The organism is Paenibacillus sp. N3/727 (assembly GCF_022637315.1).
GTDB classification, from domain to species: domain Bacteria; phylum Bacillota; class Bacilli; order Paenibacillales; family Paenibacillaceae; genus Paenibacillus_AQ; species Paenibacillus_AQ uliginis.
Map to the genome: position 1 here is coordinate 2836558 of NZ_CP093336.1, position 57671 is coordinate 2894228.

A 57671-nucleotide genomic window follows, 5' to 3' on the forward strand; every position below is an offset into this window, starting at 1 on the left:
AAGTTAAATGAGTCAAATATTAATGTCGGGATTCCGTTTGAGAATCATGAAGCTTTGTCCCCTCAGGATAAATTCGAAATCATACTTTATTTGTACAAACAGCAGTACCGGGATGAAGCATTATCTAAATTGATTGAAACCTATGATTTATCGAAACCGAGGATTATACCGGGTTATGGTGAGGATGTTGTTTATGCGGTGACGGCTGAAGATATAGCAGACATATATGCAAATGAAATACGCTCGTTAACTCTACCCGAGAAGCTGGACATTGTTGTACAGCGAATTTATCAACAGTACAAAGGTTTTTCCGTCATTGATGAGATTCGAGATCAACGCATCGATGGCGTTAGTGGAGGAGTTAGCGGAATGCTGGGTGATTCTTCAGGGATGCCGTTAGGTGCGGAGCAACTACCGCTTGGCTGGGGGAATGGTGATACTCCGGTCTCCGAATGTGAAAGTGTGTGGTTATTTTTTCGAGGTATTTCCATTCATATGGGATTTCTGTCCTTTGGAAATGTACGGGAATTAAAGCGGGTATGCCAGAACATTTATAAATACAATCATCCCGGTCAGTTGTCAGAGGCTAGCGGTTATAAAGTGAATGAGATGAAGGACGGATCACGTGTTGTCGTTGTACGTCCTCCGTTTTCTGAATCATGGGCTTTTTTTGTTCGGAAGTTTGATGTGAACAGTACTAGCCTAGAGCAGCTCATCACAGGCAGAGGTGCAGAAATTCCTATTGGTTTGCTGCAATTTCTAATGAAGGGAAGTCGGATTACAGCTGTCACTGGAGCACAGGGATCGGGCAAAACCACTCTACTCATGGCAATGGTAAGACACATCTATGCCTCTTATACGCTGCGTGTACAAGAGATGGCTTTCGAGCTTCACCTAAGAAAAATATACAGCAGGCGCAATATATTGAGTTTTCGAGAAACGGAACATATCAGTGGTCAGGACGGTCTGGATCTTCAGAAGAAAACTGATGGAACCGTGAACATCCTAGGGGAAGTTGCAAGTGATGAAGTAGCCTCATGGATGATCCAGATGTCACAGGTTGCGAGCTTGTTTACTGTCTTTACACATCACGCAAAGACGTTTAAAGATCTTGTTCAGTCACTTAGGAACTCTCTATTGAAGAGTGGAGTGTTTCGTCAGGAGGATATTGCAGAGCAGCAGGTGGTAAGTGTAATCAACTTCGACGTTCACCTGAAACGGGATGCATTCGGCAATCGTTATATTGAGCGTATTACGGAGTGCATTCCTTGTGACAAAGAGCCATTTCCGGATTGGCATATTCCAGAGACACACACAGGTACAGAGGAATTGGCCCGAAGGTATGTGGCTATAAGCTCCGAGCATTTCCGCCGGCAGAACAACACTACATTTTATATTTCAAAAAATGTGGTTGAATACCGCGATGGACGGTATGTGGTTGCAGCATCTTTATCTGAGCGTAGCGTGAGAGAGATGGAGGAGCAGATGCAGCCTCAGGATATCGAAGCTTTCAGGTGTTATATCCAGACCAACTGGGGAGGGACGCCGTGACCACAAAAGACGTACTTATTTATATTTTTTCAGTATCTCTACTGCTGTTTGCTGTTTTATATGGAGCAATCATATTCATACAAAAAAGAAACAGGCAAGAGGAAGGCTTTAGCATCGGGTATGAGTCCGATACGTCCAGTCAGTTACGATATAAACACCGTCAATGGTTTCAAGCCGCATATATCTATGCTTTAAGACTGCCTCTGTTGTCTTCGTACGTAAAGCGGATGCGGAAAAAAATATCGATCATACACCCATACGATGAAATTTCTCTTCGTTATGAAACGATGAAAATAACGTTAGCAGTCGCGATATCAGCCGGACTGACTGCTGTTCTCCTGATTTGGATGAATCCTGGACTCGGATTTATATTGGTTGCTCTGCTTGCGGCGATCGTAATTCATGATTTGATGATTGACGTGTTTATGAATAGGTTGGAGCGGAGACTTTTGGTTCAATCGGTCGAGCTGTTCTCCAATGTAAGGCATCATTACCAGCAGCACGGCATGGTGGAGGAATCGATCTATGAAGGGGCGGAAACAGCAGGTCATGAAATTTCAATTCATGCTACACGTATTTACAATGCACTAATATCTCAGGACCCTGAGGAACAATTGGATCGTTATTATGAGACTGCACCTAACCGGTATTTGAAAGCTTTTGCAGGCATAGCACATCTGGTCATGGAATTCGGCGACCACGCCAAAAAGAATAGCTCCATCTTTCTTCAAGGATTAAGTGGTTTAACGAAAGAGATTCAGCTCGAAATACTTCGTAGAGACAAGCTTGATTACTTATTAAAGGGTTTAAATATCATTGCGCTTGCTCCTGTATTTTTTACCAAGCCGATAGAGAATTGGGCTCGAGCAAGCTTCCCGGCCATGGATGAGTTTTATATGAGCAAGTTAGGCATGATCACGAAACTATCAATATATGTGGTCATTATTGTAGCCTACACTCTCCTACAGAAGCTTCAACAAAACAGTGAGTCTGATTATCGTGCAGGATTTGACAGGGCTTCATGGGAAGAACAGCTTTATAGGTTTAAGCTCCTGCGAATATTGGTGAATGTGCTGATGCCGATTCCAGGTACCCCTAAGCATGAATGGCGTATTAGATTGCTAAAGGAAAGCAATACACGTTTGCGGTTGGAGTGGTTTTACATTCGGCGGATTGTCTCGGGGGTCGTTGCGTTCTCTGTTGTGCTAACGGCATGCATGTATCTTCATCACAGCAGTAAGCGTCAGCTGCTTTATGCACCAGTGTCACAGATTTCATTGTTCGGAAAGATGAACCCAGAGCAGGAGAAAGAAGCTTACCAGAGGGCTGAAACAGATCGGGCGGTAATGGATTATTTGAACCGATCGAATGAAGTTTCTTTTGATCAGGTAAAGGAAGCCGTGATAACAGTTGATGGCAAAGGCATAACACAAGATCAAATTTCTATAACTGCCGAGCGGGTGCTCAGTAAACTAGAGCGGTTTAATTTCGAATATTTAAAATGGTGGGAAGTACTATCCTCTATTATGGCTGCGGTTATTGCATTCTATTTTCCGCTCTGGACTCTTATCTTTCACCGAAAGGTTCGAAGTTTGGAAATGAAACATGAAGTATACCAATTTCAGACGGTCATTTCCATCATAAGGGGAATGGAGCGCATATCGGTTGAAGGTGTTCTGGAGTGGCTGAGCCGGTTTGCTGTCATGTTTAAAGTTCCTATTCAGAAAAGTTTACTACATTACGAGCACGGTGCGGAACTTGCGCTTCAAGAGTTGAAGAATGATATATGGTTTCCGGATTTTCAGCGTCTCGTAGATAAGTTGCTTCTTGCCGTTGATAAAGTACCGATCAGAGATGTTTTTGACGATTTAGAAGGTGAAATGGCGTTTGTGTTTGAACAGCGGAAACAGGAGTATGAACGGATGATCGACACGAAGGCAGCGTGGGGACGAATGATCGGATTTGCACCGATGTACGGTCTTATTTTTATGTATCTTGTCATTCCGCTTATTGGTATGAGTTTTACACAGATGAATGCTTACTATGAACAAATTCAGAGATTGTAAAATAATGCGTCTCTTTCATGAGGGACAAGGAGGATATAAATTATGAATAATGCTTCATCGGCTCTTAAAGTGGCAGCTGGCATTTTCCTGACGATCGCATTGATTACCATTGTAGTAATTTTGTTTATATCTGCCCAGGAGGCAACCAAAACCGCACAAAATAATTTTTCGGACATTCAAACTGAGCTGTCCCAGGCAGCTTTTACTGTATATGACGGAACAACGATCAGCGGATCGCAAGTAACGAATGCACTTCGCAAGTACAAAGATAAGGACCAATTCGGCATTATGATTAAAACAGGTAAAAACCCTGGAGGACAATGGTACGGTAATGTGTTGAATACGGAAGGTTCCGTAGAGCATCCAGAGTCCCGTCAAGGTGCCTTAGCACAAACTTTAAATGAAAAAAGCTCTGAGTATGTTAATCCTAGCGGTAAGTTTAAGGCAACGATTGTCAAGGACAACTCAAATGTGATTCGGGGAATTATTTTTGTGCAGTAAAGTGTTGAGATTCAGGAGCTGATCAATTGAGAGAACAAACAGTTACGATGATCGAAATGGCTGTAGCTACAGCTTTGTTTATGGGTGCCTGCTGGTTCTCCTTTCATATGCAATCTGAGATCGACGCGGGGTTAGAAGCAGCCAATCTAATGAATCAAGAACAAAGTTCGGCCATAACTACTGTGAAAATGCGCAGCAGTACGGATGACTTAACATTTTTGGGCAGCGAGGTGTTATTTATGCTGCAGGAGGTACAGCAAGGAAAGTATAGAATGTCTGTTGACGGCGTCATGTTTCTTCCGGGCTTGGAACTCGATTCCGTTAATCTATCAGTTATCGAGGCGGGTGCCAGATACCAGGCTAACTATTCGTACAGTACGTCTGGAACAATAAACAGCATTCAGTATATTAAGGTGAGGTAAAGGATGTCAAACTCGGTGTCCAAATGGTTTGCAGCTTTTTTGGCAGTCCTGCTGTTGTATATGGTACCGGTAGGAGAAAGTGCCAGAAGGCAAGATGATCTGTCCAGAATTGTTGTACATCAATCCGTGACTAAGTTCGTGGATAGTGTCCGGATGAAAGGATATGTATCACCCAAAATGTATCAGGATCTTACTCGTGAGTTGGATGCAACCGGCAATCTGTATGAGATTGCGATGGAGCATCAGCATAAGAAGTATGACCCAGAGTATCGTGATCCGTCCGATCCCGAAACGTTTCAAAACAGTTTTGCTGTCGTTTATGATGCCTATTACGAAGTGGAAATTTTAGGGCATTTATTCCCTGATACTGACTTGCCCCTAGATGATCGCAGTCGAATTTACAAGTTAACCGTCGGAGACTTTTTTCAAGTGAAGGTAAGCAATCAGAATCGTACGCCTTCCATTGTGTTGTTTGATGCTCTTACAGGATCGAATTCAGGGAATAAGTCGGTAATTGCCTTTCCGTATGGAGGGATGGTTTTGAATGAAGATTACTGATTTGGCCATTCTGTTTACGGCTGTGTTCTTTCCTTTCTTTCTGCTGCTTAGCATGCACACAGGCAATGTAGTAGATACCGCTTTTGTTGAAATGAAATATTCGGCCGGGCTGCGGACGGCAATTCAGGATGGCGGGGAGATGCTGAACGTGAACGAGAGTCAGTCACAGGAAGCGGGATATGAATCATTCAAGCGATTTCGTGCGGACAAGGAGAGGGCTCTGGAGACTTTTTCAAGAACAATGTATCTAAACTTTGGTATAGAGGAGGATCTCCCAGCCCAAGCAGCACTATGGTGGTATATCCCGGCTTTAGCCGTAGTGGATTATGACGGGTACTATATCTATGCTATGCAATCCTTTACGGGACCGGATGGAGTGGAATCTTTCCGTCATACTTGGAGTCCCAAAACTCCATATGCTTATTACGATGGTGAAGGGAACAGCATTCATTTCACATTGGACAATGAGGTGCAAGCGTACAATGGTTCCAGCAGAATATGGTATTCAGGATTGCAGTCTGAACTTGTGGGTAATACAGGAATAGCACTTCTGGACAAGCAAGTGACCTTTGAAGAAATAAGGCGAATATCGATTGTACACGCAATTCAAGATGATCTAGCCTATTACATAGAGCGTCACAATAACTTGTCTGTAAGAAACGGTATTTCTTATACCTTTTCATTGCCTGTTATCGCTCAAGAAGAATGGGTCAACACGATTAATGATATCGGATTGATGGCTTTTGTCCAAGGTATACCTATTGGTGACCGATATTATAATAATTACGCTTTTGGTGGGGGCAGACTTGTAAAGACTCCGCTGTACTTCGGAAGTGTGGATTCAAGTACCGGTCTTAAATACTATTACAGAAATACGTGTTCATTTCCTTATGATGTGCAGGAAGCTTTTAGCAACCGGAAAGAGGCTGCTGCTGCGGGCTACAGGGAGAAAAACTGTGCTAACTCAGGTGTGATGTAACCCCCGAAAAGATATGATTTCGGCTTGGACGCTTATTGTGATACAATAAACTCTTGATTGTGAGAAAACCCCTATTTAACATGTAATGAGTTTATTGTATAGACAGGAGTTACCGTAACTATGAGTTTATTGACAGTAGAGAATGTTTCCCACAATTTTGGAGACCGTACCTTGTTCAAGGATGTTTCATTCCGGCTGCTTGCCGGTGAGCATGTGGGTCTTGTCGGTGCTAACGGTGTTGGTAAATCGACCTTAATGAATATTTTGACTGGCCAACTGCTGAAAGACAGCGGTAAGGTAGAGTGGACTCCAAAAGTGCGTTATGGATATTTGGATCAGCACACCAAGTTGACGCCTGGTAAAACGGTTCGGGATATTTTGAAAGATGCTTTTCTGCCCCTGCTGGAACTGGAACAAGAAATGATGACGATTACGGACAAAATGGGCGATGCTTCTCCTGAAGAGCTCGAAGTGTTACTTGAGCAGATGGGAGAAATCCAGGAACAACTGGAAATCGGCGATTTCTATTTGATCGATGTTAAGGTCGAAGAAATGGCTAACGGTTTAGGATTGTCTGTAATCGGTCTTGACCGGGATGTAGCCACGCTCAGTGGAGGACAACGGACGAAGGTTCTGCTGGCCAAGCTACTTCTCGAAAAGCCGACCGTTCTGTTACTGGATGAGCCGACAAACTACTTGGACGTTGAACATATTGATTGGCTAGCGCAATATTTGAAGCAGTATCCATATGCATTCATGCTCATATCGCATGATACGGAATTTATGAATCAGGTGGTAGACATTATTTATCATCTAGAATTTGCGAAATTAACACGTTATACAGCGAACTATGAGAAATTTCTTGAGATGGCTGATATTAATAAGAATCAGCATATCGATGCATATGAGAAGCAGCAGGAGTACATTAAGAAACAAGAGGACTTTATTCAGCGTAACAAGGCGCGCTATTCGACATCCGGTCGGGCGAAGAGCCGTGAGAAACAGCTGGATCGATTGGAACGTATTGACCGTCCCGAAGAAGCTGCAAAGCCCGTATTCAATTTTAAGGAAGCCCGTGCAAGCGGTAAAACAGTATTTGAAGGCATTGATTTTGAAATCGGGTACGACCGTCCGCTGCTGCCTAAGATGTCTATTACAATCGAACGCGGAGAGAAAATTGCGATCGTCGGCTGCAACGGTGTCGGTAAATCTACTCTTCTCAAGACCATTCTGGGGAAAATACAACCATACAGCGGCAAAACATATCAAGGTGATTTTTTGTTCCCGTCATATTTCGAACAGGAAGTGCGAGCTGGCAATTTGACGCCAATTGATGATGTATGGAACGAATACTCGCATCTGAACCAACACGAAGTTCGCGCTCATCTGGCACGCTGTGGCCTAAAGAATGAACATATTACCCGCCCGCTGAAAGCGTTGAGCGGCGGTGAGCAAGCGAAAGTGCGCTTGTGTAAGCTGTTAATGCATGAGAGCAACTGGATTCTGTTTGACGAACCGACAAATCACTTGGATGTTGTCGCTAAGGAAGAACTGAAGAGAGCGCTCAGAGAATTCAAAGGCACCGTACTGCTCGTATCGCATGAACCTGACTTCTATGAAGACTGGGTAACGAAGATCTGGAATGTGGAAGATTGGTCACATCAATCCTGATCATGCTTGAAAGCCACTCCGCCCGGAGTGGCTTTTTTCAAAGTATAGGTCAATATAAGTTTAGATTATATTTGACCTATATTTCTCACAGAAACGATGGCCGTCTTTATAGGACGGCAAAGCCGTCGTTTCTACTTGAACACTAAGGTTATTTTGAGAGGGGAGGGGCTTGAACGTGCAAGAACATAACCGGGAAAGCCGTTATTCCAGGCAAGAACGTTTTGCTCCCTTTGGAGTTGAGGGTCAGGCGAAACTTGGAAGCAGTCACGTACTTATTGTTGGAGCGGGCGCGCTCGGTAGTGCAGTTGCAGAAACTTTGGTGCGGGCTGGTGTCGGCTGGATTACGATCGTAGATCGTGATTATGTGGAGTGGAGCAATTTACAGAGGCAGCAGCTGTTTACAGAGCAGGACGCGGAGCGTCATCTCCCCAAAGCGGAAGCCGCAAAGTTGCGTTTGAAGTCCATTAATTCAGAGGTGAAAATCGAAGCTCATGTCATGGATGTCCGTGCCGAAGAGTTGGAAGAGCTTGCTCGTGATTGTGATCTGATCATGGATGCAACCGATAATTTTGATACCCGGCTTATCATCAATGATATTTCTCAGAAGCAAAATACGCCCTGGATATACGGAGGGTGCGTAGGAAGTGCCGGCATGACGTATACCTTTCTTCCGGGACACACACCATGTCTTCATTGTCTGCTTGGAACGGTGCCGCTAGGCGGAGATACGTGTGATACAACAGGTATTCTCCCACAGGCTGTGCAGATGGTCGCAGCCCATCAGAGTATGGAGGCGATGAAGTTTCTCGCGGGTCATCGTGACACACTCCGTTTGAATCTTCTCTCTTTTGATCTATGGCGGAATGAATCCTTTGAAATGAAGGTGGATCAAGCACGGAAGAGTGACTGTCCTTCTTGTGGTTCACATCCGGTATATCCTTTTTTATCGTCTGTCAATAGTACGAAAACTGAAGTGCTGTGTGGACGAGATACCGTCCAGATCAGGCCAGCACGTAGAATGGAGCTTGATCTCAAGCTGTTGGCTGATCGCTTAACAGGACTGGCTGAAGGAAAGACAGCGCTCAATCCGTATATGGTTATCTTTCAAATGAGCCGTTGCCGGATCGTGTTTTTTGCTGACGGAAGAGCTCTAATACATGGTACCTCTGATCTGATGGAGGCGAAAAGCTTGTACCACCGTTACTTGGGCTGAGACCTCATATTTTGAATCAATTTCATCCATTCCCCCTGTCCGGGAATGGATGTTTTATTTTTGAGGCAACCTAAAGGCCAGACGTGTCGTGTTCAAGCTTATGTAAAGTAAAGGATTATTAACCTTAGCATTGAAAGAGGGGGAAACCCTTTGAACGGACAGATCTTGATAGCGATGAATGATGGTGAGGAAACGATCAGGATAACAAACAAAATTCAATCGGCTGGATATACAGTCCATTTGGCAGATCATCTTTCACAGGCTATAACCCTTATGGAGCAAGGGGAGTTTGATATGCTCATGATGGACAGCCGTTTATCAGGAATGCGTGAATTTGATTTTGTACGCAGAATGCAAAATGGAAAGCACCGGATACCGATTATTGTGCTGGGACATAACGGATCTAATGAAGCGGCAGCTGCCTTAGAAGCCGGGGCCAATGATTACATTTCTAGCCAGGTGGACGAGCGGGAATTGTTAGCCAGAGTCAGCAATCTTCTAATTTTATTTAATCACGGAAATCAACACCGGAATGAGAAAATTGAGATTGGAGATCTGCTGATAGACCCTCAAAGCAGGCAGGTAATCCGGGAAGAGTCTGCAATCGACTTGACCCAGCGTGAATATGAGCTTCTTTTATATTTGACCCGAAGAGTGAATGAGGTCTGCTCAAGGGAAGAAATTTTAAGTCATGTATGGGATTATGATTTTAATACGGGTACAAATGTGGTGGATGTGTATATCCTTCATTTACGTGAAAAACTTGATAAAGGACGAAAATGGAAGCTGATCCGAACGATTAGGGGAGCAGGATATATGCTTAAGGCGCCAGAGAGCGAATCATGTGGTTGACGGTCGTTATGCACGGTCACACTGTGCGCTTGCGAGTTACGCATGATACGAATAATGAAGTAAAAGACCGCCCTCCGTAAAATAGGAAGGCGGTCTCTTACTTCAAATATATGAATGTTATATTAATGATAACGAAGAAACGACTACAATACGCGACGAGCTTTCAGGTATGTCTTCTTCCAAGTGCCTGAATCAAGATTGGAAATCGTTACACCTGGTTTGCCGTACGTGTGAAGAATTTTACCGTTACCAGCGTATACAGCTACGTGAGTTACATTTTTACCATTAGCACGGCTGCCGCTGGAGAAGAATACCATATCCCCTGCTTTCAGGTTCGCTTTGGAAACTGCTACACCTTCCTTCGCTTGTGCTGCAGATGTACGAGGCAGATTCACGCCGTATTGTTTAAAGATGTGTTTCATGAAAGAGGAGCAATCAAATACTTTAGTAGTGCTTGTAGAAGCTCCAAATTTATATGGTGTTCCCATGTAGTTTTTACCGAAGTTCACGACTTGTTGGCCCTTTGTTGTGGCGTAAGAGCTGGAAGCTGCTGCTTCTACTTGAGATGCAGGAGAAACTGCCAAGAGCGCTCCCATTCCCATTGCTGCGCTTATGCTGACGATTGCGGCCTTCTTAATCCAAGTCTGTTTATTCATGTTGTATATTACCTCCAGATAATTGTTATTTGTCTTTCGATGAACCGAGTATAACAGATTTGAAACCTACCGAAATTTTGGATAAAATCGTGAAAGCTATGGGAGACAAGGAATGAAAGCGAATTATTAAAAAACGATTAAAAGTTACAAAAGATTAATAACTTGAGATGATTTTAACAATAAAAAAGCCACAAACCCTTGATATTAAAAGGTTTGTGGCTTGTCATAATTGTATTTTTAATAATGACAAAAAAGTAACATTCACTCGTCTTTGCTCTGCATAATCAAGAGCAATCCACCTTCTATCTTAACTGTACCCCGGCTTGCAGATAGACGGTTACTAATACCCAGAGACTGTCCGATTTTCAAAGTTGCATTATGGAGAGGATACTGGAAGCCTTCAAGGTCAATTCCGGTTACTTCCGGTGTGAGAGGCAGAAGAGACACATAAGTAAATCCTCGGTCTTCGACATCGCAAGTTGACCCGGTCAACGTAATGTAGTTGTGGTCGTCCAGCATGGAACAATGAACTTGATGCTGAACCCCGCGAAGTAGCATATGTATGTTGGCAAGAGTGTGATCCATGCGCGTCCCCGTACCGCCCAGCAGCAAGATTTCTGTCGGTGCAAGTTCTAGAGCAACATCAAAGGCCAGCTCGGTGTCCGTTAAATTCTTATCTATTGGATCACATTGGACGATTCTTTCACTCATGGAAGTGACGGTATGAAGCTGATCCGTTGAAATGGAATCGAAGTCACCTACTGAAACATTCGGCTTAATGCCGTTCTCTATAAGAAAAAGAGCCCCTCGATCAGCTCCGATAATGTAATCATTATTCTGAATTACTTCTAATAAATGCGTTGAAAGATTGCCGCCGGTAAAGATCAAAATGCGCCTCGCTTCCATATTATTTCCCCCTTTTGTCCGAAGTTGTCATTTTATATCAGTATAGATCAGTTTTTGTGCTTGCACAATTTCAGCCCTCGCGGATAAAATGAGAGAAGCAAAATGATGAAAAGCGGGGTGCCGGTTACAACTCTTTGGAGCCAAAGTGATCTGATTCTGCTCGCGATCCAAATGAATCATCCACTTAGTGCCGTTATCGTGGCTGCTGCATTAACAGGAATAGGCGGAGGGATCATCCGTGATCTGCTTGCGGGACGCAAACCGCTCGTTCTTCGCGACGAAATATATGCTGTGTGGGCGATGGCTGCAGGCGCTACGATTGGTTTGGGTATTACAAAATCGATTTGGCAGCTATTTACATTGTTCGTGCTAGTCGTTCTGTTCAGAATGCTTTCTGTACATTATAAGTGGCGTCTTCCCAGACGCTCCTTAGAAACACCATCTAATATCAAGCCAAAAAAAAGTATTGTAAAGGTTCAGAAATTATGAAGGATAATGAAACATACCGCAAGGAAAGGATGGAATGCAAATGATCTCTGTTTTGTTTGTTTGTCTAGGCAATATATGCCGTTCTCCAATGGCTGAAGCCGTTATGAGGCACAAGATTGCACAACAAGGATTGAATGAAAAAATAACTGTGGATTCAGCAGGAACTGGTGATTGGCATATCGGGAAAGCTCCACATGAAGGAACCCGTAAGCTACTCGACAGCTGGCGTATCAGCTACGAAGGAATGCTCGCGAGACAAGTGGGGAGTCGTGACTTTGTCGACTTCGACTATATGGTAGCGATGGATGATTCGAATGTCGCCAATCTTCGTAAACTCCCTGGCGGAGAAGATTCGGAAATACTTAAATTTATGGATCTTCTACCGGATGAAAAGTTGCGGGAGGTACCGGATCCATACTTCACGGGAAATTTTGAAGAGGTGTACCGATTAATTGATGCAGGTTGTGACGTCCTGCTGGACAGAATCATGAAAGAAAAGTTATAATCAACTCGGACAAGCGGTTATTCGTTACCGCTTTTCTTTCGAAGAATGATGTAAGCGCGTGCAGGATGCCGGGTGAATAAAAAAGATGAACAAAGCACATTCCATGAAAAATGCGCGATTGTTCATCTTTTTTTGCAACAAGTGAATGATGTTAAGACTGTAAGAAATACATAAGGGCGGCAGGAAGCTCTTTTTGCCAGAACCCCCATAAATGGCGTCCATCTTTTTCTTCATAATGGATCGTGGCGCCTCGCTCTTCAAGGAGCTTCTTAGTCGAACGGTTCAGTTCCACAAAGTTATATACGCCAGTGTCAGTTGCATAGTTATCCTCCTGCAGTCCGACAATCATGAAGATGTTCATCCAGGACAAGTCCGTTTCCAGAGCGATAATATGTTGGGATTGCTCGTAGAAGGCACCGGACAAGCTAATGATTCTTGTAAACAGTTCAGGATAACGGAGTGCCAGATGGACTGAAACACTGCCGCCTAATGAATCTCCGGCCAGAATACGTTCGGATGAATCTCGTCGTACAGGATATTTTTTCTCGATAAAGGGTATAATTTCTTCGGCAAAGCAGGCCAGGTAAGCCTCAAAACGGTTGCCAAAAGAAGCATATTCTTCTGTGCGGACCTTTGTGTTCACTTCAACGCCAACGATGATAAAAGGTTCAATACCTTCTTCTAATATAAGTTGGTTGGCCCAGGTGGCAATTCGTCCGAAGTTGAAAAACTCTTCACCGTCCTGACAATAAACGACGGGGTAACTGAGAATTTCGTTATAACCGGGAGGGAGATAGATGCGTAGTGTGCGATTCTCCTTTAAGTGTTGGCTAAGTATTTCTTCTTTAACAATAGTTCGCTTCAACAAACGTTCATTTGTCATCATTCGTCACCTTTCGATGGTTAGTTTTTGAAAAGCCGCTAACAATAAGTTAAGATTAAGCTGTTACCCAAAAAGATACTGCTGTTCTGTTAGGTTTGTCACGCTGTTATATAACTATTCGAACTCTGTTATACATACAAAAACAAAGAATTATTAAATTTTATGAGGTATTCTTTGACGAAAGTAGTAAAACAGGTGTATAATAATTCTATAACAGCGGAACTTGATATTCAAATATTTATTGAGGTGAAGAAAATGACCAAGGTTCCTTACGAAGTATATACCGAGGAAGTCGAAACTCTATCCGTACTATCCCCGGACGGCGAAATCGTTAACAAAGATCTTTTGCCGAAGCTAACAGATGATCAATTGAAAGAAATTATGTATCGCATGGTATTTACCCGTACCTGGGACGACCGTGCCGTTAACCTAGGCCGTCAAGGGCGTCTCGGTTTTTATGCGCCGGTATCCGGTCAAGAAGCGACTATGGTCGGTAGTGAATTTGCACTAGAGAAAGAAGATTTTGTTTGCCCGGGCTACCGTGACATGCCACAAATCGTTTGGCACGGTCTTCCGCTTTACCAGGCATTCTTGTATTCCCGTGGTCATCAACACGGCGGTGAGATTCCTGAGGGCGTTAATGTATTGATGCCTCAAATCATCATCGGTGCACAAATTTTGCACGCGATGGGTATTGCAATGGCTTATAAGCTCAAAAAGCAAAAACAAGTTGTTATTACTTACACAGGTGACGGTGGATCGTCCGAAGGTGACTTCTACGAAGGTTTGAACTACGCTGGCGTATACAAACTGCCTGTCATTTTCTTTGTACAAAACAATGGCTATGCAATCACAACTCCATTCTCGAAACAAACAGCTGCTCTTTCCATCGCTCACAAAGCAATTGCAGCAGGTATCAAGGGCGTGAAAATCGACGGAATGGACGTGTTGGCTGTTATTAAAGCAGTTCAGGATGCTGCTGAGCGCGGACGCAATGGAGAAGGTGCGACACTGATTGAAGCTGTAACTTACCGTTTCCGTCCACACTCCTTGTCTGACGATGCTACGAAGTACCGTTCCAAAGAGGAAGAAGGTCAATGGAGCGAGAAAGATCCGATTGCTCGCTTTGCGAAATATCTTGAGAAAAAAGGTCTTTGGACAGAAGAAGATACAGCTCGCGTAAGAGACGAGGCGAAAGCTAAAGTCAACGAGCAAATCAAGAAAGCTGAGCAAACTGCAAAAATGACCGTTCCAGGTCTGATTGACAGTATGTTCGAGCAAACTCCTAAACATCTTGAAGAGCAAAAAGCCGATTTCCAATAAAAATCGGTTCCTTTTGCCGCGGTAAACAGTTCTGTTCATAGTTAACAGTAAGGACAGAATTTACTGAGGGGCTTGTATAGATGAGGGTTGCTTTAGATAACGATTCAGTATAACTGCCAAGCATATGTGATCTGTAATGTCTAAGGAGGAAATGAAGCAATGGCACAAATGAATATGAAAGAAGCGATTCGCGACGCGATGCGCGTTGAATTGAACCGTGACCCAAACGTCGTCATCTTCGGTGAAGACGTAGGTAATGTTGGCGGTGTCTTCCGGGTAACCGAAGGCCTGCAAAAAGAATTCGGGGAAGAGCGCGTATTCGATACACCGCTGGCCGAATCCGCTATCGGCGGTATGGCTGTGGGTCTTGGTATTCAAGGCTTCCGCCCAATCGCTGAAATTCAATTTATTGGATTTATTTTTGAAGCTATCGACCAAATGGTAGTTCAGGCTGCACGTATGCGTTTCCGTTCTGGCGGACGCTATAATTCTCCAATCGTATTCCGTACCCCTTTTGGTGGTGGTGTAAAAGCAGCTGAGCTGCATACGGACTCATTGGAAGGTTTGTTGGCTCAAAGTCCGGGTATTAAAGTCGTAGTTCCATCTAATCCATACGATGCAAAAGGATTGCTTATTTCGGCAATTCGCGATAATGATCCGGTCTTCTTTATGGAGCATCTGAACTTGTACCATGCATTCCGTGCTGAAGTACCGGAAGGCGAATACACTATTGAGCTTGGTAAAGCAAACGTTGTTCGTGAAGGTACTGACGTTACTATCATCGCTTACGGTTTGATGGTTCATACGGCAACCAAAGCAGCAGATGAACTTGAGAAAAACGGTATTAAAGCTGAGGTTATCGACCTTCGTACAATAGCGCCAATTGATATTGACACGCTTGTTGAATCTGTTAAGAAAACTAACCGTGCTATCGTGGTTCAGGAAGCTCAAAAATCTGCTGGCGTAGCTGCTGAGGTTATCGCACAGATTAACGAGAAGGCTATTTTGCATCTGGAAGCACCTGTACTTCGTGTTGCAGCACCTGATACGGTTTATGCTTTCGCGCAGATCGAGGACGCTTGGCTGCCGACTCCTGCTCGCATCGTAGAAGCAGTTAATAAAGTGATGAAATTCTAATTGCAGTAAATTTCTAGGGAGGTTTTACAGTTGGCAAAATTTGAATATCGTTTTCCAGAGCTGGGCGAAGGTTTGCATGAAGGTGAAATCATCAAAATGCATATCAAGCCAGGCGACAAAGTAACAGACGACGACATCATCATGGAAGTACAAAACGACAAGGCTGTCGTAGAAGTTCCTTGTCCCGTTAATGGTACGGTTCAAGAAGTTTTTGCCAAAGACGGCCAAGTATGCCGTGTAGGTGAAGTCGTTGCTATTATTGATGCTGAAGGCGACATCCCTGAACAGGAAGGCCATGCTGAAGAACAATCCGCTCAAGAAGCTGATGCAGCAAAAGGCAGCGCGGACACTCAATCTTCTCCAGCAGCAAATGCACCTGCAGATGCTAAGCAAGGAGAAGCTGCGCCAGTAGCACCTAACAAAGACGTTCTCGCTACACCAAGCGTGCGTAAATTTGCTCGTGAGCAAGGCGTAGACATCTCACAGGTACAAGGCAGCGGAAATAACGGCAAGATTACTCGTGAAGATGTAGAAGCCTTCAAAAATGGTGGCGGTCAGGCAGCAGCAGCTCCTGCTCAAGAAGCAGCTTCCGAAGCTAAAGCAGCTCCAGCAGCAGCTTCTGCAGCGGTGGATACTCGTGCTGAAGAAGAGCGCGTACCATTCAAAGGTATCCGTAAAGCGATCTCCAATGCGATGGTTAAATCGGCTTACACCGCTCCTCACGTTACGATCATGGATGAAGTGGACGTTACTGAGCTGGTTGCATTCCGTACTCGCATGAAGCCAATCGCTGAGAAAAAAGGTACGAAAGTAACTTACCTTCCATTCATCGTTAAAGCACTCGTTGCGGCTAGCCGTCAATTCCCTGCTTTGAACGCGATGATTGATGAAGAGAACAACGAAATTGTTTACAAAAAGTACTACAACATCGGTATTGCTACAGATACAGACAGTGGTCTGATCGTTCCGGTTATTAAGGATGCCGATCGTAAGAGCATTTGGATGATTGCTGACAGCATTCGTGACCTTGCTGTACGCGGACGTGATGGTAAGCTGAGTGCCAACGAAATGAGAGGCAGTACGATCTCCATCTCGAATATCGGTTCTGCTGGCGGTATGTTCTTTACTCCAATCATCAACTTCCCTGAAGTTGCAATTCTGGGTACAGGCCGTATTTCCGAGAAGGCGGTCGTTAAGAATGGTGAGATCGTAGCAGCACCAGTAATGGCACTGTCCTTGAGCTTTGACCACCGTATTATTGATGGAGCAACAGCTCAAAACTTTATGAATTACATTAAACAGCTGCTCGCTAACCCTGAGCTGCTCGTTATGGAGGTGTAACATATGGTAGTAGGAGATGCTTCTCTTGATATCGATACATTAGTCATTGGTGCAGGTCCTGGTGGATATGTGGCGGCGATTCGTGCCGCCCAGCTGGGTCAACAAGTTCTGATTGTAGATAAATCCGAAGTCGGCGGCGTTTGCTTGAACCGCGGATGTATTCCTTCCAAGGCTCTGATCTCTGCTGCGCATTCTTTTGAGTCTGCTAAACATGCGAGCGCATTTGGTGTTAACGTAGGCGACGTAACTGTTGATTTTGCGAAAACCCAAGAGTTCAAAAACGGCGTAGTTAAAAAATTGACTGGCGGCGTAGGCGCTTTGCTGAAAGGCAACAAAGTTGAAATTTTCAACGGCGAATGCATGTTCATTAACGAGAATGAAGCTCGTGTATTCAACGAGCATGAATCCCCTCGTTACCGTTTCAAGAACTGTATCATTGCGACGGGTTCCCGTCCGATTGAACTGAAAGCTTTCCCATTTGGCGGACGTATTCTGTCCTCAACGGAAGCTTTGGAACTTCAAGAACTGCCTAAGAGCCTCGTAGTTATTGGCGGCGGTTATATCGGCGCTGAGCTTGGTCAAATGTTCTCGAAATTCGGAACTCAAGTAACCATCATTGAAGGTATGGATTCCATTCTGAATGGCTTCGATCCTGATATGACGAAACTAGTTGCGAAAAACATGCAGAAGTCCGGTGTTGAAATCGTGACGAACGCGAAAGCGGAAAGCGCGGAGCAAACCGATAAAGACGTAACTGTGAAATATTCCGTTAACGGTGAAAGCAAAGAAATCACTGCTGACTACCTGCTTGTAACGGTTGGCCGTCGTCCTAACACCGATGGCGAGCTTGGTCTTGACCTGATCAACGTTGAAATGACCGATCGCGGTCTGGTTAAAGTTGACCATCAGGGACGTACGAACCATCCGCATATCTTTGCGATTGGTGACATCGTTCCAGGTCCTGCTCTGGCTCACAAAGCATCTTACGAAGCTAAGGTTGCTGCAGAAGCGATTTCTGGTCTTCCTTCCGTAGTTGATTATAAAGTAGTTCCTGCAGTAGCCTTTACGGATCCGGAGTGCTCCAGTGTAGGTATGACTGAAGCTCAAGCGAAAGAACAAGGCTACAAGGCTAAATCCGCCAAGTTCCCATTCGCAGGCAACGGCCGTGCATTGTCACTGAACAGCCCTGATGGTTTCGTGAAAATCGTGGCTGATGAAGAAACAGGTCTTGTACTGGGTGCTCACATTGCGGGTATCGAAGCTTCTAACCTGATTGCCGAAATCGGTCTTGCGATCGAAATGGGTGCAACACTGGAAGATATCGCTTTGACTATCCATGCTCACCCAACACTTGGTGAAATCGTGGCTGAAGGTGCCGAGCTCGTTCTTGGTCATCCGATCCATGTCATGGCACCTCGTAAATAATTTGATTATTAAAAACTGACCTGCATGGTCATCACAAGAGGCTGTTCCCCTTGGTCTGATAAGATCGAGAGGAGCAGCTTCTTTTTTTGGTGGTGAGCGATTATGTTATGTCACTTTTTTTCAATGCTTGCCGTATTAGGGTATGGTAAACTTATAGCTGATTAATAGAAATAATGAAGGTGGGTAATACCGTGAAAAATTACTTGGAACTGCTACAGGATATTCTAGAACATGGAGTTGAAAAAGAAGATAGAACCGGTACTGGAACAACGTCCGTCTTCGGACGTCAGCTGCGGTTTGACCTATCCAAGGGATTTCCTCTCGTGACAACCAAACGAATACACTTGAAATCAGTTGTGCATGAACTGCTCTGGTTTCTGAGTGGAGAAACAAACATACGCTACTTAAAAGAAAACGGAGTACGGATCTGGGATGAGTGGGCAGATGAAAATGGAGATTTAGGTCCAGTTTACGGCTCGCAGTGGCGTTCCTGGGAGACTCCAGACGGCCGGTATATCGATCAAATAGCCAACGTAATCGATTCGATTAAGAACAATCCAGATTCACGTCGTCACATCGTTAGTGCATGGAATGTAGCCGAAATTGATAATATGAAGCTTCCGCCATGCCACTTTGTGTTTCAATTTTATGTTGCGGGCGATAAGCTGTCATGTATGCTTACCATGCGCTCTGTAGACTCTTTCCTCGGTCTGCCGTTCAATATTGCCAGCTATGCTCTTCTAACGCATATGGTAGCACAGCAGTGCGGTCTTACGCCTGGTGAATTCATCTGGTCCGGCGGAGATGTTCATATTTACTCTAACCATATGGAACAAGTAAAAATACAATTGGAGCGTGAACCTTATTCTCTTCCAACGCTTGTGATCAAGAGAAAGCCGGACAGCATTTTTGATTACACTTTTGATGACTTCGAGTTTAAAGATTATGAGCACCATCCAACGATAAAAGCCACGGTTGCAGTCTAAGCAAGACTGAAATCGTTTGAGATCACAATACGTATGGAAGGGGCTGAATGAATGAGTATTTCCATGATATGGGCTATGGGAAAAGATCAGGTTATTGGGCATCAGGGAACAATGCCTTGGCGTCTGCCTCGGGATATGGCGTTTTTCAGGGAAATGACGTTAAACAAAACGATATTGATGGGGCGCAAGACGTGGGAATCTTTTGGAGGCAAACCATTACCCAAGCGGCAAAATGTAGTTCTTACACGTGATCAGGAATTTACATTAAAACCTGAAGAAGGAATCGTTATACATGACATTGATGAAGGAATAAAATTTGCCCAAGAGGGTGAATTAATGGTCATTGGAGGATCACAAATTTATGAGCAGATGCTCCCATCGGCTGATAAGCTATATGTAACTTTTATCGATGAAGACTTTGAAGGCGACACTTTTTTTCCGGAAGTGAATTGGGAGGAATGGACAGTCGCCCGAGAAATACCTGGGATTACGGACGAAAAGAATCCATATTCCTACCGGTTTGTTATATATGAGCGTAAGAGATAAACTTCACTTTATCGGCATCCGTTGGAAGTTATTGCTGGGCTTTTCTTAGTAGGATAATACAAATGATTGTGCATATAATCCATTTAACAAGGGAAATGACAAATGCTACGATGTTTTTACATTGTAGATGACATAATGCGCGGAATCGCTGTAGACAAGCGGTGATAAAAGTTTTTCTTAACCTGAATAGAAAAAATAAATCAGGTAAATGACCATTTGCGGCTCCTTGTTTCGTTAGAATGTGGATGATTTATGATATGATGAAAAGTACAATCTTACTTGTTACTCAGCATGAAGAGAACGGATGGGGGAAAGTAGTATGTCAACACCAACAGGATTTATGGAATATAAGCGTCAGCTTCCGGCTGATCGGGACCCGGCTGAGCGTGTTAAAGACTGGGAAGAATTTCATAAGCATATGGCAGAGGAAGAGCTTCAGACCCAGGGAGCACGCTGCATGGACTGTGGAACTCCATATTGTCATACTGGTATAGATATGATCGGCGGCACTTCGGGCTGTCCAGTACACAATCTTATTCCGGAATGGAACAACCTTGTATATCGGGGATTATGGAGAGACGCGTTGGAACGTCTGCATAAAACGAATAACTTTCCTGAGTTTACTGGGCGAGTGTGTCCTGCACCATGTGAAGGATCGTGTACAGTGGGCCTGATCGGCCAACCTGTCACGATCAAGAGTATTGAGCAAGCAATTATTGACAAAGGCTTTGAAGAAGGTTGGGTTGTTCCTGAGCCTCCTGTGAAACGAACGGGTCGCCGGGTCGCTGTTGTTGGTTCCGGTCCTGCCGGACTTGCTACAGCTGCGCAGCTGAACAAAGCGGGTCATCACGTTACGGTGTACGAGCGTGCTAACCGGATTGGCGGTTTGCTTACTTACGGAATTCCTTCCATGAAACTTGACAAGGCTGTGGTTCAACGCCGTGTTGATTTACTGGCGGCCGAGGGTATTGAGTTTATTGTAAATACCGAGATAGGTAAAGATATTTCTGCTAAGCAGCTTGTTGATGATTATGATGCGGTCGTATTGTGTGGAGGATCCACAAAACCTCGTGAGTTTAATATCGAAGGTAGCGAACTGAAAGGCGTACATTACGCTATGGACTATCTGAACGGAACGATCAAGAGTTACCTCGATTCCGGTCTTGAAGATGGAAAATATCTTTCCGCCCACAATAAAGACGTTATTGTCATTGGTGGCGGGGACACGGGCTCGGACTGTGTAGCCACCGCATTGCGGCATGGATGCACCAGCATTACCCAATTCGGTACGCACAAAAAGGCACCGCTTGAACGAGATTTGATTGCAAATCCATGGCCGCAGTTCCCGAATGTGTATACGCTAGACTATGCGCATGAAGAAGCGAAGGCACTATTCGGACAGGATCCTCGGGAGTTTTCTATCATGACTACGAAGTTTGTTGGTGATGAAGAAGGAAACCTGAAAGAGCTGCACACGATACAGATTGAGCGGATTGTAGACGAAACAGGCCGTAAAGTGTACCAGCCTATTCCAGGTACAGAACAAGTATTTCCGGCACAGCTCGCTTTGATCGCTATCGGATTTGATGGACCTGAGCAGACTCTTTTAGAGCAGCTTGGTCTTGAGAGTGACCGCCGAAGTAATGTGAAAGCATCTTACGGTAAATATTTTACTAATGTAGATAAAGTGTTTGCAGCCGGTGATATGCGCCGTGGTCAAAGCCTTGTGGTGTGGGCGATTAACGAAGGCAGGGAAGCAGCAAGAGAAGTAGATAAGTATCTGATGGGCTCTACCGTTCTAGTTTAAACTAGACTCATCCTATGTTATAATTGAATATCATTGTTTATGGGGACTTCGCCTAAGCGGAGTCCTTTTTGGAGTCCATCCGGAAAACAAGTAACTTATATGGTTATTTCGTTCTTGGACGAATCGGGGAGGAGAGGTTACGTGAAGACGCTGGTCATTGCCGAAAAACCGGACATGGGGCGAAATATCGCTGCAGTGATCGAACCTCGGGCCAAAAATAACCGGTCCTACTTAGAAGGAGAGCAGTACATCATTACTTGGGCGATAGGTCATCTGGTCGGCCTTGCGGAGCCGGATGCTTACGATCCGAAATACAAGCGCTGGAACATTCGGGATCTGCCCATCATACCGGAACAATTCCGAATTGTACCGAATCCGAAGACCAAGGATCAGCTCAAAGTTATTGGAGATCTTGCCAAGCGCTGTGATCATATAGTGAATGCCTGCGATGCGGGGAGAGAAGGACAGTACATTTTTGCGTTAATCCAGCAGCAACTGGGGCTTCATCAGCCGGTTAAACGGCTCTGGATATCAGATTTGACAGCCGAGAGCATTAAGCAGGGGTTCGCCCAATTGAAGGATGGTTCTGAATTTGAATCATTAACGCTCGCGGCAAGGGCTCGCAGTGAAGCAGACTGGCTCATCGGAATGAATGCATCAAGGGCATTTACGACACGTCATCAGACGCTGTTGTCGGTTGGCCGTGTCCAGACCCCTGTGCTTGCTCTGATCTATGACCGCCAGAAAGAAATAGAGGCGTTTGAGTCGCAAACCTTTTATGATGTTAAAGCTACATTCCGCCAAGATTCACTTGAATACGTTGGGACCTGGCAGGGTGACCGATTGACATCGCAAGAACGATCGGAGAGAATCGCAGCCAAAGTGAAAGGGAAGAACGGTACCATTTCGAAGTATGAGGTTAAGGAGACGAAGGAGCATCCATTTAAACTTTACGACCTGACATTGCTTCAGCGTGAAGCCAATGCGAAGTATGGATATTCCGCAAAAAAGACATTGGATCTCGCACAAGGATTATATGAACGACATAAAGTCATTTCTTATCCGCGTACGAATTCCAACTATGTAAACGAGCAGAACATCGAAGGGATGCATAAGGCACTAAACATGCTCAAATCCACACCATACGGTCCTATGGTGCAAGGAGCGGACCCGAATCGTGTTCATAAAAACAATAAATCTGTATGTAATCCCGAGCGTGTTGAAGATCACCACGCCATTTTGCCGACATTGAAACGGCCTGGAACTCTCAGCAAGGAAGAACAGCATATTTATGATCTGATCATTATCCGTTTCCTCTCCCATTTCTATCCGCCAGCTTTGTACAAGCAGCACACCGTGCTTACAGAGGTGGAAGGTGAGACGTTCAAGACCAATATTAAAGAGCTTCTGTCACTGGGATGGAAAGTGTTGATTCAGCAGGACAAAGACAAGGACAAGGAGCGCAAGTCCTCCAAATCGAAAAAAGGCAAGGATGATGAGGAGGAGGAATCCCAGGAGTGGAATGACCGTTCATTCGACGTTCTAGCGGACAAGCCCGTCGTGTGTTTGAAGAGTGAAGTGAAGGAAAAGGCAACTCAGCCGCCAAAGAGTTACACGGAAGGTACTTTGCTAAAAGCTATGGAGAGTGCCGGCAAGAGTATGGAGGATGAAGAGCTACGTGACGCGATGAAAGACAGCGGCCTCGGTACTCCGGCTACTCGAGCAGCAACGATCGAAAGATTGAAAAAGGTCGGCTATATCACGATGCAGGGCAAAAAGATTACTGTGACGCAAAAAGGAAGAACGGCAGTAGAGTTGATCCGTCATGCAGGCGTTGAGCTGCTGGCTTCTCCCGAAATGACGGGACAATGGGAGCGGCGGCTGCATCAAATATCGAAGGGTGAAGCTTCTGCTGACGTATTTATGAAAAACGTGCAGAAATTTACCGTTTCTATTATTGATAAGGTATCTACCCAGCGTCCTGCACCTCCATCAATGTTCGGTGACAGTGAAGATGGCAAAGGGAAAGGTAACCAAAGCTCCAAGCGTAGTCGTTCGACTTCAGAGACGGGTAAGTCAGCCTCTGCAACAGCAAGAAGTACGGGAGAACCTGAATCAAACGGAGACCCTGGTGCGAGTCAGGCAGCGTCCTCTGGTGTGCGTGTTCCTCTCGGTGATTGTCCTACTGCAGGCTGTGGTGGACAAATTATCGAAGGGCGTAAAGGATATGGATGCTCTCATTTCAAAAGTGGTTGCAAATTCGTGATTTGGAAAGAATTTGCGGGTAAAAGCATCTCACACGCGATGCTGAAATCTCTTCTCACGAGCGGAAAGACCCAGCTACTGACGTTTAAAGACAAGAGCGGGGGGGCTTTTAAAGCTCGAATTGCACTAAATGAATCTGGCAGCGGTCAATTAACCGTTCAGCGTGAGAGCACAGGCGCAGCAACTTGATCGATGTATTATCGAGGGAACCAAAAAGGGGCTGTCTCAAAAGTGGTAACCTCACTTGAGGAATAGCTCGCTTTAATCAAAAAAGGGTACGAAAAATAAAGAAGTGGCGGTGCAGGAAAAACCTCATTTACCGTCATTTCTTTATTTCGATCTATTGTTGCTTTCTTCATTAAATTATGGGCGAGCGAAAGCCACTAGGGCTTAACCGCAATCTTCAGTTTTTCACTTGTGATTTCAGCTGTTTGGCCTAATTCGCTAAGATCCTGACTGCAATACTCCCAATCTTCTCGTTTCTCTGCCTCTTCAATAGTTGTAAATAGCGTGTATTTTTGAATTGAACGAGCACGAAGTAGCGGAGAGGACGAAGCGATTCCGGAGAAGCGTTAGCGTCCGCCTTTGTCCCCGAAATGCTTATGCTAAGAAATAATTCAAGAAATTCGGGGGCAAGAGCGGTTGGAGGAACGACTCGTACACGTAGCGCCTTAAAACAGACAGAGGGGGTGTCCCAGGTCAATGGACCTTTTGGGACACCCACTTATCTTTTCCTAGGAACTAGAAGTAGCATTATCGGCAATAATCTCCGGAACTTCAGTCAAGGCCGATACGGTATAAAGAACATTATGCGGCTCATGCTTCAATTCCACCAGATTGTAGTGCCATTCGCGTTGCTGCTTGATATAGATGCTATTTATCCCAGCTGTTAGAGCTGGAACAACGTCTGTTCTTAAGGAGTTACCTATCATCCAGGTTAAAGAGCGATTGAATTGTCCGGTAGATAGGATCTCTTCCAGCGCTTTCACATTTTTGTGCTGACGGATGTAGATTCTGTCCTCGAAGAAGTCAGCAAGCTTCATCTGTTCAATTTTACGTTTCTGAATTCGGGTCTCGCCACCTGTGTATAAGTACAGTCGATGCCCCTCATTCTGCAACGAATCCAGCGTTTCTACCATGCCGGGATAGGCCTCAACCTCCTGATCGTAGACACTCAGGCCGAGCTTGAACAGCTCTTCTTCTTCACGTAGTACAGGCGTTTTATGATGAAGCTTACAGAAGAACTGGTAAGTGTCGATCAAAGATTGTGGAAAGTTGGCGCTCGCAAATCCAAGCTTGTCTACTCCGGCAACATCGATTTCCATCTGTTTGGTTCTAATTTGTTCGGTTGTCACGTCATACTCCTGAAACCAGGTTGTCATCAGCTCGAAAAATTCGCCAAGAATCAAATCAAAGTATTTGTTGCAGTGAATCAACGTGTCATCCATATCAAATATGATATGCTGTCCATCTTTGCTCATTTTTCGCACTCCTTTATCCACTTGCTTCTCTGTATAGTGTCTATATATAACCTTTGTTATCAAGTAAGGTTTACTTCGTCAAGATAATCTGAGGTACGACTCAAAAAACATTTGAAGCTCTGCTGCCCCGTCAGGACGAAGGCTGAAACGTTCAGTCTGATCACCAGCATTCACATGCGAGCGGAGCAGGCCCGCTGCCCTTAATATTAGCAGATGATGCATAAGTGTATCGTAGGGCTGATTCAAATTAGTTGCGATGTCGTTTACCGTTTTGGGTTCATTCGCCACATAACGAAGTAATCTTAGGCGTTCCGGGTCAGCTAGCGCCTCTGTCATTCTTAGCAAGACAACCGGTGGATCATCCTCATTTTCTTCGGGAATGTCAACAGGGTACTGAATCAGAAGAATATTGTCGTAAAAACAGTACGTATTAATCGGCCGGAAATGAACACCGGGAAAGAGCAGGATGGAATCCACAGGTATATCGTCCAGGATGACACCGCCAGTGGCATATTCAATAAGCCCTTCAGGTTCCATCTTGAGAAGGAGTACTGATTTTTCCTGAGCATCTTCACAAATCAAAGGTTCTAACTCGGGTTCTATGTCCGCAAAATAATATTCGTACCACAAGCGGAGCAGCGGCGGATAGTCTGTCTTAACACGTACAAGATGCTCCATGGTGAGTGACGGCATGTAAGGTAGCAACCGGGGATATAAATCATCCGGCGCAGTATTCCCGATCCAGTCGATAAATGAAGTAATATCCGTATCCTGTTCACGCAAAATGGCTAAAGCATAGAGAACATCATAATCTAAAAAAGGCCAGTTGTATGCCTTGCCGAGTTCCGTACGGAACTCTTGAGGGAGACGGGTATCCATATCCGTAATTAAATGTGTGCCGATATCCAGATTGTCGGTCCATTTTCTCGTTACATAGATCATAAAGCTGCCTAGCAACTCGAAAACCACGGAAACGTCTATGCTTACTTTGTACTTCATGAAACCAGTACCCTCCCGAAATAATGACATTGTTTTTATTATGGCTTGTATGGATCAGGGTTGTCCACTATAATGTTCACTTGGCAATTTATTTGTTGTTCATATTTAAGAGGGGGATTATACAATCGTGTCAGACACAGTTCAGGCCCGTCAAGGGAGAATTCATTATTTTATATTAATTTCGGTTATTGTAGCCGCAGGACTCAGCCAAGGTTTGCTGCTGCCTGTGCTCGCGATATTTTTGGAGCGAATGGGGGTTTCTTCGTCTGTAAACGGACTGAACGCAGCCGCTCTATATGCTGGCTCCTTCGCCATGACGCTTGTAGCGGAAAGAATGCTAGGTTGGGTGGGATTCAAGAAGCTCATCATCGCTGGTCTGGTACTGGTTATGCTCTCTTTGCTAGCGTTCCCGTTGTTTCCAAGTGTGGCTCTATGGTTTGTACTCCGGATCATGGTTGGTGTCGGGGATAGCGCACTCCATTATGCAGCACAATTATGGGTACTTATGATGTCCACGCCGCAGAACCGTGGTCGCAGCATATCATTTTACGGCATGTCCTATGGGCTCGGATTCAGTATAGGGCCGCTGGGAATAATACTGTTGAAATACGGGGAAGCTGTTCCCTTTATCATACTCGCCATCTTGTTTTTGTTTGTACTGCTTGTGGTGATCTTCAAGCTGCCTAATGTGAAACCGGAGCGGCAGTCGGCCAGCGAGACCTATATGCCTGGTCGGTATAGAAGAAGCTATCAATTAGCATGGTATGCGCTCATACCCGCATTTTTATACGGATATATGGAAGCCGGGATTAACAGCAATTTCCCGGTGTACGGTCTCCGTAGCGGATTCACAATTGAACAAATATCGTCATTGCTGCCGTTTATCGGAATTGGAGGACTTATTCTGCAGCTTCCACTTGGTATTTGGAGTGACCGGTTCGGCCGCAAAAGGGTGTTGACGGTGGCCGGAATTCTGGGGGGGATCTGTTTTATACTTATTCCCTTTGCAGGGACAAGCTACTGGCCAGTGCTAATCTTACTCACATTGGCTGGAGGTCTTGTCGGTTCTTTCTTCTCACTTGGACTCGCCTATGCGGCTGATATCCTTCCGAGAGCTTTGCTGCCTGCTGCAAACGTTGTTGCATCCTTTCATTTTAATATAGGAAGCATTGTAGGACCGAATATCGGTGGCTCATTGATTGAAACAGGTTGGAATGCAGGTATGTTTATTCTCCTTGGCGGAGTATATATTATATTTGCTTGCACGAGTCTGTTCTTCAAACAGAAGACAACACCTAAATAAGAACGCTTGTTCTCATGGCAATTACTTTCGCTTTCTTCTAAACTAGAGTATAGGAAAAGACACTCGACGGGAGAGAGACGAACATGATAAAAGTGGATCGCCTGATGAAGAGAGTAAACACTGAGAAGAACCCGGTGTTGAACGACATAAGCTTTCAAATGGAAAAAGGGGAAATGATCGGACTTATCGGTGGGAGCGGGAGCGGGAAAAGTCTGCTAATGAGCTGTTTGGCCCTCCGTGAAAAATGGGACGGCGGACGTTTTTTGATTGATGGGGAGGACATGCTTAAATCCGGCGGTAAGAAGAAGGTACGCCGTGAATGGGCTTATCTAGAGCAGAATCCGACACTAAATATGAACCGGAAGGCGCTCAAAAACGTCCTCATCGGCCAATCGAGTCAAACTCCATTGTGGCGTATGGCCACTGGAATGGTGCGTTCCGACGATTATATGGGTGCGATGGATACAATTGAACACCTCGGATTACTGGATAAAGCGCACCGCAAAGCCAGTGAGCTAAGCGGCGGCGAACGGCAACGTATTGCAATCGCCAGAGCGCTAGTTCATGGTGCCAAAGTTATATTAGCGGACGAGCCGGTGATGGGCTTGGACCCCAAGTCAGCTGAGCATGTACTGCAAACCCTGAAAAGTCTCTGTGAGGAAGAACGATTGACCGTCATCACAGTCATTCCGCTTGAACTCGCGGAACGATATTGTTCCCGCATCATGGGGCTGGCAGGAGGACAAATTGTGGTAGATGTTACTGGACGGCGATTGACGCACGGGGAAAAGAGTAGAATATAACAGAGTTATACTAGCCTTAACTAGCCTTAAGGCGATTGAAATAGAAAGAGTTGATACTGTTGAAATCAAGATTAATGAAGGCAGCCGTATCCGGGCTGCTAATACTGCTCCTCGCTGGCTGCAGTTTTATTAGTGATCCTGTATCACTCATGACCACGCCGGATCTTCCGGCAGATAAAGCAACATTAATGGGGGCAATCAATTCGCAAAAACCGGAGAATAGCAATATTATCCGGCCGAGAAGTGATTCTGGTCCTAGTTCCATTCGTGTTGAAGACTTAAATAATGACGGGATTATGGAAGCCGTTGTCTTTTATAAAACACCCAATGAGGAAGTGCAAATCCATGGCATGATTTTGCAGCAGCAGGGCAATACATGGGTTAAGAAACTGGATTTTGACGGTGAAGGCACCATGCTGGAATCCTTTGATCTGATTGATATTACGAATAATGGTAAAGTGGATATCGTTGCCGGGTTTTCTCGTGGGGAGGAAGATCTCCAGAATGGACTCGTCGTATATACTTTTTCAGGTGATTCCTTGGAGAAAGTGCTTCAATTGCCGTATACGCATTTTGAAGTGACAGACTTGAATGGAGACGGAATTCAGGAATTGACCGTGGTTTCTTTACAGAAATACGAATTGTCATTTATAACAACTTCTCAATTTGATAAAGAGACGAATAGTTTTAAAGAATTAGCCAAATTGGATCTGGGACAAAATGTTGAGAAATATTACAATATTGTCTCAGGAGAAGTAGCTAAGGGGAAAGAAGGTATCATATTGGATACCGCCATTGTCTCCAACTCTTCCACATCGAAGCTGATTGTGATGGAAGATGGTGTTCTGATTGATGTCATGAAAGAAGATGGTGCTTACAAAGAGCTTCCGGTTGACAGTCAGGATATTAATGGTGACGGAATTCTAGAAATTGGACTTATTGAAAATCCCATAGGCTGGGATAACAATAAACTAGATGAGATTCCTTATTTTCAGTCCTACTATCAATGGGACGGAAAAACACATATGGCGGATGAGAAGAAAGGTTTAAAATTCGTCATGCAGAGATATCAAGACACGGAAAACCAATTCTATCTAACCTTCCCGCCCGAGTGGCATAATAAAGTGACCGTCCATCCGGACTCGGATAAAAGTCGATACTTGAATTTTATTATGGTGGATAGTGGAAAGACGGTGGCTGAGGTGAAATTCTTCTCACTGCCTGAGTGGGAAAGAGCGAAAGATGAATGGAAAGTGCTGGTTCGCAAGAACGACCAGGTGATTGGTTATAAAGGGGAGCTCAAACTAATTAAGAATGAGAAAAAGAACTATAGTGATGTGGCTCCTATTGAAAGAAAGGGGAATTAGACATTGAGTAAAGTACTCATATTAGAAGATGAAGAATCTATCCGTAGTTTTATCGTAATCAACTTGAAACGTAATGGTTTTGACGTACTGGAAGCCGGCGACGGACATGAAGCACTGCATCTACTGCAGACCGTTCCTGACATCGACATTGCGCTGCTTGATGTCATGGTTCCTGGAATAGACGGCTTTGAGGTTTGTCGTCGGATTCGGGAGACAAACGAACGCATCGGTATTATTTTTCTCACGGCAAAGGTTCAGGAGCAGGATAAGGTATATGCGCTGTCCGTCGGAGCTGATGATCACGTCAGCAAACCATTCAGTCCAACCGAACTAATCGCACGGCTGCAATCGTTGCTGCGGCGTGTGAATGTGCAGCGTGCAGGCGCGGCGAAGGTTTCGTTTCAGTCCGGGCCTTTTACGTTGGATTTGATTTCGAAGCTATTCAAGAAGAATGGCAAGGCTGTTGAATTGACACCGACTGAGTTCTCTCTGGTCCAATTCTTCCTGGAAAAAGAAAACACGCCGCTCAGCCGCGACGTCCTGTTGGACCATGTGTGGGGCAAGGAATATATGGGCGATCCTAAAATCGTCGATGTAAACATCCGCCGTCTTCGTCAAAAAATTGAAAATAATCCTTCCGAGCCTGAATTCCTGCAAACGGTATGGGGTCACGGCTATAAATGGAAGGGTCAGGGCCAATGATCAAAAAGGGTATCCGGCGGCAGATCGTCTTACACTACTTCCTTGTTGTGTTTATGGCGCTGCTGCTGGTAGAAATTATTTTTTTAGTAGCAGTACGAACATATTATTATGATAGTGTATACAGCCATATAGCTTCGCATATCGGTGTTGCAGATGATTATTATCAGAAATACCGTCTAAACGATGATGATACGGCACAACTTACGGAGATCATGTCCTATTTCGAGTTGACGGGTACGGAGCTTCAACTGTTAACCCCTTCTGGTCAAGTATTGATCAGTTCCAACAATTTCGATACAGATATGACGATCAAAACGAGTGATGTTACCCAGGCATTGGCGGGGGATACGAGTCGCTGGGTTGGCAAGCAGCAGGGGACAGGTCAAATGATAATGGCTGTGTCCCGCGCATTACAAAACAGCGGAGAGAATCAGTTTGTGCTCCGCTACAGTACATCACTCGACAAGATTAATGACAAACTTCTCAATTTGACACTTGTCGCGATATTAATTGGAGCTGCGGTTCTTGCCACAGTACTTGCTTTTAGTATCGGTCTAGCTAACTCGATCGTGAAGCCGCTGAATAACATTCGCGCGGTATCGGCTCAGATGGCAAAAGGCCGATTCGACGTCCGGATCAAAGGAAACTACAAATACGAGATTGGTGAGCTGGGTTCCACGCTCAATTATATGGCCCAAGAGATTGTCCGAAGTAACCAGGTTAAAGATGATTTTATTTCCTCCATTTCTCATGAGCTTCGAACCCCGTTAACCAGCATCAAAGGCTGGAGTGAGACGTTGATCTCTGGAGGATACGACCCAGGTGAGACGGAAATCGGGATGCAGATTATTACAAAAGAGACCGAACGGCTTATTGGTCTGGTTGAGGAAATCCTTGACTTTTCCAAGCTGCAACAGAACGAGATGAAGATGGTAATGGGCATTGTCAGCCTACGGGAGTTGCTTCAGGAAATTATGCTTAACTTGTGGGCCAAAGCGGAGAAAAAGGGAGTACAAATCAAGCTGGAATCAGAAGAAAAACCTATGATATATGGGGATGCCAACCGGTTGAAGCAGGTTTTCCTAAACTTGGTGGACAATGCAATCAAGTTTTCGCATGAGAATGGCACAATTCTTCTCTCGATCGATATGGAAGACAAGTTCGTAGCTGTAACTGTTCGAGACTACGGCATTGGAATCAGCGAGGAGCATATCCAGCGCGTAAAAGACCGGTTCTTTCAAGTTAATCATGTAAATGGAGGCACTGGACTTGGCCTTGCCATCACACAGCAGCTCGTTGAACTTCATCATGGGACGATGGACTTGGAAAGTGAGCTCGAGAAGGGAACAACCGTCAAGGTAAAATTGCCACTCCCTGAAGGGAAAATTCCGATGGCAGGTGGTTTTTCCGACGGGGAAGAAGAGCCCAAGGAATTACCGCAGAATCATTCGGATATCAAGTAATAGACGGTATGGAGAGAGGGGAAGGCCTCTATGGAATTTAAAGTTCTTGAACGTTTTGAGACGGTGCAGGGAACGTTTGAATTAGGTCTTGCTGAATCGGAGCATAAGGAAGAACTGCTGTGCATTCTTCGCTCAACGGCAGAGCAGATGGTGAAGGAAGGTCTGAATCAATGGACGCCATCACTATTTACGTCGGCGTTACTAGATGAATACCTGACGGAAAGAGAAGTGTTTCTTCTGCGATTTGACGACAAGCCTGCCGGTATGTTTACATTACAAGAGAGCGACCCTTCATACTGGGGAAAGAGGAATGACACCCGTTTCGGATACTTGCACCGTCTTGCGGTCCTTCCTGTGTATCGAGGTTTGAATCTCGGCACGACGATGATCCGGTTTGGAGAAGAACGCGTACGGAAGCAGGGAAAACTTGGACTTCGGCTTGACTGTGTTTCCCATCTGGAGGGATTGAATCAATTCTACCAACGCCAAGGGTATCAGTTTGTTGACAAGCAGAACATGGGGACACGTAAAGTCCATCTGTACGAAAAATATTTATCATCTGAGAATTAAACATACAGTTATTTACACACAAAAAAGCGATCCGCAGATGTCGGATCGCTTTTTTGAAAAGAATCAAGATGAGGAAACATTAGCACGCAGTCGGCCTTTTTCATAAACATCCTGCAGCAAGCGAGATGGTTGTGTACGTACTGTAGTCTTCGGCATAACAGTTTCATAAGGGCCAACCACTTCCACCTTGCCTGGAGCCCCTTTAACAATGGCTCCGTCCTTGATGATCGCCCCTTCGCCTATAATGGCATGCTCAACATGTGCACCCTTGCCGATTTTGACATTCGGCATCACTACACTGTCTTTGACTGAAGAAAGCTTGCCGATTTCTGCTCCACAGAATATAACAGAGCGTTTTGCTCTGCCTTCGAAAGTACAAGTATCATGGATGAGGCTGTCACTGTTATCAATGGAACGCATGCGACGTGCGGCCAGCTTTGTCCGCCAAGAACGGGTGTACATCGGCCAATCCTGTTGTTCCAGTATTAGGTCTGTTTGATTCAATACATCCATATGTGCTTCCCAAAGGCTTTCCACCGTACCTACATCACGCCAGTATCCCTGAAAACGGAAGGCATGCAGGAAGTCGTTGCCTGACAGCATTTTAGGGATGACGTCTTTCCCGAAGTCATGACTCGAGTTCGGGTCATCGGCATCCTCCATCAAGTGCTGTTTCAGATAATTCCAGCGGAATAAGTATATTCCCATTGATGCCAGATTGCTTTTAGGATGTTCAGGCTTCTCCGCAAACTCGGTAATTTTCAGCTTATCATCCACATTCATTACACCGAAGCGGCTTGCTTCCTCCCAAGGAACTTCCATTACGGAAATGGTAGCCGCTGCACCTTGATGGATGTGAGCATTCAACATTTCCCTATAATTCATATGATATATATGGTCACCAGATAAAACGAGCACATGCTCCGGATTTTGGCGATCAATGTACTCCATGTTTTTGAAAATGGCATCTGCCGTACCTAGATATTCACTTTGACTGGTATTGTATGAAGGAAGTAGGGCAATGCCGTTGTCATCGGAATGGGTAAGTCCCCAAGGATCTCCTTCACCAATGTGCTCATGAAGTGATTCTGCTTCATACTGTGTAAGTACACCTACAGTATCGATTCCTGAATTAGCACAATTGCTGAGAGGAAAATCGATAATACGGTAATGACCGCCAAATGGAACGGCGGGTTTAGCCAGCTTAGACGTTAAAGGAGCCAATCTTTTACCTTCTCCTCCCGCCAGCAGCATAGCGATACATTCTTTTCTCTTCATTACGTTTCCCTCCCAATATTTTTCAGCGTAGTACTTTCATAAACGGTTATTGCGGGGTCTGAAACGATTATATTGAAATGTTATTTTGAAAATTACATTTTTATTTTTCAAACATCATTTTTTATTTTCAAGATGGTTAGAATGGGGTAATAGCCTTTTATTGTATACTTAAAGAAGGTGATAATTATGACAGGTCAACAGTTTTGGGAAGGAAACATAAGTCCGGAAAATTTATACTTGTTTCATGAAGGGAACTTATATCACAGCTACCGGTTCATGGGAGCTCATCCCGCCAAGGAGGACGGTGAGGAAGGAGTGCGTTTCACCGTGTGGGCCCCTAACGCGAGACATGTTGGTCTGGCTGGGGACTGGAACGGTTGGGACGGCTCAAAAGATTCATTATTTAAGATACCCGAATCCGGCGTTTGGAGTCGGTTTTTCCCGGGGATAACGGCTGGAACTTTTTACAAATACCACATCACAGGACCTTATGGAGAAACCTTCCTGAAGGCAGATCCGTATGCTTTTCATGCGGAGGTTAGACCGGCAACCGCTTCTGTAGTAACGGATTTGTCCGGCTACCGCTGGAATGATGGTGCTTGGAAACGAAAATCTAAAGCTCCGTATCAGAAACCAATAAACATTTACGAAATGCATTTTGGCACGTGGCGCCAAAAGGAAGACGGCACCTTTTACAAATACAGGGAAATGGCGGATATCCTTATTCCATATTTGCTGAAGATGAGTTATACCCATGTGGAATTCATGCCGCTTGCTGAGCATCCTTATGATTTGTCGTGGGGCTATCAAGGAACGGGTTTTTTTGCCTTGACCAGCCGATATGGCTCACCTCATGATTTCATGTATTTAGTGGATCGGCTTCATCAGTCCGGCATCGGCGTTTTGCTCGATTGGGTGCCTGCTCATTTTGCCAAAGATGCGCACGGTCTCAGGCAGTTTGATGGCACACCGCTGTATGAATATAGCGATCTGCAAAAGGCTGAAAAGCCGGGTTGGGGAACACTGTCTTTCGATTATTCCAAACCGGAGGTTACTTCATTCCTGATCTCTAACGCCATCTTTTGGATGGAGATGTATCATATCGACGGATTGCGGGTAGATGCGGTAACGAGCATGATCCGGCTTGATTTTGAAAAAAAAGAAAACCAATACAGCCTTAATGAGCAAGGCGGGCTAGAGAATCTGGAAGCCATATCTTTTCTTCAAGATTTAAACAAAACGGTATTCGATTATTATCCAAACGCTTTGATGATGGCGGAAGAATCAAGTGCATGGCCGGGAGTAACAGCTTCGGTGCACACCGGAGGACTTGGCTTTAACTACAAGTGGAACATGGGCTGGATGAATGACACACTTTCTTACATAAAAGAAGACTTTGAGGCACGTCCTTCAAAACATAATCTGTTAACATTCCCGATTTGCTATGCTTATTCTGAAAATTTCACACTTCCTTTATCCCACGATGAAGTCGTGCATGGAAAGAAATCATTACTGAGTAAAATGCCAGGCAGCTATGAACAAAAATTCGCCGGTTTACGCGTACTACTTGGGTATCTGATGACGCAGCCGGGAAAAAAGCTTCTGTTTATGGGTGGAGAGTTCGGTCAGTTCATCGAGTGGAAGGATCAGGAGCAACTGGATTGGCTGTTGTTGGATTATGAAGCTCACCATAAAATACTTGCATATACAGCAGCCCTTAACCGGATGTATGCCGAACAAAAAGCACTGTGGGAAATCGATCACAGCATGGAAGGCTTTCAGTGGATCTGTGCCCATGATGAGAGCCAGAGCGTAGCATCTTATATGCGTATTGGGAAAAAACCAGGAGACACACTCATCGTAGTTATCAATTTTCAACTCCAGCATCATGAACGATACCGGATTGGAATGCCGAGACCGGGACAGTACGAGGAGATCTTTAATTCTGATCTGATGGAATTCGGTGGAGAAGGCAGGGCCAACAGAGATGAGTTGAAAACGGTAAAGAAGACATGGCATGACCAGCTTCAGAGTCTGGAAATCATCGTACCTCCGTTAAGTATGGTTGTCCTAAAAAAGAAACCGCTGCGTTTACGTAAAAATATCAAGTCAGAACGTTTACTATCTGTTGACGCGGGCGAAATGTCAGTTGTTGATACAACAGAAAGCATTACGGAACAACTAGCAGAGATGCCAACGAAAAGAAGTAAAAGGGGGAAGAGTGAAGAATGAAATTGTTATTCGCAGCCGCAGAATGTGTTCCTTTTATCAAAACAGGCGGATTGGCTGATGTCATCGGCGCGTTGCCCAAAGCACTGCAGCGTGCGGGAGCAGACATTCGGGTGGTGCTGCCGAAGTACAAAAGCATTCCTGAAGACTTCCGTAAACGTATGGAGCATATTGGCGAGACCCGAGTCGAGATCGGCTGGAGACAGCAGTACTGCGGGGTAGAGAAATTGGTTGCAGATGGGGTAACCGTTTATTTTATCGATAATGAGTACTATTTTGGCAGGGATGGAATTTATGGTTATATGGACGATGGGGAACGATTTTCGTTTCTGAATCGAGCTGTATTGGACATATTACCGCTGATTGATTTTCAGCCGGACGTCATTCATTGCCATGATTGGCATACAGGAATGATTCCGCTTCTTCTAGAAGGAAACTATCGCCATGAGCCATTTTACAGCGGGATTCGCACCGTATTTACGATTCATAATCTTTTGTACCAAGGAGTATTTCCTTACGATGTTCTTGTTGACGTACTTGGGATCCACAGCAGGTACTTTACCTCTGAGGGTGTTGAATACTATGACAATGTAAACTTCCTAAAAGCCGGAATCGTGTACGCTGATCATGTTACAACGGTTAGTCCGACGTACGCCCGGGAAATCCAGACTGCATATTACGGTTATGGGTTGGATGGCCTTCTGGCATCACAGGGCGATCGTTTAAGCGGAATTGTGAACGGTATTGATACGAAAAGCTATAATCCGTCGAGTGACCAACATATTGCTGTCAAATACCGCAGTAACCTGAGCAAAAAGATGCAAAATAAAACGGAGCTCCAGCAGGAACTGAATTTGCCTGTTGCTCCGCAAGTGCCAATGATGGCGATGGTCACGCGTCTCGTCGACTCTAAAGGATTGGATCTCGTTATACGAATACTGGATGAACTGCTCTATTATACCGATATTCAGTTTGTACTTCTCGGGACAGGAGATCCTTCGTATGAGCATTGGTTCCGTGAAGCCGCCATCCGTTACCCGAATAAGATGTCGGCCCAAATCCGGTTTAATGAGCCGCTGTCACGCCGACTGTATGCAGCCAGTGATCTATTCCTGATGCCATCTAAGTTCGAACCTTGCGGGATTAGTCAATTAATTGCTCTTCGCTATGGCAGCATTCCGATCGTAAGGGAGACGGGGGGGCTGAATGATACGGTTCATTCCTATAACGAGGTCACCCGTGAGGGCAACGGTTTTACCTTTGCCAATTATAATGCTCATGACACGATGAACACGATCAAACGCGCCATTTCGTTTTATAGTCAGCCGGAGCATTGGAGACAGGTGACCAAGAACGCGTTGTCCGGTGATTACAGCTGGCAAGTGTCAGCCCAGCAGTATATGGATATCTATAGCAAGATTATAGATTAATGATGCTGCTATTTTACAGCAGCAAGTTAATGTTAAAGTTAATACACAGCAAAAAGGCAGTCGATTTTTATCGGCCTGCCTTTTTTTGTATGGGTCATATCACGGGAAGAGGTTATGAAGCCCACACTATCGCTGGTGTTCAGTCCACTAAAAAACCGAACGTGTTGCCGGTTCGGTTGAGCAGGATAAGGTTCGGGTATACTTCCCCCATACAGATGAAGTGATTGTCGTAAGTTTGGCCAATTTCGGAAATGCATAGAACTCACATAAAAATGCAACTGTAGTTCTCGGGGTTTCAGACAGGTAAATGTAATTAAAAGCGTTTTGGATATAAAGAATAGGGTTATTTATGTAAAATAAAGGATAAATTGATATCTGTTTATTATCTTATGCTAGGTGTTTTAATTGTCTCATCGAAGAATGGTTTCAGGTTCATTGGAATGGACACCTCTCCGTTATAAATTGACCAATGTCTTATAACATGAGGGCTGGAGAGCCGGTTGAAGAAAGTCAATATATTGAAAATGAATGAAAGAGCATTGCATAATCATGCATCCTGTTTTATAATGACTCAATCGCTAACAATAGATTGAATGTAGATAAGGGGAGATTCAAGGGTCATGAGAAAAAAAATAACGACTTGGATGCTTCTCTGCATGGTTGTACTACTGTCCTTCGGCAGTATTGCCGGTGCGGAAGCAGAGAAGAAGACGGTCATTCTCGGTACTAGTGCTGACTATATGCCGTATGAATTCCACAAGACGATTGATGGTGTGGACACCATCGTCGGATTCGATATTGAGATTGCCAAGGAAATCGCCAAGGATATGGGCGCTGAGCTTGTTATCAAGGATGCTTCTTTTGATGCATTGCTACCTGAGTTGACGAGCGGACGGGTTGATTTTGTTATCTCGGGTATGAATGCAACAGAAGAACGCAGAAAGAGCATTGATTTCTCCATCCCGTATTATAAAGTAGAACAGGCTATTATCGTTCGTAAGGGTGAAGAATCCAAGTATAACACAGTTGAAAGTTTGGAAGGTGCGCGTTTTGGTGTCCAGAAATCGTCCATTCAGGAGCGGATTGCCAAGAGTATTCCGAATGCGAACGTAGTTTCATTAGATAAAATACCGGATCTGATGCTTCAGTTGGAAACGGAACGGGTCGATGTGGTCATTGCCGATTACCCAATCGCCAAAGTTAACATGAACGAAGAAACGATGGTTATTACGGATGCCAAGCCGACAAACGAGAATGATGAATATGCTGTTGGTGTCAAAAAGGGGAATGAGGAGCTCCTAAATAGCATTAATGCCACATTGGAGCGTCTTATAAAGGACGACCAAATTCAAAAATTCGTCGATGAAGCAGGTGACCTTGCGGCTGGTCGAAGTGAAAAAGAAGAACTTAATACGTTTGAATTTTTCTGGAAATATCGGGACTATTACGCAAAAGGTGTACAGTATACACTGCTGATTTCAGCACTAGGCGTTATATTCGGTTTTTTACTAGGCTTGGTCATCGCACTAATGCGGATGTCAGGTGCTTCAATCTTAAAATTTATCGCAACTGCCTATATCGAAATTATGCGGGGCACACCAATGCTTGTGCAATTGTTTCTTATCCATTACAGCTTGGCTGCATTCGATATTAAATTTACACCGATTCAATCCGGTATTCTGACTTTGTCTCTGAACAGCGCTGCTTACTTGGCTGAAATTTTCCGTGCAGGGATTCAAGGAGTTGACCGAGGCCAGCTGGAAGCGGCACGTTCGCTCGGGATGACCAAGAAGAAAGCCATGCGCCATATTGTTTTGCCACAAGCCTTAAAAGGGGTACTGCCTGCGATTGGCAACGAGTTTATCGTTATTATCAAAGAATCATCCATCGTTTCGATGATCGGGGTCATGGACATTATGTATCAGGCGCAAATTTTGCGCGGCAGCACATACGCGGCACTGAATCCATTGCTCGTTGCTGCAGTGATTTACTTTATTATGACATTCGTTCTTTCGAAGCTTCTGGGTGTCTTGGAGAGGAAGTTGAGCGCTAGTGATAACCGTTAAGGATCTTCATAAATCATTTGGCAAGTTGGATATTCTGAAAGGAATCGACGTGGAAATCGCCAAGGGCGAGGTTGTTGTTGTTATTGGACCGAGTGGCTCCGGTAAAAGTACGTTTCTGCGCTGCTTGAATCTACTGGAACAGCCGACCAGCGGCGAAATATCTTTCGAAGGTGAGAAGATCACCGAGAAGAACCATAATATCAATACCACCCGTCAAAAAATGGGCATGGTATTCCAGCAGTTTAATCTATTTCCTCATAAGAGTGTTCTGAGCAACATTACACTCGCTCCGGTGCAGGTAAAGGGGATTTCATCTCAAGAAGCGGAGAAGATTGCGGAGGAGCTTCTGAAATCGGTTGGCCTACTGGAGAAGAAGGATGCCTATCCTTCTCAATTATCCGGCGGTCAAAAGCAGCGTATTGCGATAGCACGTGCTTTAGCGATGCAGCCTCACGTGATGCTTTTTGACGAACCCACTTCGGCTCTCGATCCGGAAATGGTTGGTGAGGTGCTAGAAGTTATGAAGAAGCTGGCTGTTGGCGGGATGACGATGGTTATCGTGACCCACGAAATGGGGTTTGCCCGCGAGGTTGGCGATCGTATCTTGTTCATGGATGGCGGGAAAATTGTTGAGGAAGGAACACCCGAGCAGATCTTTAGCAACCCGCAGCATTCGCGAACCCAAGAGTTTTTAAGCAAGGTTTTGTAATCTTTTTTAAATTCGGATCAATGCTCATAACAGCGGTTCTGGTGCCTATATTGGCCTTCCAGAGCTGCTTTTTTTGTTTTATTCCAGCATTTTCATAAAGAAAAGGTTACAAACTTGTGATATATTCGTAATCGTTAAACAAGGGAGGCATCCAGAATGATACAGACTATGAAATGGTGGCATAAGAAAAACGAACGGAATGAAACCGGAAAGAAAGGCAAATTCGCGAGACTATTGACTGCAGCAGCATTAGCTTTGGGATTAACGTTCGGAGTACCAACCGTTCCTGCAGAAGCAGCAACTAATCATGTTGCAAAAGAAGGGGACACATATTACTTCCTAGCCAAACGGTATAGCGTAAATTTAAATAAGCTTATGCAGGCAAATCCTAATATAAAGGCAACGAACATTTATGCAGGCCTGAATATTAAAATTCCAACGGCATCAACTGTTAAAGCATCAACTGTTAAAGCAGCAAGTGTTCCAGCAGCAAATATTATGGTTCCAAATTTGAATGTAAATGCCAACAGCAAAGTGGTAAACGCTTGGGGCAAAACGTTTGACTACAGTAAAACGGCAACGATGAAAGCGACAGCCTATTCATCTGCCGCAAGCGAGAATGGAAATTGGGGAGCTGTGGACTATTTCGGCAATTCTCTGAAACTGGGGACCATCGCTGTGGATCCGAAAGTTATTCCGCTCGGCACGAAGGTGCTCGTCACCGGACATTCTCATCCAGGACTGCCTAATGAGGCGTTTGTGGCAGTGGCTAGAGATATTGGCGGAGCAATCAAAGGGAATCGAGTAGATATTTTTATTCCAGGTTCTCAAAAATCAGTTAGTCAATTTGGTATTCAAAATGTGAAATTATATTTTATTAAATAATAATTACAAGGTATAGGAAAAACGGCGGTGGGCTGAGCGTTCAGCTTTAACCGCCGTCTTTTTTTAGAGATAAGAAAGTATCGCAAGAAAAACTGCAGCTAAGTGCGGTCTTTGCGATACGTCAATTTTATTGTATACCTTCGGAAACACCTAGCATCTCAGGCAGGGTAACGAATGAATAGCCTTTTTTCTTCAATTCTGCTATCACCTCAGGCAGTGCTTCAATACTCCCTGTCAGATCAGAACCCACTCCACCGCCAGCATGTTGAAGAATGATCGCACCAGGTCCCACAGCTGATAATATATTATGTCTTACTTCATCCTTGTTCAAGCCTTTCCAATCCAGCGAGTCCACGTTCCAATTCACAATCTTATAATTGTTCTTCCGAGCCCAACGGAGCTGTTCTTCGTTGATTTCTCCATAGGGAGGGCGGATGAGACGAGGCTTTATTCCTGTGATCGACTTTAAAATTCGGTTGGTGCGCTCAATTTGGTCTCGGAATTGATCGAGGGTGAGCTTGTTGAACTGCGGATGATTGTATGAATGGTTACCTATGGCATGTCCTTCCCGCCGAATACGGGCTACGATTTGCGGGTGTTTTTTTGATCTGGTGCCAACAGCAAAAAAAGTAGCCTTTACACCCTCCTTTTTGAGCACATCCAGAACCCGAGGAGTGAAGCGGGGATCTGGAACATCGTCAAAGGTTAGGGCGACTTGCTTTACTCGCGGGCCACTGGTCCGGAAGGTATTCGGATATTTTTTCATTAATTGGCTAAGGGAAAGAGATGAGGATGAACTTCGCTCTTTCCGTTTTGTATCTTCCTGTTGAACAGCGTCAGATATTACGGAAGAATGGATAGGGCTCTTTAAAAAGGAGTCTGTATACCGCATAACGGCGTTAACAGCTGCTGAAGACTCCATACGAGGGAGCATCAGTGTGATTAATATCAAACCCAATATACGGGTGTGGTTTAACATCATTCAACGCCTCCTTTTTCTTTTTATTGGTATGCCCGTCTGTATCCTAATTTATCCTTAATTCAAATATGATAAACGTTTTTTGGTTTTGTAACGTTAAGGTGTATAATAGCCATTGGGTAATATCATATGAGTACGGAAGGAATGAGATCGTTGGCTGACTTATTTACACCTTACAATTTTAAAAACCTGACGCTTAAGAACCGAATAGTGATGCCTCCGATGTGTCAATATTCCGTTCAGGCAGAGGATGGAACCCCAAACGATTGGCATTACGTTCATTATGTAAGCCGTGCCGTTGGTGGTACTGGTCTTATTATTGTTGAAATGACTGGCATCCATCCAGATGGCCGCATTTCCAATCAGGATACGGGTCTATGGAGCGATGAGCATATTCCGGCTTACAGGAGAATTGTAGACAGTGTTCATTCGTATGGCACAAAAATCGGTATTCAGCTCGGTCATGCAGGACGCAAAGCCCAGGACGCGGAGCCGTCTGTGGCGCCTTCCGCAATCGCTTTCAGTTCCCGCTACAAAATGCCGCGTGCCCTTTCAGGCAATGAAATTGAAGAGCTTATCCAAGCATATCAAGATGGTGCACGCCGGGCAGTGGAAGCTGGTTTTGATACGATAGAAATTCATGGGGCACATGGATACCTTATTCATCAGTTTCATTCTCCTCTTACGAATCAACGTGATGATGAATACGGACAGGATCATGCTTTATTTGGCGAACGGGTAGTTAAGGCTGTTAAGGAAGTGCTGCCTGAAGGTATGCCCCTGCTGATGCGTGTTTCCGCTAAGGAATATGTCGACGGGGGATATGACGTAGAATACTGCGCAAAGATAAGTGAGCGGTATAAAGATGCAGGTGTCGATATTTTTCACATTACATCTGGCGGCGAGGGCCCGATCGGTTCAGATGGCGGCCCCAAAGCTGAGCCTGCTTATCAGGTGGATCTGGCCAAGGATTTCAAACGACTTCTGCAGGTACCAGTAATCGCAGTCGGACTGTTGGATGATTATGAAGTCGCACAGGACGTTGTATTGTCAGGCCATGCAGATCTGGTTGCCGTCGGAAGAGGAATGTTGCGCGATCCGTATTGGGCATCTCACGCAGCTAAGGCTCTGGATGGTGGGCAAAAGGTTCCTAAACAATACGAACGTGGTTATAAGTGACGTTTAATTTCAATAAGAATGAACAAAAGTCCCGGTGCAATGAACCGGGGCTTTTTTTTAGAGATAAGAAAGTATAAATATCGGAGTAAAGTGCATCTATATCACAAGAAAAACTAGTACTAAATGTGGTCTGCCTTTTTTGAGGTATATCGATAGAAGATTTTGTAATAAAGTATTGTGAAATGTATCACTGACGCCTGGACATTTTCCATGCAAAGTAATTGGGATTAGAAATGTGCAGGAGGTCTTAGGATGGGGAAAGTGATATCTAACAAGATGGTAGCAGATGGGATCGGCCTGCTGGAGGTTGAGAGCAATCAGGGAGGAAAGCCTGGACAGTTCTATATGCTGCGAGCCTGGGATAACTATCCGCTTCTCTCGCGGCCGATAAGTATTTTTGATGTCAGTGACAATCGTATTTCTTTTTTATATCAGGTCGTAGGCGAGGGAACGAGACGCTTCCAGGAGCTTCGAGCAGGTGATGAGCTGCATACCGAGGGTCCGTTTGGGAATGGCTTTCCTGCTGTGAACGGTTCAGTAGCTCTGGTTGGCGGCGGTATTGGAATGGCCCCACTGTTCTATATGGCAAAAAACACACCAAATACAGACGTGTTTCTAGGCTTTAGCCAACAACCATATTTAACCGAAGTGTTTCTTAAAGTAAGCAGATCTCTGCATGTTGAAGTAGGGGGTACCATTCTGAATGGTATTGACTTTAATCAATACGATACGGTGATTGTGTGCGGTCCCCATGGGATGCTGAAGGCAGTACAGGACAAGCATGGAGTGCACGGAAGACATAATCATGTGTTCGTTTCCTTGGAAAATCGGATGGCTTGCGGAATCGGGGCATGTCTCGTATGTAGTGTGAAGTGCAGGGACGGGCGCAAGAAGGCGTGTACGGATGGACCTGTATTCCCCGTGGAGGAGGTTGTTTTTAATGACTGATTTAAGTTGTGTTATTGCAGGTGTTACGTTCAAAAATCCAGTCATGATGGCTTCAGGTACCTTCGGTTTTGGACATGAATATTCACAGTTTTATCCGATTGATATCTTGGGCGGCATTTGCGGCAAAGGTCTTACTCTTCAACCGAAAGAGGGGAATCCGGGAGTCCGTGTATGGGAGACGGCTTCTGGTATGCTAAACAGTGTCGGTTTGGAAAATCCAGGAGTTCGCGGATTTCTAGAACAGGAGTGTCCTTACTGGGAAACGCTAGATACCGTTCGTATTGCTAATTTGGGCGGCGGTTGTCTCGAGGATTATATCGAAGGTGCCAGGTTGATCCAATCGGATGAGAACAATAGACGACAGCAGGGACGATCAGCTGTAGACATGATTGAGTTGAATATTTCCTGTCCCAATGTGAAAGAAGGCGGGATGGCGTTCGGTATCCAGACAGAGGAGGCACAGAAGGTGGTTCGTGCCGTTCGACGTGAGGTAACCATGCCACTAATCGTAAAGCTGTCTCCAGGAGCAGAACGGCTAACAGAGATGGCTTATATGTGTGAGTTGGAGGGAGCCGACGCGGTTTCTTTAATCAATACCATATCTGCGATGAAGATCGATGTCAGATCAAGAAAAAGTGTATTTCGTCACGGCTATGCCGGATTGTCTGGACCTGCGATCAAGCCGATTGCTCTCCGTATGGTTCATCAGGTTTCACATGCGGTAAATATACCGGTCATTGGAGTAGGCGGAATATCTTCAGGTGAAGATATTATGGAGTTTATAATGGCTGGAGCGGCAGCCGTCCAGGTCGGTACAGCCGGCTTTGCTGATCTTCGGGCTGGTGTTAGGCTGATCAGTGAGTTAGAGACATTTATGGCGGCGGAGAAGATATCCCATTTGGATGAAGTTCGAGGAATCGTGTAGATCCCAGCATTGCTGTTGGAATAAGGATGTGAGCATATGACTAAATCGTTTGAGGAAGCTTTAACCTTAGAGGAAATAGAAATAGGGCGTGATACATTAATTATCATTAAGGGCGGCGATGCCCATATTGGTGCAGTTTCAACAGCATATCTTACTTGTCATGATCCGGTTACAATAAATGTTGAAACCACGTCTGTCCCCGGTCACAAAGAGTATCTGTTGTCTGAGAGATTTGCCCGTCACATCGCCATGCATCTGCTGCGGACGGTGACCGTTGTGATAGGTATCCATTTTGACGGTTTGCAAAGCGATGAAATAGATGTGATTGTTCGGACTACCGAAAATATGTTGGAGGCTTATTTGGCAGGAAAGATACGTGCTGACTTCGAATAAACTTAAAATTAGTAAACAGAAAAAATTTATTGTGAAATAATTGAAACGTTCTTTCTGTTGTGACGTAAATAATGAGCATAAGAAAACATTTAAGTTATTGGGAGGCACGAAACCATGTCCATTTTCAAAAGATTACGTGATGTAACGATGTCCAACATTAATGCCATGATCGACAAGGCGGAAGATCCGATCAAAATGACCGACCAATACATTCGGGATATGACCGAAGATCTCGAGGATGCCGAAAAAGCGGTAGCCTCTCAGATCGCCATTGAGAAACGTTTCAAAGCACTGTTCGAGGAACAAAATGCTTTGGTTGAAAAGCGTTCGCAACAAGCTCATACGGCTGCACAAGCGCAAAATATTGATCTTGCACGCCGGGCGCTTGAGGAGAAGAAAGCAGCAGAAGCCAAGAGAGACGAGTATAAAGCTAGTTACGATCAGAACAAACTCGCTGCCGATAACCTTCGCAGTAAGCTTGAGGAAATGCGTAAGCAGCTTACAGCAATGAAGAATAAGCGCGAAACCCTTGTAGCTCGTTACAATGCGGCTAAAGCTCAGACTGAAATCAACAAAGCAATGAACGGCTTCAGCTCCGATACCGCATCTGCCGGTCTGAAGCGTATGGAGGAGAAAATGCTTCAGATGGAAGCACGCGCTGAGGCAAGCAACGAATTGAACAGCAAGGAAAAGTCGCTGGATGAAGAGTTCGAAAGCCTTGGCAAGGACAAGGTCGTAGAAGACGAATTGGCTGCATTGATGAAGCAGTATGAGAATAAAGATCAATAATATCGATTGATATTTACGGTTATAAAAAGAGTTAGAAAAGGCGAAGGGGAATAGCGCTTAATATGCGGAATTCTCCTTCGCTTTTACATGATCAGTATGTTGAATGTGGAGGCCTTTAGAATGAATTTTGATATGATTTTGGGGATTCTGGTCTGGACCGGTGTTGGCGCGCTTCTACTTTTTGTGCTGATGTTCGTGGACTCACTTTTTACAAAGTATAAGGATCTGGAAGAAGTAAAGGCCGGAAACATGGCGGTTACGACACGGCTTATCATGAAGCTGGTGGCTCAGGGCTACATTTTGTCCGTATCAATTGGAACTTCTGCTCACTTGCTGGAAGCGATTGTCGTATCCATTGTATCCTTTGTTATCCTGCTGATTTTGGAAGCGCTGGCTGAACAGATGCTTAGACTGCTAGGCGGTATTAACTTGGACAAAGGAACGCAAGAGGGTAAGACCGGTTATGGATTGTTTGCAGGCACACTTCATGTGGTAGGAGCATTGATCATTACGGCCTGCCTTTAATCATGCATATCTGCGATAGGAGACTGGAAGAATGAGTGTATGGAAAAGAATTGGTAACTTATTTGCGAAACCGGAGCCTCCAAAGGTGGAAAAGAGCATGCTTCAGCTCTCTCCCGGCGACATTTGCGAAGTATCCCTCGTCACATATGAAGTTACAGGGTGTGTTCATAACCGCAGTCGGAATGCGGTTGTATTAACACTTCAAGACGGAAGTAGCATCGCATATCTTCATATCGAAGAGCGGGAGACCGTGCAATATGCTTTATATACACCGATTGACGGCAGGCTTGACGCCCCAGATGAAGTGCCTACGATTATTGAACTTGATGATGGCGTGTATCATCTGGAGGAAGAGTATGGCGGTCATGTAGCGATCACTGGTCGTACGCCTTTCACACAAAGCGGAGAGCAGCATGTATGGCAGTATCAGTCAGACGATTACAGGCTCGTACGGATTGAATGGCAGAACGGGCGGTTTATGCTCTATGAAGGAGAGAAAGTGATTCCGGGGGATGTAAAAGTCATCCGGGCTACTTAGGAGTGGTAACATGAAACGACGCTCTTTATTATCAATCAAAATTATACTGGTGCTCAGTTTCCTCGTATCGCTGCTTAGCGGATGCGGAGCACCGCCGGACGTTAAGGCTTCATATCCGCTGGAATCGGTTAACCGGGACGGAAATTTAACTTCCTACGTATATCGCGCAGCGGGTACAAGTGTGCCAGTTGTCGCTGCGGATTTATCTGAAGAGAATAAACCGGATCAAATATCACCGGAAAGCAATGAACGGATGTTTCTCGTATACGGGGATGAATATTATCATCTGCAGCAAGATCCAGAGAAACCGGAAGATACCCTAATTGAAATCGACTCGAAAGAGTATGTTCAGCGCAACTATGATTCCAATTTCCTTCAAGGCTATCTGACAGCTGTACTGATCAGCGATTTGTTTGATTCACTTGGAAGATCTGGTGGAGGGTACAGGGGATACACAAGTAAGGACGTCTATAAACCGAAGGAAGGTAACTATCGTAAGCCTACAGATAGTGACAAGAAGGTTGCGCCTCCGCTAACCGTAGATCGCAGCGGAAAGATTTCAAGACGTGGTCAAGGGACTGTTGGCTCGGAAGGTAATATTTTCAAAAAAGAACCATCCAATAAACAGAGCCGTGGTACCATTAAACGTGGTGAAAGCGGGGGTGACGGTGGACTATTTGACTCCCCGAAAAAATCATATAAGAAACCGAAGACAAGATCCGGCTCAGGAAGGATCGGTAGACGGGGACGAAGGTAACAAGGATACCGTTTACTCCGAAGTTAAAACTTTTTAATATCTAAAAAAAGACGTATGGTGGAAAGACGCCATACGTCTTTTTTGGCGTGATTGACGCTGCATGGGTTTGCTATTGAATTCAATAGAAGTTATAACTGATTATAGGACATTAATTATATTGTTCATGTGAACTACTAGCGTATTGGAAAGTGAGGCTTTATTTAATGAACCACAATATAAACAATGCTCATCAAGAGTTTGATCGCAGCAAATTCCAGCGTAAAGTGGTACAAGTACCGGATGCGCAATCGATCATTAAAGAGTATGTGAAAAAAGGGATTACTGAAACCGTTAAGCTGGAGCAAGGCGACGGCCGTGTTTTGGCGACCGATATTTTTGCTCCTCATGCTTTTCCTGCTTTTCGCAGGTCTGGGATGGACGGATATGCTATTTTATCTTCCGACACCGACTGCTGCAGCAATGGTGAAGCTGTATGGTTAAAAGTGATTGACAATATTCCATGCGGTTCGGTATCAGACCAAATCGTCACATCAGGCACTGCTTCCCGGATCATGACTGGCGCTCAGGTTCCAGAAGGAGCGGATGCTGTGGTAATGCTTGAAATGACAGAAAGCCGGATAGTGGATGGTACTGAATGGGTAGCAGTCAAGAAGGTTATTGAGGCCTGTAAGAACGTAACCCCCATTGGACTTGAACTTCAGGTAGGAGAGTTGATCTTAAAAAAAGGAACCTTAATCGGCCCCGGAGAAATTTCGGTGCTCGCAACCTTCGGTGTTCATGAAGTAGAGGTTTCTAAGAGGCCGGTGGTCGGAATCTTTTCGACAGGTACTGAGCTGCTTGATATTCACGAACCTCTTCAACCCGGAAAAATTCGCAATAGTAACACCTACATGCTGGCTTCCCAATTACGTGAAGCAGGGGCAGAACCGGTCGTTATGAATGCCATTCCTGACGATATCACGCTAGCTAGGCAAAAGGTCGAGGAGGCGCTTGAACGCTACGATGTCGTGGTCACGACAGGCGGTGTATCGGTAGGGGATTATGATATTATGGGAGACCTTGTTCGTTCTGGAACGATGAAGTTGCTGTTTAACAAGGTGACGATGAGACCAGGCAGTGTTACGACGGCTGCTGTTAAAGACGGTAAGCTGTTGTTTGCTTTGTCCGGCAATCCCGGAGCTTGCTATGTAGGTTTTCTTCTCTTTGTAAGACCAACTTTACGTCAAATGCTCGGCATGAAAGAACTATATCTTAAAGAGTGGAGCGCGGAACTCGGGTCTGATTATCATAAAGTGAACAATTTTACCCGTTACGTAAGAGGAATGCTGGAAGTGAGTGATGGAAGGGTTATAGCCAAGCCGGCACAATTGGATGAATCCAGTGTAATGATCACGATTAAGGACAGTTCTTGCCTGATTGTTATTCCTCCAGAATTGAAGGGCGCTCCCGCAGGACAAAAGGTGAAGGTTCTGCTGCTACCTGGAGGGTTGTCATGACTGCGAAGGTATGGCAAATAACAGGGTACAAAAACAGTGGAAAAACGACTCTAATTACAGCTCTGATCCCGCTGTTGAAGGAAAAAGGCTGCCGAACGGCTGTCGTAAAGCATGATACTCACGGATTTAACTTGGATCATCCTGGAACCGATACCCATTCATTTCATGAAGCGGGTGCTGATGCGGTAGCTATTACTTCACCATACCAAACCGCTGTTATTGTTGAAGAGGGAGAAACACTGCAGCAGTTGGTGGAGCGGTTCCAAGACTATGACGTTATTTTGGTGGAAGGGTTCAAGCAGGAACTGTACCCGAAGCTTCTTCTTCTTAGGGATCATGAAGATGAGGAATTGCTGGAAAGTGTTAGAGGGGTGAAAGGGCTTGTGGTACATCGCGATATGAAAAAGGAACACGAACTGCTCCTTGAATATAACAAGAGCAATCCGGTTCCCGTGTTTACTTGGAACGAAACGGATGAGATTGCCGCATTTCTGTGGCATGAGATGAAGTCATAGGTATCTTTAAGAAGATTCTGTCCGGCGCTCAATCGCTTCAGACATCGTTTTGTCGGTGAGATGAGCGTATACTTCCGTTGTCTCCGTAGAAGCGTGTCCAAGCTGCTCTTTGGTTTTGTAAATATCGTTCTGGAGATAATAGTCTGTAGCAAAAGAATGCCGCAGCTTATGTACCGTGAGAGATGGCTTGCCAAAACGTTTGGCGTATTTAATAATCATCGCCTGAATGGCACGCTTGGTCATCCGTTGACCCTCGTTCTGGCCGTTACGGATGGCGATAAATAGTGCCTTTTCTTTCTTCGGCACTTTATACCTTGACTGTCTCAACGCCAAGTAATGTTCTAAATCATCTTTGGCTTGCGCACGGAAATAAACCGGCGTTTTAAATGTCTCGTCGTTATTACCTTTACGGAATACATGGAGCATTTTGTTATTAAGATCTATGTCACTGATATTTAAATTCACGACCTCAGATACACGGAGACCGGAATTCAGAATCAGGCTGGTAATACAAGCGTCACGCTCTTTATTGAGCTCATGGGAGTAAAGAGCCTGCTTATTGTTCGCAACGTCTGCAGCATATCCTTCGTGGATGTAACCGATAAAATCGAGCAGCTCTTCGTCCTCCAGTATTTTCCCTTTAAGCTTGGCGGCAGTATCTTTTGGCTTGTGTATCCTCTTGTTCTCTACCTTGGCCATAATATTACGCTTAAGAAGCGGGTAATAATTCTCATCTTCAGCAATCTGGCTTAAATAGTGAAACAAGGATCGCAGGGAAGAGAGCTTGCGTGACACGGTAATCCGGGAATTTGTGCCTTCCTTCCTTGTCGTTAAATAAAGCCGATACCCTGTAATGCTCTCCATCCGAAGGGTCTCCAGCTCAAGGAGAGTTACCTTGGAATTGTTCTCTGCTTCGGATAGTCCTTCAGCACGGAGCCAGTTGAAAAAAGTTTCGTAATCCCTTACATATTCCAGCAGGGTGGATGGTGATAGGTCTGGCAGCTTATAATCGATAAACTGCTGCACGTACCAGGGCATGGAAGGGGCTTTTTCATCCAGCCTTGTGCGGTCGATGACTTTTTGTATGTTCATTCTTTCACCTCTTAAATCATGATATGTCCAAGAGGACCACGTAGTCTCTCTATTTTATCATAATGAATTATCGTATTCATAACCTCAGCATCTATATGTTCTTTATTAAGGTTTTGAAGGAGGCAGCTATGTCTATACACACTGGTAATGTAAATGCTATGGGGATCAGCTTGGTCCCCGTAAAACAGAAAGCTGTGATCGAACATTTAATGCAGTTTTACCTTTATGATTTTACGCAGTTTCTGGATATTGATGTTAATGACGAGGGAAGATTTGCTCCGTATCCCGGCTTGGATGATTATTGGATCAAGCGTGAAACTTGTTATCCGTACATGATTACTTACCACAATAAACCAGTGGGTTTTGCGCTGGTTGATCGTATGGATGATCCTGCCGAAGCGGATTTTTACTTGTGCGAGTTTTTTGTTATGAAAAAATATCGCCGAAGCGGCCTGGGGACGTGGGCCGCACACCAGTTGTTTGATCGTTTAAGAGGTCGCTGGAAGGTAACTCAGATCAGTACAAATACGCCAGCTCAGGCTTTTTGGCGGAAGACGATAGGTGCCTATACCGGTAATCGTTATGAAGAACGTGTGGACCCGGAACGTGGCAATCCATCGCAATATTTTTCAAGTGAAATTAATTCATTGCGTTAAGTATTAATTGTATTAACAGTCTCCGGCACAGGCTGCTGGGAAACGTCTATTCAAGACTTCGAATTATGCGAAGGTGGTTTTTTGTTTATGAAATGCGGTCATGCAGCTAGTTTGGATTATCCGGTCGTCGAGACGAGGTTATCGGGGTTATGAATGTCCCGGGCGTGTCAACGGCTATTGTCGAACCGCTAATACGGATCGCTGGGGCCATAATGCGTCACTGCTCACTGACAGTAGGAGACTTTCACAGGAGGATTATGATGCCATTCGTGCGCGTTGGGAAGAGGTTGCTGGACAGTATTGGGAAGAAAATTGCATGCACGTTCTAAGTGTACATCATATATATTATGTAAACTAACATGACCATCCGGAGATGTATAATTTACGCCATTGGACGGTATTTTGAATTTAAGGTTAAAAGACTTGCTTATAATACTTCATTTGTGGTATCATTAGTTAAATGGCAAATAAGAAAACCTTGTGATTCACATATTGAAAAGGTTGTCACTTCTGCTGGGCAACTTTTTCAATATGTGAATTTGTTATTTTGTACCCTATAATTTCAGAAACGCATGTTAAAAAATTTTGGAGGTTTTTATATTATGGAAACAGGCACAGTGAAATGGTTTAACGCAGAAAAAGGTTTTGGTTTTATCGAAGTTGAAAACGGTAATGACGTATTCGTTCACTTCTCAGCTATCCAAGGCGACGGCTTCAAGTCATTGGATGAAGGCCAACGCGTTGAGTTCAACGTAGTACAAGGCAACCGTGGACCACAAGCTGAGAACGTTGTAAAACTGTAAATTGATTACCGGAAAAACTGTCCTTAACCCTTATGTTAAGGACAGTTTTTTACTTTAAGGAGGGGTCAAGATGTACTTCAGAAAAAAATCGTTAGAAGAGCTTCCTCAAGAAGAGACCGCGGTTTGGACATGTGAAAAGGAAGGATGTAATGGCTGGATTCGAGATGATTTTGCCTTTGAGCATCAACCGACATGCCATCAGTGCAGCTCGCCAATGATCAGAAGTATTAAGACGCTGCCCCAACTGGTAAACTCCAAGAAAGATATCAAGAACTTGGCAAAAGGTACCCAGATATCCTAAAGAATAATCTAAGGGTGTATACCAGTAAAACTTGAAGACGCCCTCTGGGTGTCTTTTTTACGATTTACATTATGAATATAATTTTTTATGAAAAGCAGCTCATCTAAGAGCTGCTTTTTTTTCCATATTGCATCAAATCAAGCGGCGTCGTGTCAAAAGAGAACAACATTAAAATATCTATGCTATTATAATTCTAAAAATTCAATATATGAAAAATTCTCGATAGAAAGTAAAAAGATATCTCCCCTGATACTTTATCCCGATAAAGCAAAAATGAACTCCCTTGAAACTACATTAAGTAAAAAAGTACATAATAACTTTTGAATTCCAAAATTGCAAGGCTATATTTTTCCCCCTCATTTAGAGGAATATCCCCCTTTGAATACAGGCATAGTTGGCATAAAATTTGGTAGACAGCAAGAAATACTTGCTTGTTGCAAAAATACACTTAGGGGGATTTAGAAATGAAAAGGTCTTCATTACTGCTCATGAGCGTAATGTTATTACTCAGCATGTTCCTTGCTGCCTGTGGTAATAACAGCGGAACCAAAACTCCTGCAGCTGAAGGAGAGAGTCCTAAGCCAGCGGCTGAGACTCCAAAAGAAGAGGAGAAAGCGAAAGAAGTATCACTTCGCGTATTCTCGACATTCGGTGGTACGGATGCTGCACGTGAAGCTTTCCAAGGAGCTTTGGATGAGTTCACAGCGAAATATCCAAATGTAAAAATTGAAAATGACGTTATGTCAGCAAATGATGACGGTTTCAGAACGAAAGTTAACACAGACATGAACAGCGGCAACGAGCCGGACTTGCTCTTCTACTTCATCGGTAAGGATGCTGAAGGTTTTGTGAACGCAGGCAAGGTTGTTCCGATGAATGAAATTCTGGATGCTAATCCGGATTGGAAAAATGGCTTTATTCCAAATGCTCTTGAGCTGGCCAGACAAAAAGATGGTAACATCTATGCAGCTCCGTTGACTGGTTTTTATGAAGGTTTGTTTGTAAACAAGAAGATCTTTGAAGAAAACGGTCTAGAACTTCCAACAGACTGGGAGAAGCTGAAAACTGCGGCTAAAACTCTTTCAGCAAAAGGTATTATTCCGATTTCAGCACCATTCGATCAATCTCATTACCTGATTGAACATACGATTCTGGCTGCTGCTGGTCCGGAAGGTCAAAACAAAGGATTGCTTGACGGAATCGAGCCAAATTGGGAAAAAGCTTATGCTGGAATGAAAGAGCTTTATGATTTGGGCGCATTCCCTAAGGATGCTGCTACGATCGATTTAGGTATGGCAGGCAACTACTACAGTGAAGGTCTTGCTGCTATGGTTCTTGAAGGTTCATGGGCTATCGGTGGTTGGAGTGATGCGGTTAAAGACAACTCAACCGTTATTCCATTCCCGGCTATCCCAGGCGGAGCAGGTAGCGGAAATGATATCGTAGGCGGATTCGGTACTGGTTTCTATGTATCCAAAGCTGCATATGACAATGCAGATAAAAAAGAAATGACAGTTGAATTGCTGAAGCATTTGACATCTCCTGCAACTATCCAAAAAATCGCTGCAGCGAATGGTGGAACACCAGCAGCTGAAGTTGAAGTAACAGGATTGCCTCAGGTAGCTCTTGATGGCTTTGCAATGGCACAAAAAGCGACATCGATCAGCGCACCGGTAGACAGTAAAGTTTCTCAAGAAACGTTCTCCAATCTTCGTGCCAGCGTACAACCGGTTGTTACAGGTGAGAAAACACCTACACAAGCAATCGAAGAAGCGAAGAAAACCGAGGATGCCAATAAGAAATAGGTTTCATAACGAATACGGTTACCTATATGTGGTTGCGCCGCCCCTCTTGTATTTAAATGGGCGGCGCAACCATTTAAACAGAAAATGAAGAAAAATAAACATCAAAGGTGATAAATATGAAGGGTGATCGCAAGTATATTTTGATGTTTTTGTTACCAACAGCGTTATTGATGACTATCTTTTTGTATTATCCATTCTTTAAAAGTTTGTATCTTAGCTTTTACCGGACAACGGGCTTTTTTGATAAAAAGTTTGTTGGGTGGGATAACTACGAACGGTTGTTTACAGATAAGCTTTTGGGAGCCGCAACACTACACACTTTGGAAATCATGCTCTATGTCATCGTATTCCAAGTTGGTATAGCCTTAGTGCTAGCCGTTATGGTTGATAATATTACGAAACTGAAGGGATTTTTCCGGACCGTATTTTTCTTTCCGGTAGTTATCTCCGGTACGGCCATTTCCTTGCTGTTCGTTCTGTTCTATAACTATAATTTTGGACTTTTGAACAACGTATTGGCTAACTTCGGAATCGAAAAGATCCTTTGGCTCGATGAAAACAATGCTCTCAAGGCGGTAGCTATTCCTACCGTATGGCATTATGTTGGTTTTTACTTTGTATTGTTCTTGACGGCGATGTCAAAGATTCCTGCTGATTTTTATGAAGCAGCTAAACTTGAGGGAATTACCGGGTTTAAGAAAACGACCAAACTTACGATCCCTCTGATTATGAGTGATATTAAAGTTGTTATTACGCTGGCAATTACCGGAACAATGAAAGTCTTTGAATTCATTTGGGTTATTACTAAAGGCCAAAATGGCACTGAAGTATTGGGAACCTATATGTACAAAAAAGCAATGGTGGATCAAAACTTCGGTTACGGCTCAACGGTTGCTATTTATATGGTTGTATTTGGAGTGTTGCTTGCTTTGATTGCCAACCGTTTGTTAAAAAGAGAGGAAATTACATACTAAGCTGTTATAGGGGTGTACTATTATGCAGCAAGTCGTTAAGAGTCAACATGTTGTACGGCCAGTTAAATCAAAGAAATTTAGCATAGGCAGCGCCTTTATGTATGTTGTTTTGACAGCCTGGGCCATGACAACAATATATCCGTTGTTCTGGATTGTGAATAATTCCTTTAAGACATCCAGAGATGTAATGAATAATTCGTTCAAAATTGCTTTTGACCCGGTGATGATTAACTATGAGAATGCATTCGAACGTATTAATATCGGTCGAAGTTATATCAACAGTTTGATCATGTCAGGTAGTGCCGTATTATTGGTGCTCCTGTTTGGCGGATTAGCCGCGTATGTATTATCTAGATTTAATTTTAAAGGAAAGAGAACGATTTATTCGATTCTCTACGCTACGCTTTTGATTCCTGCGTTTGCAACAGTTGTTCCCGTTTATGAAATATTAATTAAAACAAGTCTGGTGAACACGTATTCGGGATTGATTTTTCCCCAAACAGCTGGTAACTTGACCTTTGCCATCTTGGTTATAGCTGGTTATATGGCAACAATTCCTAAGGAGTTAGAGGAAGCGGCCTTTATAGACGGGTGCAACAGGTGGCAGATGTTCGTAAAGCTGTTCGTTCCGATTACCAGACCGGCATTCGCGTCAGTCAGTATTTTTGTTTTCCTATGGTCGTATAACGATCTGTTCTCAGCGTTGATCTTTGTTAATAAAGAAAACGTTCGTCCGATTGTTGCTCTATTGAATGAGATCAGCTCACAGTATGGAACGGACTTTGGACTAATGGCAACAGCGGTTGCTCTAACTGTTATTCCGGTGTTGATTATTTACTTATTCATCTCGAAGTTTATCGAGAAAGGTTTGACAGAAGGAGCTGTAAAAGGCTGATCGATTGGTTCTGGAGCAACTCAAAAGCAAGTCAAAGGAACGGTTTTACCGAGCCTCTGACTTGCTTTTTTATTTGAATAGTAAAGCTTATATAAACAATTAGATGATAATTTCATCATATGAAAAATTCACAACAATAAACAACATATTTATCTCTGCTCCTTTGCTCTCCCTCAAAATAAAAAAAACATTTTTGCTTTACTTATCAACTTAAAGAAGGAAAAAGAGAATAGCTTAAACCTTTGAAGATAGACTTTATAAACGTCATTATGGTGTAATTTTCCTAATTGAAATTATATGTTAACACAATATATATTATGTAAACTTATAGTTATGAGTAAAGCCATTGGAACAATTTCCGATGGCTTTTTCTCATTAACAAGGAGGAAGTACTACAGAATAGTTTGATATTCCGTTTGTTTACAGAAGGCCGACAATCTTTGTGCGATGAGCTCTTCATCAGCTTGTATTTGTTCAGTTGCAAAGCTTTCAAGTTCTTTATAACTGCCGATCATAATAGAAGTGTGGGCATGCTGAAACATCGATATATCATTCGCATCATTTCCAAATGCAATATACGATCGGTCTTGTAAACCCAATCGCATTAATCCATTCCACTTATCAATACCCTGAGGGCTGATGTCGAGGATACCTTCATTTCCATGCTTATGTATTACTACGGGTAATACCGATAGTTCTTCTAGCACTAAACTATGATCAGAAACGTCAAACAG

At 44.3% G+C, this 57671-nt stretch carries 54 protein-coding genes and 1 pseudogene (2 of these 55 only partly in view); 46 read left to right on the forward strand and 9 right to left on the reverse strand.

The window, feature by feature from the left end:
• From MNQ98_RS12925 to MNQ98_RS12965, 9 genes are all read left to right on the forward strand, one after another.
• Positions 1 to 1551, forward strand: the 3' portion of a protein-coding gene (locus MNQ98_RS12925) for a P-loop NTPase family protein (protein ID WP_241933528.1). Its footprint begins 345 nt before the window's first position; the window shows 1551 of its 1896 coding nt (coding positions 346-1896); its start codon lies off the left edge, out of view; its stop codon occupies positions 1549 to 1551.
• Complete coding sequence (locus MNQ98_RS12930; protein WP_241933529.1) at positions 1548 to 3617, forward strand: hypothetical protein; 2070 nt, start codon at positions 1548 to 1550, stop codon at positions 3615 to 3617. The genes MNQ98_RS12925 and MNQ98_RS12930 overlap by 4 nt, the downstream gene beginning before the upstream one ends.
• 42 nt (positions 3618 to 3659) lie before the next feature.
• Positions 3660 to 4118: an ABC transporter permease gene (locus tag MNQ98_RS12935; protein WP_241933530.1), complete on the forward strand. Its 459-nt coding sequence runs from the start codon at positions 3660 to 3662 to the stop codon at positions 4116 to 4118.
• A 26-nt stretch (positions 4119 to 4144) separates the two neighbouring features.
• Positions 4145 to 4540: a hypothetical protein gene (locus tag MNQ98_RS12940; RefSeq protein WP_241933531.1), complete on the forward strand. Its 396-nt coding sequence runs from the start codon at positions 4145 to 4147 to the stop codon at positions 4538 to 4540.
• 3 nt (positions 4541 to 4543) lie between these two features.
• Positions 4544 to 5098 carry a hypothetical protein gene (locus MNQ98_RS12945; protein ID WP_241933532.1) on the forward strand — a complete coding sequence of 185 codons (555 nt, stop codon included), beginning with the start codon at positions 4544 to 4546 and terminating at the stop codon, positions 5096 to 5098.
• The gene (locus tag MNQ98_RS12950; protein ID WP_241933533.1) at positions 5085 to 6077 is read left to right on the forward strand and encodes a hypothetical protein; all 993 of its coding nucleotides are present in this window, start codon (positions 5085 to 5087) and stop codon (positions 6075 to 6077) included. The genes MNQ98_RS12945 and MNQ98_RS12950 overlap by 14 nt, the downstream gene beginning before the upstream one ends.
• Before the next feature lie 120 nt (positions 6078 to 6197).
• The gene (locus tag MNQ98_RS12955) at positions 6198 to 7748 is read left to right on the forward strand and encodes an ABC-F family ATP-binding cassette domain-containing protein (protein ID WP_241933534.1); all 1551 of its coding nucleotides are present in this window, start codon (positions 6198 to 6200) and stop codon (positions 7746 to 7748) included.
• 175 nt (positions 7749 to 7923) lie between these two features.
• Positions 7924 to 8961, forward strand: a complete 1038-nt coding sequence (locus MNQ98_RS12960) for a ThiF family adenylyltransferase (RefSeq protein WP_241933535.1) — start codon at positions 7924 to 7926, stop codon at positions 8959 to 8961.
• A gap of 150 nt (positions 8962 to 9111) precedes the next feature.
• Positions 9112 to 9813 carry a response regulator transcription factor gene (locus MNQ98_RS12965; protein ID WP_241933536.1) on the forward strand — a complete coding sequence of 234 codons (702 nt, stop codon included), beginning with the start codon at positions 9112 to 9114 and terminating at the stop codon, positions 9811 to 9813.
• Positions 9814 to 9956: 143 nt separating this feature from the next.
• On the opposite strand, the gene MNQ98_RS12970 is transcribed toward MNQ98_RS12965, so the two are convergent.
• The gene (locus tag MNQ98_RS12970; protein ID WP_241933537.1) at positions 9957 to 10469 is read right to left on the reverse strand and encodes a C40 family peptidase; all 513 of its coding nucleotides are present in this window, start codon (positions 10467 to 10469) and stop codon (positions 9957 to 9959) included.
• Positions 10470 to 10730: 261 nt separating this feature from the next.
• Positions 10731 to 11375 (reverse strand): thiamine diphosphokinase, encoded by a 645-nt coding sequence (locus tag MNQ98_RS12975; protein ID WP_241933538.1) that lies wholly within the window; start codon positions 11373 to 11375, stop codon positions 10731 to 10733.
• 114 nt (positions 11376 to 11489) lie between these two features.
• Here MNQ98_RS12975 and MNQ98_RS12980 point away from each other — a divergent pair.
• Both MNQ98_RS12980 and MNQ98_RS12985 read left to right on the forward strand, forming a co-directional pair.
• Positions 11490 to 11864 (forward strand): annotated as a pseudogene (locus MNQ98_RS12980) (trimeric intracellular cation channel family protein); the annotation flags it as partial.
• 40 nt (positions 11865 to 11904) lie between these two features.
• Positions 11905 to 12369 carry a low molecular weight protein-tyrosine-phosphatase gene (locus tag MNQ98_RS12985; protein WP_208914221.1) on the forward strand — a complete coding sequence of 155 codons (465 nt, stop codon included), beginning with the start codon at positions 11905 to 11907 and terminating at the stop codon, positions 12367 to 12369.
• Between the two features lie 151 nt (positions 12370 to 12520).
• Here MNQ98_RS12985 and MNQ98_RS12990 read toward each other — a convergent pair whose 3' ends face one another.
• Positions 12521 to 13252: an alpha/beta hydrolase gene (locus tag MNQ98_RS12990; RefSeq protein ID WP_241933539.1), complete on the reverse strand. Its 732-nt coding sequence runs from the start codon at positions 13250 to 13252 to the stop codon at positions 12521 to 12523.
• A gap of 255 nt (positions 13253 to 13507) precedes the next feature.
• Between MNQ98_RS12990 and pdhA the strand changes: the two genes are divergently transcribed.
• The 8 genes from pdhA to MNQ98_RS13030 all read left to right on the forward strand — a co-directional run bounded on the left by pdhA (position 13508) and on the right by MNQ98_RS13030 (position 24271).
• A complete protein-coding gene (gene pdhA, locus MNQ98_RS12995; RefSeq protein ID WP_208920443.1) occupies positions 13508 to 14575 on the forward strand; it encodes a pyruvate dehydrogenase (acetyl-transferring) E1 component subunit alpha in 1068 nt (355 codons plus the stop codon).
• A gap of 159 nt (positions 14576 to 14734) precedes the next feature.
• Complete coding sequence (locus MNQ98_RS13000) at positions 14735 to 15712, forward strand: alpha-ketoacid dehydrogenase subunit beta (protein WP_208914220.1); 978 nt, start codon at positions 14735 to 14737, stop codon at positions 15710 to 15712.
• A gap of 30 nt (positions 15713 to 15742) precedes the next feature.
• Positions 15743 to 17053 carry a dihydrolipoamide acetyltransferase family protein gene (locus tag MNQ98_RS13005; RefSeq protein ID WP_241933540.1) on the forward strand — a complete coding sequence of 437 codons (1311 nt, stop codon included), beginning with the start codon at positions 15743 to 15745 and terminating at the stop codon, positions 17051 to 17053.
• A gap of 3 nt (positions 17054 to 17056) precedes the next feature.
• Entirely contained in the window at positions 17057 to 18478 is a 1422-nt protein-coding gene (gene lpdA, locus MNQ98_RS13010; RefSeq protein ID WP_208914218.1) for a dihydrolipoyl dehydrogenase, read from the forward strand.
• Positions 18479 to 18669: 191 nt separating this feature from the next.
• Positions 18670 to 19464, forward strand: coding sequence for a thymidylate synthase (locus MNQ98_RS13015; protein WP_241933541.1), 795 nt, complete (start codon positions 18670 to 18672; stop codon positions 19462 to 19464).
• Between the two features lie 51 nt (positions 19465 to 19515).
• Complete coding sequence (locus MNQ98_RS13020; RefSeq protein WP_241933542.1) at positions 19516 to 20010, forward strand: dihydrofolate reductase; 495 nt, start codon at positions 19516 to 19518, stop codon at positions 20008 to 20010.
• A 319-nt stretch (positions 20011 to 20329) separates the two neighbouring features.
• A complete protein-coding gene (locus tag MNQ98_RS13025) occupies positions 20330 to 21817 on the forward strand; it encodes a glutamate synthase subunit beta (RefSeq protein ID WP_241933543.1) in 1488 nt (495 codons plus the stop codon).
• A 141-nt stretch (positions 21818 to 21958) separates the two neighbouring features.
• The gene (locus MNQ98_RS13030) at positions 21959 to 24271 is read left to right on the forward strand and encodes a type IA DNA topoisomerase (RefSeq protein WP_241933544.1); all 2313 of its coding nucleotides are present in this window, start codon (positions 21959 to 21961) and stop codon (positions 24269 to 24271) included.
• A 545-nt stretch (positions 24272 to 24816) separates the two neighbouring features.
• Here MNQ98_RS13030 and MNQ98_RS13035 read toward each other — a convergent pair.
• Entirely contained in the window at positions 24817 to 25563 is a 747-nt protein-coding gene (locus MNQ98_RS13035; RefSeq protein ID WP_241933545.1) for an HAD family hydrolase, read from the reverse strand.
• A 78-nt stretch (positions 25564 to 25641) separates the two neighbouring features.
• Positions 25642 to 26562 (reverse strand): ArsR/SmtB family transcription factor, encoded by a 921-nt coding sequence (locus MNQ98_RS13040; RefSeq protein WP_241933546.1) that lies wholly within the window; start codon positions 26560 to 26562, stop codon positions 25642 to 25644.
• A gap of 127 nt (positions 26563 to 26689) precedes the next feature.
• On the opposite strand from MNQ98_RS13040, the gene MNQ98_RS13045 reads away from it, so the two are divergent.
• The 6 genes from MNQ98_RS13045 (at position 26690) to MNQ98_RS13070 (ending at position 32770) form a co-directional block, all read left to right on the forward strand.
• Positions 26690 to 27865: an MFS transporter gene (locus MNQ98_RS13045; RefSeq protein WP_241933547.1), complete on the forward strand. Its 1176-nt coding sequence runs from the start codon at positions 26690 to 26692 to the stop codon at positions 27863 to 27865.
• A gap of 83 nt (positions 27866 to 27948) precedes the next feature.
• The gene (locus tag MNQ98_RS13050; protein WP_241933548.1) at positions 27949 to 28668 is read left to right on the forward strand and encodes a phosphonate ABC transporter ATP-binding protein; all 720 of its coding nucleotides are present in this window, start codon (positions 27949 to 27951) and stop codon (positions 28666 to 28668) included.
• Positions 28669 to 28727: 59 nt separating this feature from the next.
• The gene (locus tag MNQ98_RS13055) at positions 28728 to 30035 is read left to right on the forward strand and encodes a hypothetical protein (protein ID WP_241933549.1); all 1308 of its coding nucleotides are present in this window, start codon (positions 28728 to 28730) and stop codon (positions 30033 to 30035) included.
• 3 nt (positions 30036 to 30038) lie between these two features.
• Positions 30039 to 30737: a response regulator transcription factor gene (locus MNQ98_RS13060; RefSeq protein WP_208914209.1), complete on the forward strand. Its 699-nt coding sequence runs from the start codon at positions 30039 to 30041 to the stop codon at positions 30735 to 30737.
• The gene (locus tag MNQ98_RS13065; RefSeq protein WP_241933550.1) at positions 30734 to 32200 is read left to right on the forward strand and encodes a sensor histidine kinase; all 1467 of its coding nucleotides are present in this window, start codon (positions 30734 to 30736) and stop codon (positions 32198 to 32200) included. The genes MNQ98_RS13060 and MNQ98_RS13065 overlap by 4 nt, the downstream gene beginning before the upstream one ends.
• 30 nt (positions 32201 to 32230) lie before the next feature.
• A complete protein-coding gene (locus MNQ98_RS13070; RefSeq protein ID WP_241933551.1) occupies positions 32231 to 32770 on the forward strand; it encodes a GNAT family N-acetyltransferase in 540 nt (179 codons plus the stop codon).
• 63 nt (positions 32771 to 32833) lie between these two features.
• On the opposite strand, the gene MNQ98_RS13075 is transcribed toward MNQ98_RS13070, so the two are convergent.
• A complete protein-coding gene (locus MNQ98_RS13075; protein ID WP_241933552.1) occupies positions 32834 to 34048 on the reverse strand; it encodes a glucose-1-phosphate adenylyltransferase in 1215 nt (404 codons plus the stop codon).
• 186 nt (positions 34049 to 34234) lie between these two features.
• On the opposite strand from MNQ98_RS13075, the gene glgB reads away from it, so the two are divergent.
• From glgB to MNQ98_RS13100, 5 genes are all read left to right on the forward strand, one after another.
• Positions 34235 to 36280 (forward strand): 1,4-alpha-glucan branching protein GlgB, encoded by a 2046-nt coding sequence (gene glgB, locus MNQ98_RS13080; RefSeq protein WP_241933553.1) that lies wholly within the window; start codon positions 34235 to 34237, stop codon positions 36278 to 36280.
• Positions 36277 to 37707 (forward strand): glycogen synthase GlgA, encoded by a 1431-nt coding sequence (gene glgA / locus MNQ98_RS13085; RefSeq protein WP_241933554.1) that lies wholly within the window; start codon positions 36277 to 36279, stop codon positions 37705 to 37707. The genes glgB and glgA overlap by 4 nt, the downstream gene beginning before the upstream one ends.
• 620 nt (positions 37708 to 38327) lie before the next feature.
• Positions 38328 to 39773: an ABC transporter substrate-binding protein/permease gene (locus MNQ98_RS13090; RefSeq protein ID WP_241933555.1), complete on the forward strand. Its 1446-nt coding sequence runs from the start codon at positions 38328 to 38330 to the stop codon at positions 39771 to 39773.
• Positions 39760 to 40482, forward strand: a complete 723-nt coding sequence (locus MNQ98_RS13095) for an amino acid ABC transporter ATP-binding protein (protein WP_241933556.1) — start codon at positions 39760 to 39762, stop codon at positions 40480 to 40482. The genes MNQ98_RS13090 and MNQ98_RS13095 overlap by 14 nt, the downstream gene beginning before the upstream one ends.
• Positions 40483 to 40638: 156 nt before the next feature.
• Positions 40639 to 41367, forward strand: a complete 729-nt coding sequence (locus MNQ98_RS13100) for a 3D domain-containing protein (RefSeq protein ID WP_241933557.1) — start codon at positions 40639 to 40641, stop codon at positions 41365 to 41367.
• A gap of 127 nt (positions 41368 to 41494) precedes the next feature.
• On the opposite strand, the gene MNQ98_RS13105 is transcribed toward MNQ98_RS13100, so the two are convergent.
• Complete coding sequence (locus MNQ98_RS13105; RefSeq protein ID WP_241933558.1) at positions 41495 to 42349, reverse strand: polysaccharide deacetylase family protein; 855 nt, start codon at positions 42347 to 42349, stop codon at positions 41495 to 41497.
• Between the two features lie 150 nt (positions 42350 to 42499).
• Here MNQ98_RS13105 and MNQ98_RS13110 point away from each other — a divergent pair, with 150 nt between their 5' ends.
• The 10 genes from MNQ98_RS13110 (at position 42500) to mobB (ending at position 50411) form a co-directional block, all read left to right on the forward strand.
• On the forward strand, positions 42500 to 43525 hold the full coding sequence (locus tag MNQ98_RS13110; RefSeq protein WP_241933918.1) for an NADH:flavin oxidoreductase/NADH oxidase: 1026 nt from the start codon (positions 42500 to 42502) through the stop codon (positions 43523 to 43525).
• 252 nt (positions 43526 to 43777) lie between these two features.
• Positions 43778 to 44473, forward strand: a complete 696-nt coding sequence (locus tag MNQ98_RS13115) for a dihydroorotate dehydrogenase electron transfer subunit (RefSeq protein WP_241933559.1) — start codon at positions 43778 to 43780, stop codon at positions 44471 to 44473.
• Entirely contained in the window at positions 44466 to 45398 is a 933-nt protein-coding gene (locus tag MNQ98_RS13120; RefSeq protein WP_241933560.1) for a dihydroorotate dehydrogenase, read from the forward strand. The genes MNQ98_RS13115 and MNQ98_RS13120 overlap by 8 nt, the downstream gene beginning before the upstream one ends.
• Positions 45399 to 45434: 36 nt before the next feature.
• On the forward strand, positions 45435 to 45791 hold the full coding sequence (gene lpdD / locus MNQ98_RS13125) for a prenylated flavin chaperone LpdD (RefSeq protein WP_241933561.1): 357 nt from the start codon (positions 45435 to 45437) through the stop codon (positions 45789 to 45791).
• Positions 45792 to 45905: 114 nt separating this feature from the next.
• On the forward strand, positions 45906 to 46580 hold the full coding sequence (locus tag MNQ98_RS13130) for a PspA/IM30 family protein (protein ID WP_208914198.1): 675 nt from the start codon (positions 45906 to 45908) through the stop codon (positions 46578 to 46580).
• A gap of 120 nt (positions 46581 to 46700) precedes the next feature.
• Positions 46701 to 47105 carry a DUF350 domain-containing protein gene (locus tag MNQ98_RS13135; protein WP_208914197.1) on the forward strand — a complete coding sequence of 135 codons (405 nt, stop codon included), beginning with the start codon at positions 46701 to 46703 and terminating at the stop codon, positions 47103 to 47105.
• Between the two features lie 31 nt (positions 47106 to 47136).
• Positions 47137 to 47643 (forward strand): DUF4178 domain-containing protein, encoded by a 507-nt coding sequence (locus tag MNQ98_RS13140; RefSeq protein WP_241933562.1) that lies wholly within the window; start codon positions 47137 to 47139, stop codon positions 47641 to 47643.
• 10 nt (positions 47644 to 47653) lie between these two features.
• Positions 47654 to 48400, forward strand: coding sequence for a DUF4247 domain-containing protein (locus MNQ98_RS13145; RefSeq protein WP_241933563.1), 747 nt, complete (start codon positions 47654 to 47656; stop codon positions 48398 to 48400).
• Between the two features lie 203 nt (positions 48401 to 48603).
• Entirely contained in the window at positions 48604 to 49896 is a 1293-nt protein-coding gene (locus tag MNQ98_RS13150) for a molybdopterin molybdotransferase MoeA (RefSeq protein WP_241933564.1), read from the forward strand.
• Positions 49893 to 50411: a molybdopterin-guanine dinucleotide biosynthesis protein B gene (gene mobB, locus MNQ98_RS13155; RefSeq protein ID WP_241933565.1), complete on the forward strand. Its 519-nt coding sequence runs from the start codon at positions 49893 to 49895 to the stop codon at positions 50409 to 50411. Before MNQ98_RS13150 ends, mobB begins: the two co-directional genes overlap by 4 nt.
• A gap of 6 nt (positions 50412 to 50417) precedes the next feature.
• On the opposite strand, the gene xerS is transcribed toward mobB, so the two are convergent.
• Entirely contained in the window at positions 50418 to 51503 is a 1086-nt protein-coding gene (gene xerS, locus MNQ98_RS13160; RefSeq protein ID WP_241933566.1) for a tyrosine recombinase XerS, read from the reverse strand.
• 128 nt (positions 51504 to 51631) lie between these two features.
• Here xerS and MNQ98_RS13165 point away from each other — a divergent pair, with 128 nt between their 5' ends.
• From MNQ98_RS13165 to MNQ98_RS13190, 6 genes are all read left to right on the forward strand, one after another.
• Complete coding sequence (locus tag MNQ98_RS13165) at positions 51632 to 52159, forward strand: GNAT family N-acetyltransferase (RefSeq protein WP_241933567.1); 528 nt, start codon at positions 51632 to 51634, stop codon at positions 52157 to 52159.
• Positions 52160 to 52761: 602 nt separating this feature from the next.
• Positions 52762 to 52962 carry a cold-shock protein gene (locus MNQ98_RS13170; RefSeq protein ID WP_054957841.1) on the forward strand — a complete coding sequence of 67 codons (201 nt, stop codon included), beginning with the start codon at positions 52762 to 52764 and terminating at the stop codon, positions 52960 to 52962.
• Positions 52963 to 53032: 70 nt separating this feature from the next.
• Positions 53033 to 53263 (forward strand): cold-shock protein, encoded by a 231-nt coding sequence (locus MNQ98_RS13175; protein ID WP_241933568.1) that lies wholly within the window; start codon positions 53033 to 53035, stop codon positions 53261 to 53263.
• Positions 53264 to 53727: 464 nt separating this feature from the next.
• Positions 53728 to 55068, forward strand: a complete 1341-nt coding sequence (locus MNQ98_RS13180; RefSeq protein WP_241933569.1) for an ABC transporter substrate-binding protein — start codon at positions 53728 to 53730, stop codon at positions 55066 to 55068.
• A gap of 116 nt (positions 55069 to 55184) precedes the next feature.
• Positions 55185 to 56042 (forward strand): carbohydrate ABC transporter permease, encoded by an 858-nt coding sequence (locus MNQ98_RS13185; protein WP_208914188.1) that lies wholly within the window; start codon positions 55185 to 55187, stop codon positions 56040 to 56042.
• A 22-nt stretch (positions 56043 to 56064) separates the two neighbouring features.
• Complete coding sequence (locus tag MNQ98_RS13190) at positions 56065 to 56937, forward strand: carbohydrate ABC transporter permease (protein WP_241933570.1); 873 nt, start codon at positions 56065 to 56067, stop codon at positions 56935 to 56937.
• Positions 56938 to 57329: 392 nt separating this feature from the next.
• Here the strand turns inward: MNQ98_RS13190 and MNQ98_RS13195 are convergent, their stop codons facing one another.
• Positions 57330 to 57671 carry the 3' portion of an HAD-IIB family hydrolase gene (locus tag MNQ98_RS13195; protein ID WP_241933571.1) on the reverse strand. 426 nt of this gene lie beyond the right edge of the window, so 342 of the gene's 768 nt are visible here — the last part of the coding sequence; its start codon lies beyond the right edge, outside the window — the gene reads right to left on this strand; the stop codon is at positions 57330 to 57332.

What these genes read in the sequence shown, in the direction of transcription:
- MNQ98_RS12945 (WP_241933532.1), top strand. Translation starts at nt 4,544, where the DNA reads ATGTCAAACTCGGTGTCCAAATGGTTTGCAGCTTTTTTGGCAGTCCTG.
- MNQ98_RS13090 (WP_241933555.1), top strand. Translation starts at nt 38,328, where the DNA reads ATGAGAAAAAAAATAACGACTTGGATGCTTCTCTGCATGGTTGTACTA.
- MNQ98_RS12955 (WP_241933534.1), top strand. Translation starts at nt 6,198, where the DNA reads ATGAGTTTATTGACAGTAGAGAATGTTTCCCACAATTTTGGAGACCGT.
- MNQ98_RS13145 (WP_241933563.1), top strand. Translation starts at nt 47,654, where the DNA reads ATGAAACGACGCTCTTTATTATCAATCAAAATTATACTGGTGCTCAGT.
- MNQ98_RS13135 (WP_208914197.1), top strand. Translation starts at nt 46,701, where the DNA reads ATGAATTTTGATATGATTTTGGGGATTCTGGTCTGGACCGGTGTTGGC.
- MNQ98_RS13185 (WP_208914188.1), top strand. Translation starts at nt 55,185, where the DNA reads ATGAAGGGTGATCGCAAGTATATTTTGATGTTTTTGTTACCAACAGCG.
- MNQ98_RS13150 (WP_241933564.1), top strand. Translation starts at nt 48,604, where the DNA reads ATGAACCACAATATAAACAATGCTCATCAAGAGTTTGATCGCAGCAAA.
- MNQ98_RS13070 (WP_241933551.1), top strand. Translation starts at nt 32,231, where the DNA reads ATGGAATTTAAAGTTCTTGAACGTTTTGAGACGGTGCAGGGAACGTTT.
- MNQ98_RS13075 (WP_241933552.1), bottom strand. Translation starts at nt 34,048, where the DNA reads ATGAAGAGAAAAGAATGTATCGCTATGCTGCTGGCGGGAGGAGAAGGT.
- glgB (WP_241933553.1), top strand. Translation starts at nt 34,235, where the DNA reads ATGACAGGTCAACAGTTTTGGGAAGGAAACATAAGTCCGGAAAATTTA.
- MNQ98_RS13190 (WP_241933570.1), top strand. Translation starts at nt 56,065, where the DNA reads ATGCAGCAAGTCGTTAAGAGTCAACATGTTGTACGGCCAGTTAAATCA.
- MNQ98_RS13000 (WP_208914220.1), top strand. Translation starts at nt 14,735, where the DNA reads ATGGCACAAATGAATATGAAAGAAGCGATTCGCGACGCGATGCGCGTT.
- MNQ98_RS13105 (WP_241933558.1), bottom strand. Translation starts at nt 42,349, where the DNA reads ATGATGTTAAACCACACCCGTATATTGGGTTTGATATTAATCACACTG.
- MNQ98_RS13175 (WP_241933568.1), top strand. Translation starts at nt 53,033, where the DNA reads ATGTACTTCAGAAAAAAATCGTTAGAAGAGCTTCCTCAAGAAGAGACC.
- MNQ98_RS13065 (WP_241933550.1), top strand. Translation starts at nt 30,734, where the DNA reads ATGATCAAAAAGGGTATCCGGCGGCAGATCGTCTTACACTACTTCCTT.
- MNQ98_RS13165 (WP_241933567.1), top strand. Translation starts at nt 51,632, where the DNA reads ATGTCTATACACACTGGTAATGTAAATGCTATGGGGATCAGCTTGGTC.
- MNQ98_RS12950 (WP_241933533.1), top strand. Translation starts at nt 5,085, where the DNA reads ATGAAGATTACTGATTTGGCCATTCTGTTTACGGCTGTGTTCTTTCCT.
- MNQ98_RS13040 (WP_241933546.1), bottom strand. Translation starts at nt 26,562, where the DNA reads ATGAAGTACAAAGTAAGCATAGACGTTTCCGTGGTTTTCGAGTTGCTA.
- MNQ98_RS12935 (WP_241933530.1), top strand. Translation starts at nt 3,660, where the DNA reads ATGAATAATGCTTCATCGGCTCTTAAAGTGGCAGCTGGCATTTTCCTG.
- MNQ98_RS13120 (WP_241933560.1), top strand. Translation starts at nt 44,466, where the DNA reads ATGACTGATTTAAGTTGTGTTATTGCAGGTGTTACGTTCAAAAATCCA.
- MNQ98_RS13025 (WP_241933543.1), top strand. Translation starts at nt 20,330, where the DNA reads ATGTCAACACCAACAGGATTTATGGAATATAAGCGTCAGCTTCCGGCT.
- MNQ98_RS12970 (WP_241933537.1), bottom strand. Translation starts at nt 10,469, where the DNA reads ATGAATAAACAGACTTGGATTAAGAAGGCCGCAATCGTCAGCATAAGC.
- MNQ98_RS13020 (WP_241933542.1), top strand. Translation starts at nt 19,516, where the DNA reads ATGAGTATTTCCATGATATGGGCTATGGGAAAAGATCAGGTTATTGGG.
- MNQ98_RS13100 (WP_241933557.1), top strand. Translation starts at nt 40,639, where the DNA reads ATGATACAGACTATGAAATGGTGGCATAAGAAAAACGAACGGAATGAA.
- MNQ98_RS13035 (WP_241933545.1), bottom strand. Translation starts at nt 25,563, where the DNA reads ATGAGCAAAGATGGACAGCATATCATATTTGATATGGATGACACGTTG.
- lpdD (WP_241933561.1), top strand. Translation starts at nt 45,435, where the DNA reads ATGACTAAATCGTTTGAGGAAGCTTTAACCTTAGAGGAAATAGAAATA.
- glgA (WP_241933554.1), top strand. Translation starts at nt 36,277, where the DNA reads ATGAAATTGTTATTCGCAGCCGCAGAATGTGTTCCTTTTATCAAAACA.
- MNQ98_RS13170 (WP_054957841.1), top strand. Translation starts at nt 52,762, where the DNA reads ATGGAAACAGGCACAGTGAAATGGTTTAACGCAGAAAAAGGTTTTGGT.
- mobB (WP_241933565.1), top strand. Translation starts at nt 49,893, where the DNA reads ATGACTGCGAAGGTATGGCAAATAACAGGGTACAAAAACAGTGGAAAA.
- MNQ98_RS13115 (WP_241933559.1), top strand. Translation starts at nt 43,778, where the DNA reads ATGGGGAAAGTGATATCTAACAAGATGGTAGCAGATGGGATCGGCCTG.
- xerS (WP_241933566.1), bottom strand. Translation starts at nt 51,503, where the DNA reads ATGAACATACAAAAAGTCATCGACCGCACAAGGCTGGATGAAAAAGCC.
- MNQ98_RS12990 (WP_241933539.1), bottom strand. Translation starts at nt 13,252, where the DNA reads ATGACAAATGAACGTTTGTTGAAGCGAACTATTGTTAAAGAAGAAATA.
- lpdA (WP_208914218.1), top strand. Translation starts at nt 17,057, where the DNA reads ATGGTAGTAGGAGATGCTTCTCTTGATATCGATACATTAGTCATTGGT.
- MNQ98_RS13180 (WP_241933569.1), top strand. Translation starts at nt 53,728, where the DNA reads ATGAAAAGGTCTTCATTACTGCTCATGAGCGTAATGTTATTACTCAGC.
- MNQ98_RS13140 (WP_241933562.1), top strand. Translation starts at nt 47,137, where the DNA reads ATGAGTGTATGGAAAAGAATTGGTAACTTATTTGCGAAACCGGAGCCT.
- MNQ98_RS13050 (WP_241933548.1), top strand. Translation starts at nt 27,949, where the DNA reads ATGATAAAAGTGGATCGCCTGATGAAGAGAGTAAACACTGAGAAGAAC.
- pdhA (WP_208920443.1), top strand. Translation starts at nt 13,508, where the DNA reads ATGACCAAGGTTCCTTACGAAGTATATACCGAGGAAGTCGAAACTCTA.
- MNQ98_RS12985 (WP_208914221.1), top strand. Translation starts at nt 11,905, where the DNA reads ATGATCTCTGTTTTGTTTGTTTGTCTAGGCAATATATGCCGTTCTCCA.
- MNQ98_RS13130 (WP_208914198.1), top strand. Translation starts at nt 45,906, where the DNA reads ATGTCCATTTTCAAAAGATTACGTGATGTAACGATGTCCAACATTAAT.
- MNQ98_RS12975 (WP_241933538.1), bottom strand. Translation starts at nt 11,375, where the DNA reads ATGGAAGCGAGGCGCATTTTGATCTTTACCGGCGGCAATCTTTCAACG.